The sequence below is a fragment of the Candidatus Kuenenia sp. genome, assembly GCF_039794105.1.
GTDB lineage: Bacteria > Planctomycetota > Brocadiia > Brocadiales > Brocadiaceae > Kuenenia.
In genome coordinates this window covers 1-57,671 of the sequence record NZ_JBDIWA010000016.1, presented here as the reverse complement: position 1 = coordinate 57,671, position 57,671 = coordinate 1, and the positions used below count along the sequence as shown (strand labels likewise).

Here is a 57,671-nt window from a genome sequence, read left to right as displayed (position 1 = left end):
TCACCAGCCATGCAAAAAAAGCAACTATAGAAACGCAAATAATGCCATACACTATATATATCCCACAATACCCCAAAAACTGTTTTGGCCTTGAAATTACATAACTGTATGCACGGCTTACCGCGTCAAATGCATCCGACCCTTCGGCGCTAATGGTTGGATACATAAAACACATACCCAATACACCAATTATCCCGACCAACACCATCATTAAGCCGGCAACAAAGGCAAAGGGAAACCCTAAAGCAACCACACATTCCCCCAATACCGGTATCCTTCCTATTAAACCGCCAGTTACATTACATATTCCGAAAAAAAACACCCCTATAAAAGGAATCATTGGCGACCAAAAAAAGGACCAGAATTTTTTCCTGGCGAATGCAACAGCATCTATTAACCTAACATTTTCATCCCTCGCATAATCGAGTGCAGCTATTCTGGTAATTGCACCGCCAAAAAATGACCATATTCCCAGGAGTCCCATAACAATTGTTATAAAGAATATAAATCCGCCCACGCTGAACATCGCTGCGGCAGATGAAAAATTTGCTCCATGTATGGGGCAATTATCCCGCATCGGGAATAAAATAATTTTCGTAAAAAAGAACGGTGATAAATTTATTATTTTTAGTGCAGAAAAAAAAGACGCCGCCATCACACACCAAGCCAAACTGATAAGAAGGCCTGCATATCCGAGAAACATCATCTTAGGATCAAATGCCATTTTAAAAGCAACAAAAATATCACGCCAGCTATGTACGTGTGTCTTTGTTTTAACCATCCATTTCCTCTCCCTTTTCATCTACACATGTTGACCCGTCACTCCCTATCGGTTCCTCGATACAATAGCTCTCATTCATCCAGGCGCCAAAATCAACCAATTTGCACCTGTTGCTGCAAAAAGGGAAATAGGGCAAATCCTTAATCAACTGGTAGAAGAGTATTTTTCTGCAATTCGGACAATTAATTTTCTGCATGCGTTTTTTCTGTCTTTTTCTCTTGTTTTTTATCCTTTGTTTCCGGCTTTGCTATTTCTGATTCTTTTTTTGCACTGGATTTATATTCTTCGCTCCGGTAATCCGTCTGGTAAAACCCTGAACCTTTAAAAATTATTGCCCCACCCGACCCAATAATTCTTTCCACAGAAGAACGTCCACAGGAAGGGCATTCCTTTACCGGATCTGATTTTATAGATTGAAACATTTCAAATCCATGACTGCATTCATTACACTTGTATTCGTATGTTGGCATATATCATACTTAATTTTTACAGCAGCACAAAATCGCCGCAATACAATTAAGCTGTACCTCCTTTCAATAAAAAATGTTATGATATCTGTTTCATTTTTTCAATAAACTTCTTTTGTCTGGAAGAAATATTATTTTTTTCCAGCTCGGCAAATTCTTTTAACAATTCTTCCTGGCGCGAAGAAATCTTTGTTGGTGTTTCAACTACCACCTGAACCAGCAAATTACCTTTGCCATGCCTGTGTATATTAGGGAACCCTTCACCCTTAATAGGGATAATCTCATTATTTTGTATGCCCTTTGGCACTTTCACCTGAATGATATTGCCCGATAATGTAGGGACATCAATTTTGCAACCTAATGCCGCCTGTGCAAAACTAATAGGGACTTCACATAATACATCGTTTCCATGCCTTTGAAAGATTGGATGAGGTGTGACGTGGACATCACAATACAAATCACCGGAAGGTGCTCCATTCTCGCCGGGTTCGCCCTGTCCCGTCAGTCTCAGTCTTGTGCCATCTTCGACCCCTGCCGGGATCTGTACTGATATTGTCGCCCTCCTTGGATATCGTTTTGTTCCGCCGCATTTTCTGCATGGCGATTCGATAATTTTACCATTGCCACGGCATTTAGGACATGTAGTGCGCAATGTGAAGAACCCTTGCGATTGTTGCACCTGTCCCCTCCCTCCGCAGTAAGGACACGTAACCGGAGAAGTGCCTTCCTTAGCGCCGGTACCACGGCAAGCATCGCATATTTCCCTTCGCATAAGTTCGATCTTTTTCTCTACGCCGGTAGCAACTTCTTTAAACCCCATCTCGATATCACATTTTAAACTTGCTCCTCTTTTACCGGCTTCTCCACCGCCTCTTCCCCTGCCAAAAAATTCATCGAAAATACTTCCGCCACCAAATATATCTCCAAACGCATCAAAGATATCCTCATAGGAGCTGTAACCACGAGTGCCTGTAGCCCTTAGGCCTTCTTCTCCGTATTGATCATATAATTTCTTCTTTTCGGCGTCACTCAACACTCCATATGCTTCCGCCGCTTCTTTAAACATTTGTTCAGATTCTTTATTACCGGGATTTCTATCGGGGTGATATTTCATCGCCAGTTGTCGATACGCTTTTTTTATTTCATCGCTGCCCGCGTTCCTGCTTACTCCCAATATTTGATAGTAATCTCGTCCCATAAGTATTTTATTTTTCGAATTTTATCTCTAATTATTTAAAAAGCGCCAAAAAAATTATAGTGCATAGAACAGAATAAAATCAAGGAAGTTTTAAAACACCCATTCTGCCGTCAGTACGGCCTTAAAACCTTGTCCACCTTTTGAAGGGTTTTTGCAATCACAGGGTATTAAGCCCTGTAGCGGCAATTCATTAATTGTCGCCACAGAACGTCACCACTATTTCCTTGTGTTCTTAATAGTTTTTCCTGCTTTGACATGGTCATTTTAAATCACCTGCGAAGGGGTATCTGATTTTTATGACAGTGTGGTGGTGTGTAGAAAAGCAAAAAGGCTACATGTAGCAGCCTTTTCACTTTAATAATGAGTCGTAGTTCAGAAATTATTTTAATGAATGCTGCCATTTATAATTTTTTCATCCTCATCCTCTTTATATTCTGTCAGCATAGTCTCAGTTGTCAGCAATAAACCGGCGACACTTGCCGAATTTTGCAATGCCACTCTCGATACTTTCGCAGGATCAACAATACCCGCCACGAACATATCAACATACTCGCCAGTATTGGCATTATAGCCCATATTTGCGGAAAGTCCCTTCATTTCCTCAAAAACCACCGAGCCGTCCGCCCCGGTATTATTCGCAATTTGCCGTAAGGGAGCTTCCAGCACTTTTGCAATTAAATCCATACCGATCTTCTCATCGCCATCAACATTTTTACTTGCCTCTTTCAGCGCAGGTATAGTACGTATGAAAGCAACGCCTCCTCCGGGCACAATACCTTCCTCAACAGCAGCCCTGGTTGCATGTAAAGCATCTTCCACGCGCGCCTTTTTCTCATTCATCTCGACCTCAGTTGCCGCCCCAACGTGTATTACCGCAACCCCGCCAGCCAGCTTCGCAAGCCTCTCGCTGAGTTTTTCTTTATCATAGTTTGACGTTGTCTGTTCAATCTGATTTTTGATTTGCCGGATCCTTGCCTGAATGTTTTCTTTCGTAGCCGCACCTTCGATTATTGTCGTGTTATCTTTATTTATGGTAATCCTCTTTGCCACTCCAAGATCTTCTATCCCGATATTCTCCAGCTTTAATCCCAAATCTTCGGTAATTGCCTTTCCGTTCGTCAATATTGCGATATCTTCCAGCATAGCCTTTCTGCGGTCGCCAAACCCCGGAGCCTTAACCGCCGCGCAGCTTAATACGCCGCGCAGCTTATTCACAACGAGAGTTGCCAGCGCTTCACCTTCAACATCCTCGGAAATTATCAAAAATGGCTTTCCGCTGCCGGCAATCTTTTCCAGCAAGGGCAGGAGATCTCTCATGCTGGATATCTTCTTTTCGTGAATCAATACATATGCATTTTCCAGCACCACTTCCATATTTTGAGCATCCGTTATGAAGTAAGGTGAGAGATACCCCTTGTCAAACTGCATACCTTCAACAATTTCTAAAGTAGTCTCTATCCCCTTCGCCTCTTCAACCGTAATCACGCCGTCTTTCCCTACCTTATCCATCGCGTCTGCCAGAAGATTTCCAATAGAAGCATCATTGTTTGCAGAAATTGTACCCACTTGCGCAATCTCTGCGCGTCCTTTTATGGGGATGCTTAACTGTTTCAGTTCTGCGACCACAACGTCCACCGCCCTGTCAATACCTCTTTTGAGTGCCATAGGGTTAGCACCTGCCGTGACATACTTCATCCCCTCATTGAAAATCGCCTCTGCCAGAATGGTTGCAGTAGTGGTGCCATCACCTGCAATATCACTGGTTTTTGACGCCACTTCACACACCATTTTAGCGCCCATATTTTCAAAGGGATTTTTTAATTCAACCTCTTTTGCGACAGTTACACCATCCTTTGTAACAGAGGGGGCGCCAAAACCCTTTTCCAGTATCACATTCCTTCCGGTAGGCCCCATCGTTACCCGGACGGCGTCTGCTAATTGTTTTATCCCCTTCTGAAGCGACCCTCTGGCAATTTCATCATAAATCAACTGCTTTGCTGCCATGTTATAACCTCCAAGAAATTACAATTTAATTATTTGCCATTGCTCAAGTTTAGTTAACTTTCGCCAAAATGTCGCTTTCTCTCATAATCAAATATTCTTTGCCGTCAACCGTAACCTCTGTTCCTGCGTATTTTCCGTATAAAACCAGATCGCCCACTTTTACCAATAAATCTGCTCTTTTGCCATTTTCCAGTAATTTTCCTTCGCCAACGGCTATTATTTTCCCTTTTATTGGTTTTTCTTTTGCCGTCTCAGGTAAAACGATACCACCCTTTGTTTTTTCCTCAGCCTCCATAGGCTGAACAACTACCCTGTCATCTAACGGTTTAATGTTTGCCATAGTCCTTTATTTACCTCCTTAACGATAAATTAATTGTAAAAATCTTTTTCCCTAAAACTTTTATATACTCTTTTTAACGAACCCGACGGCTACATCATCCCCATGCCGCCCATTCCGCCCATACCACCCATTCCTCCCATGCCACCCATTCCGCCCATACCGCCAGGCATACCAGACGGCATGCCTTCGCCTTCTTTCTTAGGAATATCGGTAATAATGCATTCGGTGGTCAATAATATTCCGGCAATGCTTATGGCATTCTGAAGAGCGCTCCTCGTCACCTTCGTAGGGTCAATTACGCCGGCCTCTATCATATTGCAGTAATCTCCCTTGTCTGCATCATAGCCATACATAGAATCACGGGCGTCTAGTATTTTCTTTACAATAACAGACCCCTCAAGCCCGGCATTTTTAAATATTTGTTTTGCCGGAGAGGAAAGAGCCCTTTTTACAACATCAACGCCCATTGCCTCATCACCATCCAGTTTAAGCTTTTCCAAAACTTCAATGGTATTGAGGAGAGCAACGCCGCCGCCTGGCAAAATACCTTCTTCAACAGCAGCCCGCGTAGCATGCAACGCATCTTCAACCCTTGCCTTCTTTTCTTTCATCTCGCTTTCCGTAGCGGCGCCCACCAAAATCTGAGCAATGCCACCCGCAAGCTTCGCCAAACGTTCCTGCAGCTTTTCCCTGTCATAATCCGAGGTTGTTGTTTCGATCTCGTTTCGTATCTGATTGATCCTGCCGGATATTGCGTCAGAGCTGCCGGCGCCCTGTACAATCGTAGTGTTATCACTGTCGATAGTAACTTTTTTAGCGCGCCCCAAATCGCGAATATCAATATTTTCCAACTGAATGCCTAGGTCTTTAAATATGGCCTTCCCGCCGGTAAGGGTTGCAATATCATCCAGCATGGCCTTCCTGCGGTCTCCGTAACCAGGCGCTTTTACTGCGGCACAACTTATAGTGCCGCGAAGTTTATTAACTACAAGGGTTGCCAATGCCTCCCCTTCAACATCTTCCGCTATAATTAAAAGAGGAACTCCCGTTTTCGCCAGTTTTTCCAGCAGCGGCACAAGGCCCTTAATCGTCGATACCTTATCTTCAAACACCAGAATATAGGGATCTTTTAATTCCACCTCCATAGTATCCTGATTTGTCACAAAATGCGGGGAAAGGTAACCACGGTCAAACTGCATGCCTTCCACTACTTCAACGCTTGTGTCAAGGCCTTTTCCCTCTTCGACGGTGATCACGCCATCTTTCCCAACCTTATCCATTGCATCAGCAATCATTTTACCAATTTCTTTATCGTTGTTTGCCGCAATGGAACCGATATTCGCAATATCCTTTTGGTTCTGAACCTTTTTGCTCATATCTTTTAATTTGCTTACCACCTTTTCCTGGGCTTTGCGCATCCCCCTGTTGAGCGCCATTGGGTCTGCACCGGACGTTACGCACTTTAGTCCTTCCAAAAATATTGCCTCAGCGAGAACCGTGGCAGTGGTGGTGCCATCCCCGGCTACATCGCTTGTCTTTGAAGCGGCTTCCCTCACCAACCGGGCGCCTGTATTTTCATAAGGGTCTATCAGTTCCGTCTCATCTGCCACCGTTACTCCATCTTTTGTCACGGTCGGACTCCCGTACCCCTTATCCAACACAGCATTTCTGCCCCTTGGCCCCAAAGTCACCTTAACTGCCCTTGCGAGTTTTGTCACCCCTCTGGCAATAGCGGCTCTTGCCTCTTCACTAAAGGCCAATTGCTTCGCCATCAAGTACCTCCTTTCAAAATTCCGGATAGAGATTATACTACGTTCATGATAGTATCGTAAAACTTACTAACCCATCAGTATCAAGCAAAATACATGCCTCAACCAAATTGTTGTTAATAATATGCCTTAACCAGCACAAATATTAAGTTTTACACCTTGCGGAACAATGTGGTTATAGCCATTGAATATGCCATAGTGACAGAATTAAAAAACCGCCATCTATCGCAACTGTCAGTATGGCAGAGTTTTCATTTCCTTAAAAAATCCTTATGACAAAGACGAGAGGCTTAACCAAATAAAATTAAGGAAATCTGCTCTAAAAACAAGATGCAATTGTTTTTTCTATTTATACTATTGACTTTCAAAATAAATTTTGAAATATAGTGGAAGCGTGTCAGATATTGACCGCGTTTTCATTAATACTCTTCTATAATAATTTTGTATAAAAAACCTGTAAAGCATCCTCTTAAATGAAACCAGAAGCCCCATACCTTTTAAAACCAGAAGAAATCATGAATGGCTTAAAGACAAAAATTGTCGGAAGTGAAATTATTTATCATGAAAAAATCACTTCAACAATGGATGTAGCAAGGGAACTTATACAAACAGATTTTAAAAACGGCACTACCATTTTTGCCGAAGAACAGACGAACGGCAGGGGCCGTTCAAACCATATCTGGTTTTGCCCAAAATACAAGGGATTGCTCCTTACCATTCTGGTCAAACATACTATGAAACCGGACAATTTATGTCTGTTAATAGGCACTATCGCGGTGGCAATAACGGAAATGGTTCGTGAATCCTTCCAATTACAAGCGGAAATCAAATGGCCAAACGACCTGTTAATTGGAGGAAAGAAATGGGGGGGGGTACTGGTAACTATGGAAAAGAATCACAAAAAGCAGCCCATATTTTTAATAGGAATCGGTATAAATATCAACACAACAGAAACCGAATTGCTACAAAAAATGCGTATACTTCCAACATCAATTGCGATAGAAAAAAAAGAATACGTTAACCGCATATCTTTCGCCAGAACACTGCTCCAATATATCGATAAGTGGTATTTAATTCTTCGGGATGAACACTTTAAATATATTACTGAAAAGTGGAAAGAATATTGTGTCACTGTGGGAAAGGATCTGATAATCACTGACAATGGAAAGGAATATTCCGGCAAAGTAATCGGAATATCCTACAACGGCGGGTTAATGTTAAAATTACAGAATGGTAGTACGAAGATATTCCGGGGTGAGCACGCTACAATAAAAAACTGAAAACAGCATGCAAGGTATTAAGCATATATTTTTCAGAAACAAAATACCATATCCTTTTGCCCTTTACAAAAAACCTGTCCACCTTTTCCCGCTATTATCTTAAACGCAATGCCCTCTCTATTGCATATATTTTTGCCTCCAGTCTATTTGTGCGCTTCGAGAAGTCCGTATACACAAAATATCCCAGAATAAGCAACAATACCGTATATGCAACGATAAGATACGTAGAAAACTGTACTCCAGAACCAGTAGCCGGTAATTTATTTACCCTTGACGGCATGCCCATGCCTGTCTTTGCTGCACCATAGCCTGAGGAAGGTGGTTCTGTTTTTTGAAACCTATTTGCTACGCCAGGCGTTGCAATCGCCTCGTTACCCGGCGAAATGGTAGTTGCAGCTTTTTTAGATATTTCTTCATACAAACGGCCGATTACTACCTTTGGCTTCGGGGGAGGCTCATTACTGCCGGTGATAACATTGAAAACCCTTTCCGCCTGATTACCCTTTGAAATACTATTATCTTCATCCTCCTTCAGCAATGGGAAAGATTGTTGTTTTGCGGCATCCTGCACTTTTTGTTGATTGTTTTCTACAACGTTTTTACCTTCCTCTTTGACGCCTTCGGGCAACGGAGGTTTCCTTTCCCGTTCCAAATTCATCCATGCCAGAGGATCATGCCCGAGTACATTTTTCTTTTTCATCTTTTACCTCGAAATTTTCGGTGTAATAACCGCAATCCTCATGCACAATATAATCAAGGAAGGATCGCTTTTACCGGAAAACGAACAAATCTTCTTCTGCAAAAATAAATCAGCACTATTGAAAATCAGCTCTAAAACAAACTATCGAGAGGCTTAAACATACGGATAATACTATTTCTTAGCGTCTATGATTGTTTTCCCTTTTTACCACCTCTTTTGCAAGAGACATATAATCTTCGGATCCATGCGAATCGGGTGCATAGGTAATAACCGGCTTTCCATGACTGGGAGATTCCGAAAGTTTAATATTTTTTCTTACAATCGTGTCAAAAACTTTCTCGTCAAAATATTCTCTAATCTTTTCAACCACCTCGTTACAAAGCCGAGCGCGACTTGAATACATACAAAGAATGACGCCGGTAATCTCCAGATTGTGATTTAATCGTTTTTTCACAATCTCATACGTATCAAGTAATTTTCTTACTCCCTGCAACGCAAAAAATTCAGTTTGTACGGGAATGAACAATTCATTCACAAACGTCATAACATTGATTGTCAATAACCCAAGCGAAGGGGGACAATCAATGAGCACATAATCATACGTATTTATTGAGTCCCCTAAATATTCTTTCAGAACGGTTTCTCTTCCAACAATGCCCACCAATTCAATCTCCGCCCCTGAAAGGTCTATCGTGGAGGGGATAATATCAAGGCCAATATTTGCCGTGTGCAAAATCACCTCCGAAGGGCTACAATTCCCCATGATTAAACTATACACCGAATTTTGTAAATTATGAATATCCACTCCAAGATGCACACTTAAATTAGCCTGGGGATCCATGTCGATAGCCAGCACCTTTCTCCCTAATGCCGCAAGACATGCGCCCAGGTTCGCCGTTGTAGTAGTTTTCCCTACCCCCCCCTTCTGATTGAGCAATGCAATACTTCTCATTTTGTATACCCTCCTTTTACAGGTTGGTTGTGCAATTTACTAATTACTACTACCGTTTAAATATTTTTCCGTGGAACAAAAAAGGTGTATTATTTGTATTTTCACTTAAAAAAACAAAACCCTCCTTATTTTTCGCAAAGGTTTTTGATTGTTTATGGGTAATGTACCAATAAATTTGTATTTTAGTAAGCAGCTAATATAACCTGTAATACAACAAATAGTTATATCAAACTGCCGATACCAGTGACTTAGATCATGACAATACATTTGTTTCTCATACATATAACAGCAACCCCTGATTTGAGAATAAGTTAACTATACAAAAATCGTTTTATATTTGCAACTAAACTTTTTCCATCCAGGTCTGCCGCTTTCTCGATTATTTACTGGCAACAGTATCGAACTATTTCAAAATAATAAATCCCCATGTCATATTTCGCACTATTAAATACGTTTATAAAACACCCACAAACCTTTGTTGCTCTCACTGCTAATAAATATTCATATCCTTTTTCAAACAGTTAATTTACATTGATAATGCCACTTATTTTCCTTGAAAATCACGCATGTTTCATTTACCCTATCGAGATTAGATCTCCAAAACTTTTTTTACTGCCAAATGAAATATGAAAGTTGCTTACCCTATATTATGTGGTTTATTTTGTTTTTGTTCGGTTCTTGGATGCGGCAAAGAAGATCCCAAATACGCAAACATAGGGACGCTTTATGCTCCGGCAAATTACGCCGTTAAAAATGCTCAGACTGATACAAACAAAGCAAATTCCACCCGGCAAAACATCGGGACAAAATTAAAACAAATGAGTAAAGACGAGATTTTTCAATTCGCCCTTGCATGTGGAAATCAGGGAAACTACTCAGAAGCGCTTGCTGCATATAATGAAATACTGGAAAATGATACCCGCTATCCCAGGATTTATTATTACCTTGGCTTGTTATATCGCGACATGGGGCTGCAGGACGAGGCAATATGCGCATTTCAAACAGACCTTGCCCAGAATCCCGGCTCGCCGGAAACACATTACAACCTGGGGTATGCTTATCAAAGCAAAGGACTGTACAGTGATGCGACAAATGAATATAAACAATCATTGCACTTTATTCCGGCAAATAAAACCCTCCAAAGGGCAAATATTCATTATAATCTTGGCGATGTTTATTTTTCCTCAGGTGCAATTGATGAAGCTATCAATGAATACAAAAAGGCATTGGGGTTTAAACCGGAAGATAAGACGTTCCAAAAAAAACTAGGTCTCGTATACCGTGCTAAAGAGCTGGACAAAAAAGGTAAGTGATGAATTTACTATTTCCAATGAGTCTGCGCGAAACCGGCAAATTAATCCATACAGCAGGAGCTACTAATGATGAAAGAAATAAAGAACAGACTCGAGTTATTGGAATTAGATTTAAAGAATTTAGAGAAAACATTAAAAAATGAAGGCCCTTACGGAACAACGGAAGACTGGCTTCATGTTTTACATAAGTCCAGAAAAATAGAAGAATTTGCCATCACACAACTGGCACTCTTAAAATACAGGGAAAGGCAGGATCATTCCGGCTAGTTGCGCTTATTCATATTTCCTTAGTGAGCAGAAGGTGCACCATGACCTGAAGGCATCTGGCCGCCAGCTTCATATTTTTTGTATTCAGCAAATTCCACTTCTGCTTCTTTGCTCATACCCTTCAACAAATAAACAACACCAAGATAATTATGCGCATTCCCCAGGTTTGGATTGAGTTCAAGAGCCTTTTTATGAGCAGCGATGGCTTCATCCAATCTCTTTTGTTTACAATAAATCAAGCCCATTTCATTATAGACTATAGCGAGATTCGGGTCCAGCGATAATGCCTTCAGTTGTGCATCAATTGCATCCTCATATTGCAAATTCATCCGGTACACAACCCCCAAACTAAAATATAACATTGTATTGTAGGGATCAAACTCAATTGCTTTTCTATAAATGCGGCCGGCTTTATCAAACTCACCCTGCGTATAATACGCCTTTCCCAGTTTTTCGTATGCCGCCACCATTGCCGGGTCTAACTCTATCGCTTTTTCCCATGCCGCAATTGATGCGTCAAATTGCCCTTTTTTAATATTATCCAGTCCGTAATTATAATACTGTTCCGCAGTCATATTTTCAGGAATTTTGACTGTCTTTTTTTCTTCCTGCGATGCAGCATAACCTTCAACAACATTACCCGCATCCCTTGCGTCAATAGTATCCGGGGATTGAGGCTTGCCGCATCCGTAGAAAACAAGGAACATCAGGACACAAGGAACTACTTTATTCAAATTATTTATAATCACTTTCATTGATTTTACTATCTCCACATTAAAATGAACGAACTGACCGTAAAAAGGTATCTTTTTTCATTCTATCAGCAATCCCAATGGATTCAAGGCAATTTACTTCATACGTATTTTTTTTACAATTTCACAAAACAAAACACCCCCTTCCCTTCTTGTTTTGATTATATGATTGTTTTTTTATATTTTATTTTATATATTTTGACTAGAAACTTTACTATATACACATGATGTGCATGAGAGTCATATAAAGTAACCCGTTCGTTCAGAATCCAAAATAAACCGGTCTTTTACTTTAAAATGAATACACCGAAATTCAATTTTCTCCAGAGAAATTATTGATGCAATACAAACCATACGCCATTTCATGGAACACGACCTATCGTTGTAATTTACAATGTGACCATTGTTATCTCGACGCCAATGCATTAACCAAAAAATCACCCTATGAACTTGATACAAAAGAGGGGTTTAAACTTATCGATCAAATGGCGGAGCTCAACCCCAATCTTTTACTCATTTTGACGGGAGGGGAACCGCTTTTAAGAAATGACATTTATGATTTATCGCATTACGCATCTAAAAAAGGCATGATGGTAGTATTGGGAACAAATGGAAACGCAATCGACGATGATAAAGCAAAAAGGTTAAAGCAATGCGGGGTCTCAGGGGTAGGCATCAGCCTCGATTCTATTCAGCCGGAAAAACACGATACCTTTCGGGGAATAACCGGCGCATGGGATGATACTCTCAATGGAATAGAGGCCTGCCGCCGCCAGGGAATAGGATTCCAAATACAAACTACTGTTACCCGGGATAACATTACAGAGATTTCCGATATTATCGACTTTTCCTATAAACTCGGCGCTAAGGTGTTTAACTTGTTTTTTTTGGTATGTACCGGCAAAGGGCAGGATTTAACCGATATCACACCGGAACAATACGACCAAACATTGCGGCAACTGTATACCCTTCATGAAAAATATAAGGGAAAGATGATGGTAGGCGCAAAATGCGCCCCGCACTACCGAAGAATTGTATATGAACATGACAATAATTCGCCGCTGATAAGAACATATGCCGGTGGATGTCCTGCGGGAACACATTATTGCAGAATAACCCCTGAAGGAAACGTCACCCCTTGCCCATACATACCCAACATTAGCGGAAACGTCAGAGAAAAAAGTTTTGTTGATATATGGAACAACAATGCCGGATTTCAAACTTTACGGCATGCTGATTTAAACGGGAGATGCGGAATATGTGAATTTAAAGAAATTTGCAAAGGATGCCGGGCCCGCGCCCTTACCGCAACAGATAACCAAATGGATGAAGATCCCTGGTGTAATTATATTCCGGGAAAGTCTGGCAACAAAGTAATACAACTAAAACCTTCTGAAACCTTTGGCACTGAAGAATGTTTTACCATGGACTGGAGCCAGGAAGCACACGCCATCCTGAAACAAATACCTTCTTTCGGAAGAGGAATGATTATAAAAAATGTGGAACGCTTTGCAGCACAAAATAATTATCGGGAAATAACGCTTGGCGTTATGAAGGCGGCACGGGAAGAAATGATGTCGAACAATAAAACGGCATTCCCGGACGCCGCCACCACAAAGCCCGTATCTGAACATCCCGAAGATATTGTACCGGAAAATCCTGAAAATAATGAAATCCCCTGGTCTGAAGAAGCAAAGAAACGCGTTTTAAACGCACCGGATTTTGTACGTCCCGGAATTTACAAACTTATGCAAAAAAAAGCGATGCAGCACGGTTACCCCGAAATCAGCTCTCAATTCCTTTCTGCGATACGGGACGAATCAATGATGCTTGCATCGCAACGCATTAAAAACATCGGTTTTGATGAACTGCGTATGGAAGCGTGGGACAAGGCGAAACAAAAATTTACCGGTTCCCACAAAAAAGAAGTTGTTGATAAAATCAAGGCATTTCTTAATGAACGCACTATCAAAAATGACGGCATTATTAAAAAATTTCAGGCATATTTAAACAACTCTGCCATTAATAAAAAAACATTGCTAGCAGAGCCCGTATGGACAGAAGACGCCGAAATCCGCCTGAAAAGAATTCCGGTGTTCATTCGCAGCAAGGCAAAGAAATCAATTGAAGATTTTGCTCTAAAAATAGGGGCAAAAGAAATTACCAATGAAATAATTGACCAACACCTGAAAAACATCCCTTCTTTTATAAGAAAAAAATCCCAATAGAAAACAATTTCTAAATAATTTCGGACTCAAATTACGTTTTACGCAACACTTTAGTTTTTTGGAAAAGAAGGGACGAATCGTTTTGCCAGTTTGGTTATGAACGTATTTATGCCAATTTATGGCAAATGCTTCTCCCCTGCACTGTGCGGCAAACATCGCTATTATTGGAATTTTATAAAAAACTAAAGTGTTACCGTTTTACAAACATGACATTTTAGCCTTATTTTAGCGCGTGGCGTATGGATAGCTTACTGCAACAGTTATTGAAACATTATTCGCACCTGAAAAACTACTGCTCCGCAATAGCTCATAACTTTCATTTTTTTTCTTTTACTTCCATAAAGCAAAAAATTATTTTCTCTTCCATCCTTCTTTCCACCTTTCCCATCTTTATTACGATAGTATATATTTATCCAAAGGAAGAACATGCCTTGCGTGATGCTTTAATTCAAAACCTCGACAGTATCGGCCATAAGCAGTCGGAATTTATAGAAAAATGGATTGAAGAACGAAAGGCGGACATCTGGTTGATTGCCGAAAATCCTAACGTCCCCGGCGTAATCTATAAATCGGAAGGCAGCGAAAATTTTTACCGGCTGCTACACCATTTAAAATACACGAGAGACACTTACCGTTATAAAGAAATCTTTATTTGTGACAGAAACGGAGATTTAAAGATTACCACTTCAACCGGGAAAGTTATTACCAATGTGTCCGGCTTTGAATTCTTTAAACAGGCAATAATAGGTACTACCTATGTATCACCAATAGTTCCCTCTGTAATTCCCATCATAAACGAATACGGTAGTTTGGAGCAAGGCATGCCAACGCTGTTTATTACCACCCCGGTAATATATGAACGTAAGATTATCGGCGTCGTGTGTCTGCGAATCGATGTCATGGAAATCAATAAACTCATGAGAAGTGTTCGCCTTGGAAAAACAGGAGAGACATATCTCATTAACAAAGAAGGGTATATGATCTCCGAATCAAAATTTTTAAGCTCTCTCAAAGATTTCGGCCTGGTAAAACAAAGAACAACCCTTGAATTAAAATTAATCGACCCCTTTACCGGCAATTTTACAAAAGGCGTTGCGGAATGTTTAAAAGGCGGTTCCGGATATGATGCAAATGGCTATATTGATTACCGGGGAAAAACCGTTCTGGGGTTCTGGCAATGGTTGCCAGAACTGGAATGGGGAATTATTGCGGAAATCGACAAAGATGAATGGTATGGGTCTGTCAAAAAATTACATAAAATAACCTTCTCGATTTTGTTTTTACTCACGTTGGCCGTTGTATCTTTTGCATTCGTCTTCGGGAAAAAAATCTCAGAGCCTATTGTATATCTTACCGATGTGACAAAAAGCATCTCCGAAGGCGACTTCAGCAAACGCGTTAACATCTCCGCAAAAGACGAGATAGGTGAATTATCAAAATCCTTCAACAAAATGGCAGACTTTGTCGAAGAAAAAACACACGCACTGGAAGAATACACTTCTAATCTGGAGAAAATTATAGAAGAGCGCACAAAGGACCTGACACAAATAAACAAAGAACTTGAAAAACAAAGCCATGATCTGGAAAAAGCATACAAAGAATTACTCACCCTCGATCAAATGAAGGACAAAATGATTCGGGACGTGTCTCATGAATTAAAATCTCCTGTTGCACAAGTACAAATGGCCATCGATTTATGGACGAAAGAGATTAAAAAAGACCCTCTCGACCGTTCAAAAAAAGAAAGATTCGAACACATTATCAGCAGCAGTTTGCAACGGTTAAGGAAAACGATTGAAAGCATACTCGACTTATCCGTCCTTGAATCGGGTCGCTTCGTCTTTAAAAAAGAACCCATACAAATGGATGAAATTATCCACCAAACTGTTATGGATATGAAGCTTCTGGCGGAAAAAAAGGGGTTGACATTAACATACCATTCTTCAGGAAATTTACCCGTGACCATTGGCGACAAAAATGAGATTTCGCGTGTGCTTATTAATCTGATCGATAATGCAATAAAATATACGGAGAGCGGCAGTATCAATATTTATGGGAAATGCAAAGATTCTTATCTGGAAATATCCGTTGAAGACACCGGAATGGGTATTGGGCTTCCCAAAGAAGAATATTCTAAACTGTTTGAAAGATTTTTCCAGGAACATCCCACTATGTATGGTTCCGGAGTGGGACTTGCACTATGCAAAAATATTGTTGAAGCACACAAAGGAAGGATTTGGGTTGATTGCAAAGGCATTGGAAAAGGAACTTCTTTCAAATTTACACTACCGGTGGCGCCATCCGAAAATTCTTAAACAAGGCATTATTTCATTAAAAAGGAGCGATACTTGAGTAAAAAAATACTTATCGTTGAAGACGAGCAGGAGTTTTTCTTTTTTTACGAAATGATGCTTGAAGATACTGATTACACCATCGTTCACGCCCTTGACGGGAAACAGGCATTGGAAATGATAGAAACAGAGAAACCGGATCTCATCATTCTCGACTTATTGCTTGATAAATTGCCCGGCGATGAATTCCTTAAGCAACTAAAATCCAGTCCACCGCACAAAGACATTCCTGTTATTGTTGCCAGCAGTTTTTCTCCCCACTCGAATAAAACAATATTTGAGATCGACCCTGATGTATCATATCTGGAAAAACCATTCACCCAGGAACGATTAATGGAGGTTATTAAAAGAAAAATAGAATAACACATGAAAAAAACTTTATTACCGCTCCTTTTTTGTCTTACACACCTCTTCATTTTCCCTGGTTGCCAACCAGCCCGGCAAACGTATCTCACAAGTCAATATGACTACAATGAGTGCGAAATGTCTCTTCTCAGGGATATTAAAGACAACCTTCTTAATATGCCCTTTGACCGCGCATGCCTTATCGCTTCGGGCGTACATAGTGATAAAAAGATTCAGGCGTATCAGAAAAAAATCGACCTTCTTATCTCGCGAATTACAAAAGAAACCGACGTTAATAACATTGATAATCCTGTTGAAAAAGCCAAAATAATCTTTGCCTGGCTAAAAGAGCATGCGTGCGAAGGAATATACAGGGATTGCTATGATTTCAGGGATACTCTCAATATAAAGGTAGGGAATTGCCTTTCCTATGCAATACGATTTACCATTCTATGCCGGCATTTTGACATTGACGTAAAAAATATTTTTGTTCCAGGCCATATTTATAATATGGTTTCCGATAATACTCATGAATATTTATTTGAACACACACACAGCGATGGGATTGTTAAAAAGAATGACCGGTATCATCCCAAAAAGAAGGCCTTGGAGGATATCGAACTCGTTGGAGAGATTTTTCTGTACAAAGCCCGCAATCACAATATTAACGGGGTACCCGACGCATCAATCAGATTTTGCGAACAGGCAATGATGTGTACCCCTGATGATAATCGTCCAATGATCCTGCTTGTCGACAACTACGTTGCAAAAAAGGAGTATGAACTTGCCTTTATTCATCTGGACAAATATCTGGAGCAACATCCTGCCGAAAGAAATTTTTTCAATAAAACACACCTCCTTTTAAAAAATTTATGCGATAAAAAAGACACTCAGCAAATAGTATATTAACCTGGAATCGCCTAATATTTGACTTTGCTGAGGTTTTAAAAAAAACCAAAGTGTTACCCTATGTCAAGTTTGCTTTTTGTTCTTGCAATACGTTTATTTCATAAAATATAATGGATTATTATAAAACAAAAGAGGCACATTAACATTTATTGGAGTCCATATTGTGAAGTGCAAAAGTTCCAGTTTCAAAGTGGTAGCAATGGTAGTAGAAAAGGGAAGTTGTGATTATTATAAGAAAGGTGATTCATTTCCATTAACGGGATTTACACCAAAAGGGCTTTGTGATTGCGCATACGCTGTTCTTTCAAGGGATGCCCAATCACTGCGATATGGCGCAAGGTTGCCATGGCAGACAAGCGAAAATACTTTATTGGTCCACTGCCCTGACCCAACGGGAGCAGTATGGGAACTGAAACGAACCCCGCGCGAAAAGAATGATACGGAACCTTCCCACTAAAACATATATTTCTCTTTCGCGTGAGGACTCGCAGTGTTTTTGAAAACGGTATATTCAGTTTTTTCCTTTTTTAAACGGTTAAACTATGAATAATAAAGATTCAATGGTAGACGAAGAAGCGGATATTCGCAAAATGCTCAATGCCTATGTCGCCAATAGCCCTTACAAGTTAAACCCGGATACAAAAATTGTCGATAGAGTCGTCAAAGGGCTTGTTATGCGCAAATCAAAATACGGACATGCCTACTGTCCTTGCCGCATCGTTACAGGTGATTTTGAAAAAGACAAAAAGACCATATGCCCTTGCATTTACCACAAAGAAGAAATTGAACGCGACGGTGAATGCCACTGTAATCTTTTTGTGCGTGGTAATTAAAATAAATTAATTTATCAATTGAAAGGAAAATGGATTATGGCAGAAGATTTAGTTGAAATAACAGACGCAAATTTTGATGCGGAAGTAACAAATGCAACGATTCCGGTATTGGTTGATTTTTGGGCATCCTGGTGCGGCCCTTGCAGACAGCTCGCTTCTGTTATTGAAGAACTGGCAAAAGAATATAGTGGAAAGGCAAAGATAGGAAAACTCAATACAGAGGAAAACAACAGCACCCCTGCAAAGTTCGGCATTACAGCAATCCCCACAATTATACTATTCAAGAACGGAAAGGCAGTAAATAAAATGGTGGGGGTAAAGTCTAAAAATGATTTAAAAACAGCGCTGGACGCTCAGTTATAATCTAGCTACATACCTAATAATTCGCATAATTTTGACGGGATATTATCGCTTTTCATCAGCGTTTCCCCTATAAGAACTGCGTGGATGCCATGTTCCTGCAACTTTAGTATGTCTGATCGTGATTTAATACCACTCTCACTCACGACAATTTTGTCTTCGGGAATCATGGCTTTTAGTTGAAAGGTAATTTCCAGGTCGGTACGAAAGGTTTTAAGGTCTCGATTATTAATGCCTATAATAGTTGCTTTTGTCCGCAAAACCTTCTCTAATTCATCCGCAGAATGGGCTTCAACAAGACAATCCATTCCCAGATTTTCCGCAGTATTTAAAAAGGACTGTATTTCCTCTTCTGAAAGGAGAGCGGCAATGAGGAGTATTGCGTCAGCGCCTGCGGAACGCGCTTCATATATTTGATACGAATCAACAATAAAATCCTTTCTCAAAATGGGCAAATGCACGGTATTTTTAATGTCCGTTAAATATTTCAGAGACCCCTGGAAATATTTCACGTCAGTCAACACAGATATCGCGGCCGCCCCGTTTGATTCATAGATTTTGGCAATTGCTACCGGCTGAAAATCTTTTCTGATGATCCCCTGGGAAGGCGAGGCCTTTTTTACCTCAGCAATGATGTTTATTTTCCCGCTTGTTTTTAATGCACTACCAAAAGGTTGTGCATGTACTCTCCGCTGAATGGTTTCTTTTAATTGTTCCACAGAAACACATTTCTTGTTCTCCGCTACTTCCGATAATTTATATTGATAAATCTCATCCAGAATGGTCATGTTTCTTTTGTCTCGATAAAAATCCAATAAATCGATTGGTTTTGTCAGGAAATGTATTCGTTTCAATAAGTATTTTCATTGGCGAAAGTGCCTGAAAAAGGCGGTAAGAAACCCACATACTTAACGATAATCGTAATAAAATATATGCCGTGTGATAAACAACAAACCTGTAAAGAAAGTGACAGGAAAGCGCTACAAATAATATCAGCGCCGCATTTAAGCAATGTTTATAACGGTATCGGACCCCATAACCAAGCCCGACCATAAGCAGTCCGGTGAAAGCATAGAAAGTTCCGTACCCTCTACTGGCAAGGCTATCGCTCATGGTTAAAGCGGCAATACTCAAAACTACGGCTAAGATGCCAAGGAAAATAACAAGATTTGCCGTCTTACCTACTTGCTGCGCCAGGGAAAAGCCGTATTTTTCTCCCATTCATAGTTTCCCAAATAAAATAAGAATCCCTACTATAATAAATGTAATAGCCGCCCCCGTTTTGATGTAATTCAGAGGCAGCATCCTGGCCATTACCGTTCCTACGGTAACACCAAGTATTGTCACTAATGCAAACGCAAGCATTGTACCAATAAATACCAGCAACGGCTTGTCCGTTTTACTTGACATAAGTATAGAAGCAATTTGTGTTTTATCGCCAAGCTCCGCCAAAAAGATAGTAATAAATGTGGTAATAATAATCTTCCAGTGCATGTAATTATCCCTTGGAAAAAATAGTGCAATAAATAAAAAAGGGATTGCGGCAAAAACCGCAATCCCTTTTGTTTATTGGTAGCGGGGACAGGATTCGAACCTGCGACCTCCGGGTTATGAGCCCGACGAGCTACCAGACTGCTCTACCCCGCGTTGCCAAAATAAATGACATATTTAAAACAAACCGCACATCTTTCGTGTGCAATTATGTTACTCAGTATATCAGTCAATGCAAAACTGTCAAGGGCAAAAAAACTTTCCCATTTTTCCTTTTATTCTGATAGAATGTCTCGACCTGCGTTAACCTTGCACCTTAAATGTCACTAAATGTATGAATACCATCCAACTACAATGAAGGAAACAACACACATGAAAATATTGATTATTGGAAGCGGCGGAAGAGAACATGCTATTGCCTGGAAGATAGCGCAATCGCCGAAAGTAAAGAAAATATTTTGCGCCCCGGGAAATCCCGGGATTGCGGAAGTTGCCGAATGCGTTGATATTGACGTCAATAACATCGAAGGCCTGTTCAATTTTGCTATCAGGCAAAAAATCGATCTGACCGTTGTAGGCCCCGAAGACCCGCTGCTTTCCGGCATTGTCGATACATTCAAGGATGGCAATCTGAATATTTTCGGACCTGGCAAAAGGGCATCTCTTATCGAAGGAAGCAAGGTCTTTGCAAAAACCATTATGAGAAAACACAGTATTCCCACCGCCGACTTTCGCGTATTCGAAGACATAAAAATGGCTGAAAAATATCTTGAGAAATGTTTCGCTCCCATTGTTATCAAGGCAGATGGGCTAGCCAAAGGAAAGGGTGTTTTTGTATGCAAAACGCTTGAAGAAGCGAAGGAACACTTACAAGAGATAATGGTGGAAAGGATATTTGGCAACGCAGGAGACAAGGTGGTGATTGAGGAATGTTTACATGGAGAAGAAGTGTCAATCCTTGCTATTACTGACGGACAAACAATTATCCCGCTTTCTTCCGCAAGAGATCATAAAGCAATTTACGAGGGAAATAAAGGCCCAAACACAGGGGGTATGGGCGCCTATTCCCCCTCGCATCTCATTACAAATGAGATGCAGCGTTATATCGAGGAAAACATATTAGTGCCAATCATCCATGCCATGAAGAGAGAAAACCGCCCTTACAGTGGCATCATTTATGCAGGACTAATGCTAACCAATGCGGGGCCAAAAGTGCTTGAGTTTAACGCAAGGTTTGGAGACCCGGAAACACAGGCGCTTCTGGTACGAATGAAGAGCGATCTGGCGTCGCTTCTCCTGGCGGCAAGCAACAACACATTGGACAAAGCGGAACCGGAGTGGTATGACAGCCATTCCGTCTGCGTGGTATTGACGTCAAAAGGCTATCCCGGCAAATACAGGAAAGGGCTGCCTATTTCAGGCTTACAAGCGGTGAAAGCATTAAAAAACGTACAGGTATTTCACGCCGGCACCGCTAACGTTCGCGGCAATATTGTAACGAACGGGGGGCGTGTATTGGGGGTAACCGCCACGGGAAAGGATTTGAAGGAGGCAAGGACGATTGTTTACGAGGCAATTGACCATTTGTCTTTCGAAGGGGTTTATTACAGAAAAGATATTGGCCTCGACACAATTTAACCATAACAGAATACCACCGCTCACTGCAGGGAGATTTTTAACGAAATATCCAACGCCTTTGCCGAGTGAGTAAGCGCCCCGATAGAAATCCGGTCAACGCCTGTCTGTGCTATTGATTTCACATTGTCTAATGTAATATTCCCTGATGCCTCCGTAAGGGGACGATACGCTCCCTTACCATACTTCCCGTTTTTGACCAGCGAAACAGCCGACCTTATCTTTTCGGCATCCATGTTGTCAAGCAATATGACGTCAACATTCGCTTTGATCGCATCTTCCACCTCGGATAACGTTCGAGTCTCCACTTCAATTAAAACGTGATTCCCTATTTTCGTCCTTAGCATTGAGACCGTTTTTTCGATGACACTGATACCGGCAATTTTCTCCGCCGACAACTCTTTTTTCATAAAATCAAGGTGGTTATCTTTTACCAGCACCTGATCATAAAGACCCATTCTGTGATTCACTCCCCCCCCTGCAGCAACGGCATATTTTTCCAAATAACGCCAGCCGGGAGCTGTTTTTCTTGTATCCATAACCGCCACTTTCAGGGGTTTCACCTCTTCAACAAATTGCGCGGTAAGCGTCGCAATACCGGAAAGCCGCTGAAGGAAGTTTAAAGCAATCCTTTCTCCGGAAAGTATCGTACGAACATTGCCATTGACGGAGGCTATAACATTGCCTTTTTTGACAAACATCCCCTCCGAAACACCCTTTTTTAAAAGAATATTTTTGTCAATTTTTGAAAACAAGCGTTCAACGACAGGCAACCCTGCAATGACCCCATCTTCCTTTGCGAGGAATTCCCCTTCCCCCATTAAATCCGAGGGGAAAATGCTTTCCGTTGTGATATCACCCGATCCAATATCTTCCTGAATCGCAAGTTGAATAAGTATATCTATCTTTTCCGGTACAAAATTCATTATTTTTGTGTTATATTCAACAACAAAAAGGCGCATATTCTTTTAAAATGTTTTTTCTTCTCTAATACCATGGGAATTCTACCTTTTCCGACCTGATTTTGCAACAGGGTCTGCAAAATGCAGGTTACATTTAACAACCCACTTAACCCGTCTATGGAAAAAACGACTTTTACTTTACACAAAAATGACGATAGCATCCCTTTGCCCGAAATAATTAGCATTATTCCGGTAAAAGATGACATAGTATTTCCCCGGCTTGTCCGTGTAATAGAATTATATGGAAAAGGACTGGTAACGGCTATAAATGAAGCCTATGCAAAAAATGAATGTATCGGTATCGTCGTATTAAAATACCATGTCGCTTCTCCAAGACCTGAAGACTTTTATGATATTGGCTCGGCGTCAAAGGTTGTCAGGATATTCGAATCCACTTCCGATACTATAAAATGCCTTGTTGAAGGCCTTATGAGAATAAAAGTAACGGAATATACGCAAACTGAACCGTATTGCACGGCAAAAATCGAAGAACTACGGGAGTTCTCGGAAAAATCTGAAACGATAGACGTATTAATACAAAGCGTCAAGACACTTTTCAAACTGAGCGCAATGCTGGGAAAAGCGCTTCCAAAGGACATTATCCCGATGATTGATACTATAAACAATCCGTCCATCATGGCCGACCTTGTCACTGTTTATCTGGACTTGCATATTGACGAAAAACAGAAACTTCTGGAAATGGTCGATCCTCAGAAGCGGTTGCGGATAGTATTTCATTATCTCAACAAAGACATTCAGGTAAGGGAACTAAAAGGTAAAATAGACGATGAAGTCGCCAAAGAAATGTCGAAGGCGCAGCGTGAATTTTTTTTAAAGGAACAGTTGAAGGCAATTCAAAAAGAGCTGGGTGAGGACGACCCCCATATGGCGGAATTCATAAAGTTGGAAGAAAATATCAAAAAGGCGGAAATGCCAAAGGAGGTAGAACTGGTTGCCGTCAAAGAATTGGAGCGGCTAAGGGAGATAAATCCCGCATCACCGGAGTATACCGTCTCACGTACATACCTCGACTACCTTATCAATATTCCCTGGAATAAGAAAACGGTAGATAATCTCGATATTAACCAGGCGTCAAAAATTCTCGATGAAGACCACTATGATCTGAAAAAGGTGAAGGAGCGCATACTCGAATTTCTCGCGGTGCACAAGCTGAAAGAAAAATTAAAAGGACCGATCCTTTGCTTTTGCGGCCCTCCGGGAACAGGCAAAACTTCGCTGGGCAAATCCATCGCACGTGCGCTTGGCAGAAAGTTTATCCGCATCTCTCTGGGTGGGATAAGAGATGAGGCGGAAATCAGGGGACACAGGCGCACCTATGTTGGCGCCCTTCCCGGCCGTATCATGCAGGAAATCTGCCGTGCGGGAGCATGCAATCCTATATTCATGCTCGATGAAGTAGATAAAATTGGAGAAGATTTCAGAGGTGATCCGGCGTCCGCCTTGCTGGAAGTACTGGACCCGGAACAAAATTTCAGCTTCGTCGATCATTATCTTGATGTGTCTTTTGACCTTTCCGATGTATTATTTATTACTACGGCAAACATCCTTGATACCGTCCATGTCGCATTAAGAGACCGTATGGAGGTGATATATCTTTCAGGATACAGCGAGGATGAAAAACTGAAAATCGCACACCAGTTTCTCATTCCGAAGCAAATAAAAGAAAACGGCCTGGAAAACTATCCTGTAGACTTTCAGGATGCTGCGATAACCAAAATTATCCTGGAATATACACGGGAAGCAGGTTTAAGAAATTTAGAAAGGGAAATTGCTTCTATCTGCAGAAAAATCGCAAAAGAAATTGTGGGAGAAGCGCAGGTCACAAAAATTATAGTCCCGGAAACGGTTGAAAAATTTCTTGGCCCACGAAAATTCTTTTACCAGGTAACCGAAGAGGAAGATAAAATTGGAGTGGTCACAGGCCTTGCGTGGACTGAAACAGGAGGCGACATTATTTTCATAGAGGCGTCCAGGATGCGTGGCGAAAAAGAACTCACCCTCACTGGTTTACTGGGTGATATCATGCAGGAGTCCGCCATAGCCTCGCTCAGCTATATTCGTAGTAATGCAAAACGACTGGGCATCGACGAAACCTTCTATGACACATCGGAAATACATATCCATGTGCCTTCAGGGGCAATACCAAAGGACGGCCCTTCAGCAGGCATTACCATGTGCATCGCACTCATCTCACTGCTTACCTGCAGGCCTGCAAAAAGGGAGGTAGCGCTTACAGGTGAGATTACTTTAACGGGTAACGTGCTGCCGATAGGAGGAGTAAAGGAAAAGATCCTCGCCGCTATAAGGGCGGGAGTAAAAACCATTGTATTGCCATTGAAAAACAAAGACGATTTCGAAGAAATCGATAAGGAAATCCGGGAAAAGATTCAATGCGTCTATATTGAAAAAATAGACGAGGCAATAGACGTCGTTCTTTCCCCAAAACCGTAACGAGGCGGAGCCTCATACCAATAAAAAACATTCGGAACCACTGATTTCACAGATTGCACAGATTGTACAGATAAAAACCTCAATAATCCTGAATCTAAGGGGAAAAAATCATGATTACGATAAACAACATCCTTTGTCCGGTTGATTATTCCATCTATTCGGAAAAAGCGCTGGCCTATGCAATAGAACTTGCAACGAGATTTCAGGCAAAACTTTACCTGCTGCATGTATTGGATACACGATTTCTTGACGTAAATAACCCTGAATTGCCCTACATCCCTGTTACTACAAATATTATAAGCGAAGAAACGATTGATATGCTGAAATCAAGGCTGCTTAAATCGGTGAACGAAGAAACACAAGGCAAGATATCCGTAGAAGCAGTCGTTGTCCAGGGGGTTCCGTTTGCAGAAATTATCAGGACGGCAAAGGAGTGCAATACGGACCTCATTGTGCTCGGCACTCATGGCAGGACAGGTTTGGCGCATGTCTTTATGGGCAGTGTTGCAGAAAAGGTGGTGCGAAAAGCACCCTGCCCGGTGCTTACCATACGACATCCGGAACATGATTTTGTTTCGCCGTAAAAATTCTTTTTATATGGCACAACACGACCGCGCCGCAACCAAAAATTTTCATACAATAATGCTATAAAATCAACCTTACTATCATGCTTAAATACAAATTAATAGATCATACGGCAGACATCGGTATTGATATCTTCGGAGATACAATGCCGCAATTATTCTCAAATGCCGCATTCGCCATGTTTGATATAATCGCCGACCTCTCCACTGTCGAAAAAAAAGATACACGTATCATTGCTGTGGATGGAATCGACAAAGAACAATTGCTCGTAAACTGGCTGAGTGAATTATTATATTTGCATGAAATAAAAAATATGCTGTTTAAAGAATTTTACATTAACGATATGAATGATATTCAGCTAAAGGCAACAATACATGGCGAACTATTGGATGAAAAGAGGCACGTTATTAAAACAGCGATAAAGGCAGTAACCTATCATAATCTGACAATAATACAGGAAAATGACCACTGGAGAGCACGTGTTATCTTTGATTTATAGCCAGGCAAATCTGCTCTTAAAACCAGAGTAAGCTTTAATTATAACCAAAAGAGAAACCGGAGATATTTATGAATGAACGCAACTACAAAATACAAAAAATAGATGATTACCGCTGGCGTATTCCAAGGGAAGGAAAGATGCGCGTGGCTGGCATCGTATATGCTGATGAATCGATGATGAAGGAAATACAAAAAGATGAAAGTCTGCAACAGGTAATAAATGTCGCATATCTACCTGGAATAGTAGGACATTCACTTGGAATGCCCGATATTCATTGGGGATACGGCTTCCCCATCGGAGGTGTGGCCGCATTTGATATGGAGGAAGGAGTGGTGTCCCCTGGCGGAGTAGGCTACGACATTAACTGCGGGGTGCGATTGCTCAGCACGGGGCTGTGTCGCATGGAGATTTCCGGCAAACTGGAATCCATTGTTGATAGCCTGTTTGTCAACATTCCCTCCGGCGTGGGATCGCATCGCAAGGATTTGAAACTATCGCAACAGGAAGTGAAAAATGTACTCAAAAACGGCGCACAATGGGCGGTTTCTCATGGCTATGGATCAAAGGAAGATTTAGAACATATCGAAGAAAAGGGATGCATCTTTGGAGCAGATCCGGAACTGGTTTCCAGCAGGGCAATTGAGCGGGGTCTGGCGCAGTTAGGCACCCTCGGTTCCGGCAACCACTTTGTAGAGGTTGGTTACGTATCAGAGATTTTCGACGAGGAAATCGCCCGCACATTGGGACTCGAAAAAGACGGTATTACAATCGTAGTGCACACGGGGTCCAGGGGATTGGGGTATCAGGTGTGTGATGACTTTATTAAAGTAATGATTAGAGCATCCGGAAAATATAATATTGAACTGCCTGACCGGCAGCTATGCTGTGCCCCGCTAAATTCTCCCGAAGGGCGGGATTATCTTGCAGCGATGGCCTGTGCGGCTAATTATGCCTTTGCCAACCGGCAAATGATTACCCACTGGGTTAGGGAATCCTTTGAGAGAGCATTGCACGTAGGCCCTAAGGAATCCAGGATATCGCCGGTGTATGATGTCTGTCACAATATCGCCAAATTTGAAGACCATCTCGTGAATGGACAGAAAAAGCGGCTGTGTGTTCACCGGAAAGGCGCTACGCGCGCATTTCCGCCAAATCACCCCGATACCCCGGCCGCATACAAAGCAGTAGGCCAGCCAGTATTAATACCGGGCGACATGGGGCGTTGTTCCTATGTGCTTGTCGGCACAGAGAAGGCATATTCCGATACCTTCGGCAGTACGTGTCACGGGGCGGGGCGGGTCATGAGCAGAAATCAGGCTACGAAGATGGCCAAGGGCCGGAGCATCGCACAGGAACTGAAAGAGAAAGGGATACTCGTCCGTGCCGACAGCCGCGCCACACTGGAAGAGGAACTACCTGAGGCATACAAGGATGTGACGGAGGTAGTGGATATCGTGCAACACGCAGGCATCAGCAAGAAAGTTGCGCAGTTGAAACCGTTGTGTGTTATCAAAGGATGATTATTCCGGAGTAACAAAATATTTTCTACAAAACGATAGAAGACCATTATAAAAATGGCACAATACGGAGAATGTATTATGCAGGGAAAACTTATCGTTATTACCGGTATTGACGGAAGCGGCAAAACGGTTCAAACAAAACTTCTTTACGAAAGATTGCTTAAAGAGGGATATCCCGTGGCGACTATAGATTTCCCCCAATACGGCAAGACCTTCTTTGCCGAAATGGTTACAAAATATTTAAGGGGCGGCTTTGGCGCAGCGGATGCTGTAAGCCCGTACCTTGCCTCTATCCTTTACGCAGGGGATCGCTTTGAAAGAAAAGATCAGATACAGACATGGATTAATGAGGGGAAAATAATTATATCAAACCGGTATGTGTGTGATAATATGGCTCATCAGGGCGGAAAAATAAAGAGTCCGGAGGAAAGGGCACAATTCTTCCAATGGCTGGACCAACTGGAACATACAGTTTTTGGAATCCCACGTCCGCATCTCAGTATACTGCTTTATGTACCTGCAGAAATTGCCTATCTCCTTGTAGAAAAGAAAGGGCAACGCGAATATCTTGCCGGTGCAAAGAAAGACATCCACGAAGAAGATATGCATCATATGAAATCCGCGCAGGAAACTTTTATAGAAATCGCAAAGGGGAAACCCGATTGGAAAACCATTGACTGCACAAAAAACAACACATTATTGCCGGAGCATGTCATTGCAGATACGATTTGGCAGGCAGTGGCGAGGATTCTTCCTTAAATGACGGCAAGAGGGAAATCATTGCATTTCACCACATAGGCAATAGTTGGTAACATTTTAGTTTTTTGAAAAATCCTTATAATTTCAAAATGAGCGATAAACAAACAATGTCGTTTCGGAAAGAAAAAGATTATCTGGGCGAGATGAAAATACCTGCGAACGCCTATTATGGCGTACAAACAGCAAGGGCTATCGAAAACTTTCCAATTAGCGGCTGTACGTCACAGCCAATTTTTACCACTGCAATTGTTTACGTCAAAAAGGCCGCTGCCATGGTAAATAGCGAAACAGGGCGACTTGACAGAAAAATTGGCGCGGCGATTACTGAAGCATGCGACCGCATATTGAAAGGCGAGTTTCAGGAACAGTTTTGTGTTGATGTTTATCAGGCAGGGGCAGGGACGTCACACCATATGAATGTGAATGAAGTAATTGCCAATATTGCGATTGAAATGCTGGGCGGGGAAAAAGGCGACTACTCTGTTGTTCATCCAAACGACGACGTAAACTGCGGGCAATCAACAAATGATGTATATCCCACCGCCATGCGCATAGCCGCGTTGCTTTCATCAAAAAAACTGATTGCAAATGTATCTGATTTAACGGATGCATTTGACCTTAAAGCAAATGCATTTGATACTATTGTGAAATCAGGACGCACGCACCTGCAGGACGCTGTTCCTATTCGGGTGGGGCAGGAATTTTCCGGGTATAAAGAAACTTTACTGAAAGCAAACACGGGTATTGAAAAGGCAGGCGAATCGTTGAAGGAATCAGGCATAGGGGGAAGCGCTGCGGGTACCGGCATCAATACACCGCCAGGGTATATACCGAAGATGATTGAATATCTGAGAGAGATTACCGGCCTGGATATTGTCGCGTCAAAAAACCGTTTTGAAGCCATGCAAAGCAACAGGCCGTTTGTGGAATTTTCCGGGGCGCTTCGTGCTTTGTCAGTGGAACTGATACGCATTGCTAATGATTTGCGGCTGATGAATTCAGGGCCAAATACGGGACTGGCGGAAATTAACCTGCCGGCGGTACAACCCGGATCTTCTATTATGCCAGGCAAGGTCAATCCCGTTATTCCTGAAATGTTAACGATGGTGTGTTTTTCAGTTATTGGCAACGACACATCAATCATGCTTGCAGCACAGGCGGGTCAATTTGAATTAAACGTCATGATGCCGTTGATTCAGCATAAAATACTGGATTCTATTTTAATCCTTACAAATGCCGTGAAAGTGTTTGATGAAAAATGTGTGCGGGGAATTACCGTAAATAAGGAGAAGTGTGAGGATTATGCAGTGAAAAGTTTGGGGATTGTTACGATATTAAATCCAATTATTGGTTATGCAAATGCTGCGGAAGTAGTGAAGGAGTCTATGAAAACCGGGCGGTCTGCAAAGGAAATTATCCTCGAGAAAAAGATACTTACGAAAGAGCAGGTGGATACATTATTATCTCCCAGGTCTATGACCTAACCTTGCGGCGGAAGTATTAAAAAATGAGGTGTAATGTTATGACGAAAAAAACACCCTCTGGCATTCGGTTACTATTATTTTTTACTACAGACGAAACGGATACATGATTATTATTTTAATGGGTGTGTCTGGTTGTGGTAAGACAACAATCGGGCGCCTTCTTGCCGATGATCTTGGATGGCCATTTTACGACGGCGATGATTATCATCCTCCTTCAAATATTGAAAATCTTAAAAAGGGAACTGCCTTAACAGACGCAGAAAGAATGCCATGGTTAGAGGTCTTGCAAAAAATAATTGAAAAAACAATAGCAAAGAAAGAGCATGCCGTTATTGCCTGTTCTGCCCTCAAGCAATCATATCGCAGGTTTTTGGCAGATAAGCAAGAAACGGTCCGGTTTGTATATTTAAAAGGGGAACGGGAACTAATAAGTCAGAGGTTAAATAGGCGGAAGGGGCATTTTTTGAACGAAAACCTTCTTTTAAGCCAGTTTGAAACATTGGAAGAACCGGAAGACGCCTTCGTTGTCGACATTATTCAATCTCCGGAAGCAATTGTTACCAGAATAAAAAAAGAGTTTTTGTAATTCTTTTAGTGTTTTTTGATCTCATCTATATTCTTATGCTCCTTTTGGATTTTTCTGCAGATTTCTTCAAATTTTTCTCTATCTTCATCTGATATTTTTATTATCTGCCAAACAACCCTCATATGCTCCGGAGTACACTTCGGAAAGTATACTTCATTCCAGCGAAAGACATTTACCCGGAGGAGCTTACACCATAAAATTTTTATTTGCATGTTATCAAACTGGAGAGGGAATATAACAGTGATGTGGGTGCTGTTTAGCAAGTCGTTGTAAGATTTTGTGCAGGTTATATCGCAGAGTATCCCTTCGAGGCTCATATTGATTACGTCTGCATCAATGGTGTCATTATTAATGTGGATTATGGCCTTGGCGTCCGGCATGCTTATCCTGTCGAGCGTACGCCATTGACATGGGTCGCAAACCGTATTAATTTTTTCCCTTAATTCTATTGGTGTAAAGGGAGATATAAGATAATGCTAAATATCATTTTCTTTTAAATGCCTGATATTTTCTTTCGAACCTGTGGAAGTCATAATAATAAAGGGCGTATCTTTGTTCATTTCCTCCTTTTTTGTATCTATTCATGTGGGAAAAAGTACGTCCACAAACTATTGGATGCACTGTGCAACCAATACCTGTCTCCATTCTTGTTGATGCCCGTTTCATCCACATGCATCACCGCTGATTTTGCAAGTTCTTCCCTGGCTCTCACATCGAAGGGTTCCAAAGACTCGTAGGCTTCCCTGTTAAGGTTGTAAATAGAACCTTCACTCACCGGTATCCCAATCTGCCCTTCAAAATACTCCTGTATCCTCTTGTAGGGTATCAATTGATACTGCGCGACATATAGACTGCATGCGCTTTCAAATCCGGACCATACTGCACCGCCTTTGCTACCCCTTCCGGAAATGACGCTACAATCCGATTCCCTTTCGCATCCTCAACTACCTCTGCACGATACTCCGTTACTACACGCGAAATCTTTATATCAAACACCTGGCGTGCTTCGTAACCTACCACCTTGTATTTGCTGCGCGGATACTTCCTCCGGTCTACTTTTATTACTTCCACCTCATCAGGATTGTCTACCTTTTTGAGCGTTACTCCATCACGGCCCTTTTGCCCGCCTGCCTTCCTTTCACCCTTCGCCTTGCTTTCTCTCTTGCGATTCAGATCTCTTGAGGGCGGCTTGCGGCTGTTGCGGCTGTTCCGGTTCAGACGTCTTGCCAGCAGTGTTATCAACAATACCAACAACTCTATCATTGACCTCACCGCCGGCGACAGCCCTTTCTCTTCAGAAAGTAGCTTCTCTACTTTCCGGAGTGTTGCGTCTACGTCTATATTCTCTATCGTCAATGGATGATACCTGTATAATTAGCCTGAAATTATCTACTACATCTATTATACCTCAGGTTTTTTCACCCTTTTCTTTCGCTCTATAACACACCACAAAGGCTCGAAATTCTATCACTGAACAGACCTCGCGCCTCTCTTTGCAAAGACTTACTATGGACTGCGGTGACCGCATCTGCAACCCTATATATCGCTAACCATACTTGCTGCCTGCTTTTCTCATATTATCTGTCAAGTAAATTCTAAATTATTTTCGCTGAATAGATACGAATTTTTTCGAATTAATCAAGATGGGTAACCCCATATTCACATTTCCGAGAAGTGGTTAAAAAACCGCCTTTTCTTTCAGAGAATTCCAAATTCCATCCTTTTTGGCGGAACAAATCTTTTACTTCACTCTCAATTAAATCTAAATAATCTTTCCCTGCTACTTCAGCTTCTTGAGCAAGTTCTCTTTGTGCCCTATATTTCTCTTCAAGTAAATCATTTGTGTACATTTTTATTTCTCCGTAAATAATTCCAAAGGAGTAATAATTTCTGGAGTAAATAAATCAAGTGTGGCATTTATTATTCTAATGTGTTGTTTTTTGTTCGCATTAGCCAGGTGATTGCAATTCCATGTTAAAAGAAAATCTATTTTGTAAAAAGAAGCATATGCCAAATGAACCGCATCTCCCTGGACATCCTTGGGCATAAGAGAATGTTCAATATAATATTTAACGATTTCTACTATTTCTGGTAATGGTTCCAGCCGTGCAATTGTTTTAATGAATTCCAATATTTATTCTTTGTTTGGATAATTGCCACGACTCAATTCTGCTCTGCGCGAATTATAATGAATCAACAAATCTATAATCCAAGGCTATATCTTGCGGCATTTTCAATCTTTCTCATTATTTCATCTGAAACCTGGTTCGAAAATAAGACTACAAAAAATAGCTACTACAGATAAATGGATTTTATGCTGCTGAATAATAAATTAAAGTTTGTTTTAAGCGGCTTTCAATAGGGATAACCAGTGCATCGTCCTCGATTTTGAAGTCGCGCCTGTTGTTTTTTGCCGGGTCCAGGGATTTGATAAAGGACGGCCCACCAAAGAGAAACCTTAGGTGATCTGTTTGAATGTATTATCTTCTTTTTGGTAACACTTTAGTTTTTTGAAAAAGTAGGGGCGAAGCATTTGCTGTAAATTGTCATAAATGCATTCATACTCAAACGGGCAAATGCTTCGCCCCTACAGTATTTTGAAAAATTCCAACAATGTAGTGCGACGAACCTCGTCGCACTACAAATGACTATTTCCAGTTTCAAAATACTAAAGTGTTACGAATATTGAATATTGAATATTGAATATTGAATATTAATTTTCAGTAACAGTTCACCCACCCCTTAATCCCCTCCCAAGAGGGGACTTCTTGTATTCCCCTCTTGAGAGGGGTGTACACTTTTCAAATACTGGGACAATCCAGAAGAGGTGAACTGTTACAATTTTCAAAAAGGTGCCTAACGGAGCTTTGCGCGGTGTTTTTTCAAAAATCTAAAGTGTTACGAAAATTTCGACTCTGACGTTGCTGTCAGGAGGAAACTCCTGGCAACACGGGAAAAATATTGGTTCCTACCACACTTTTGGCTCAAATCCTTTATCGTTTAATATCACTGCAACCTCTCCGCTTTCACCAATGACGAATAATCCGTTTTTGTATGCATATTTATCAGCATCTTCCTCCATTACTATCCCCCCCTACTACGCCAACTACCTTCCTTCCGATGTATTCCGGGAAAAAGGTCTTGAATTTCCCGAGTCTCTCTATATGTTCTTTTACATCCTCTATCTTTAACGTGCTTTTCGCCTCTATCAACACCGCATATTCACCATTTATCGCAAGGATATCCACTTCCATTTCGTCACCATTTCTATGTGTCTTTACCCTCTGGAATACCTTGTCTACTTCTATTCCCCGTTCTTTAAACAGCCTTTCGGTTGCAGGCGCTATGAGTCCCTCTACAAACCTGCTCCGTTTTCCAGTGAGTGCATACACTGCCTTGTTGGTGTTTTCTGATGTTTTACGGGTCTCTTCAACCGACTTGCTCAATTTGTCAATTTCCTTGTCTGTATCCTTAAACCGCCCATCTGTCTCTTTAAACAACTTCCATATTTCCTGAATACTTTTTTCCATTTCCTGAGTAGTCATTTTTCCGCGCTCCTCATAGGACTTGCTGATAACGATTCGCAATATTACACATTCAATTATTTCATAACCAGGTGTTCCAGCACCATTTTTCTGGGATGATTTTCTGCGCCGGTACGCCAGTCTTTTGGAGGGACAATGTTTTCCATTGTTGACAATAATTGTTGTGCATCAAGCCGGTCATATATCTGATTCCAAACGCATGGTGTTTCTTCCGAAACCTCGCAATTCCCATTTTGTGAGCCGCCGCACGGCCCGTTTAGCAGACTTTTTGCACACCGGCTTACCGGGCAAAGCCCGCCGGTGGTACTAATAATACAATTACCACAGCCGGCGCATCGTTCCCAGAAAACACCCTGCTCCGTAGGCGCTCCCATAAATGTTGTATTTAATCCGGGAAATACCTTTGCGTTTGGAAACCGTTCCGCCATATATTGCACGCCTATACCACAGGCAATGGATAAAACAGCGTCGCAGTCTTCAACCACATTTTTTGTTTCTTCTATAAATTCCCATTCACACTGCCGAAGTACCGAACCCTCTACCACCTCAACGGGTTTCCCTTTTAACTTTGAGGCAAGCCGGATTTTTGCGGCAAGTTCCGTTACCTGTTTTTCGCCGCCGGTGTGGCAGATGGTAACGCATGAACCACACCCGACAACGTATACCTTTTTACATCCCGAAAGCATTTGTTCTATTTCGTTAAACGGTTTTGCATCAGCGACAATCATTTTTATACACCTTTATGTAAAGAAGTTTTTTTTTCAGTTTACGCACTTTTTACTAAGTTGATTTGTTCAATATCTTTTACCATTTGGACGGCAATATCCACAAACGCATTGTCTGTCTGCGATGAAACAAAATGTGTCTGGAATATCCTTGCGTCCATCCCTATTTCGCTTAAAAATCCTGACACATATGCCGAGCGTTTTTTTATCCATTCGTATTCTGCGCAAAAATGGCATTCGTCTTCCTTGCATGCCGTTATTAAGACGCCGTCGGCGCCCCATTCAAGCGCATTGAGATATAAGGAGGGTTCCACCTTTCCAAGCCCCAATACGCCAATGCGTTTCACGTGTTTTTCTATGACAGCATTGCTCTTGCCCTCAACACTGCCAACGACTGGCGAACCGTATTGGCAGTAGAAATTGACGATTAATGGTCTTGTCTTTTGAACCGGGGCGTCCTGAAAAAGGGCCTTCAATCTCTCTCTGCCGCTATCTTCCAGCGGCGTTTTAAAGCGTATGGCCTTTGCGGGACACTCCACAATACACAAACCGCAGGACTGGCAATCTCCGCCGATGTAAGCCGTTATTTCACCATTTCTGAATTCCGGCACATCAAAAGGGCACACCCTTACGCAGGTAATGCAGCCAACACATAAATGCTCATCCACATACGCACCGGCCCCGCAATTCATACATCGCTGGGCTTCCCTGACGGCAACTTCGGGAGAAAATCCCAATTCCACCTCATCAAATGAATGTAATCTCTTTGAGAGCGACAGCATGGGCATATCCTGCTTCTGTTCTTTTTTCACGAGAGGGACTCTTGCGTCCGCCAGCTTGGGAACCTCCGGTTTATCTGCCCATTTTTCATCACTTCGTTTTTCGTTTCTCAGCGCATTATGAATGGAGATTGCCGCTTTTTTCCCTTGAGCAAGGCCTTCGGTGAGGGTGCCTCTTCCGAGTACAATGTCTCCTCCTGCATAAATACCCGGCATCGAAGTCTCAAAGGTATTTGGGTCAACAACGATTGTCGCCCCTCGTGAAACCTCAATCTCTTCCTGGTTTTTCAGGAAAGAGAGGTTAGACGTCTGGCCTATTGCCAGGATAATGGTATCGGCTTCTATGACAGATTCCGAACCCTCGTAAAAAGCAGGATGAAAACGTTTTTGTTCATCAAAAACATATTTTACCCTGAGGGTTTCAAGTCCTGTCGCCCTTCCGTGTTCTCCCAGAATGCGTTTTGGCCCCACGGAATTGTACAATATAACACCTTCGTGAACGGCTTCCTCAATCTCAAAATCGGTGGTAGGCATTTCTTTGCGTGATTCAAGGCATGCGACCGACACCTTTTCCGTTTTAAGCCGCAAGGCGGTTCTGGCGCAATCCATTGCAACGGCTCCGCCGCCGATCACCAGCACGTTTTTCCCTATTTTAGCGGTTCCTGTTGCATTGACCTCGCGCAGGAAAGATATGCCTTTCAACACGCCGTCATACTCCGCCCCCTCTATTGGTAAATTGCGGCTGTCAAGCAATCCAACGCCTATAAAAATAGCGGCATATCCTTCTTTTTTCAGGCTGTCAAAGGTAACATCCTTCCCTAAAGTGGTGTTGTATTTTATTTCGACCCCCAGTTGCCGTATGAATTCAACATCTTTGTCAATGGCATTCCTTGGCAGACGATATTTGGGAACGCCCATGCGCAGCATGCCTCCCGGATGCGGGTTTGATTCAAATATCGTGCAGGAGTATCCCATAAGCGCCAGGTCATTTGCTGCGGCAAGCCCTGCAGGCCCCGCTCCAATTATTGCGATCCTTTCGGGATATGTTTGCTCCGGCCTGGCGTAAATATTTTCGGAATAATTATCGCTGAGGAAGCGCTTGAGCCATGCAATTGCTATCGGCTTGTCCGTGCTGTTCCTTCTGCACTTTGTTTCACAGGGATGGGTACATATGCGACCGCACGATGCGGGAAGCGTATTTCTCTCTCTGACAAGCCGGTACGCTTCCTTAAAAAGGCCCCGGGCGATAAGCTGTACATAATCACGCGCATCCTGCCGGATAGGGCATGCCATAACGCACGGAGCTTCTTCACCGGTGCAGGTATTCTGTTTTGTCTGTATGTTATTCATTGTCATTGCAAACATTTATTCTCCCATTATTTTAATAACCAGTCTTTTGTTACGTTGTCCGTCAAACTCTGCGTAAAATATTTGCTGCCAGGGCCCCATATCCAATGTTCCTTTTGTTACAGGCACTATCACCTGATGGCCTACAAGGATGTTCTTTAGATGCGCGTCCCCATTGGATTCACCGGTTTTGTGGTGGAAATAATCAGGCCCTTCAGGTGCCAGTTTTTGCAGCCATTCTTCAATATCCCGATGCAGCCCTGATTCTGCATCGTTTATAAAAACTCCCGCAGTAATATGCATGGCGGAAACCAGCGCCATGCCTTCCTTTATACCGCTGCCGATGAGTATCCTTTCTACCTCTTTCGTAATATTAATCAATTCCCGGTGTTTCTTCGTATTAAAAGTAAGGTATTCCGTTGAAAATTTCATTTTTACCCCGTTTGTTTTCAAAATTGTTGTAAAGATGCATTTGTTTAGCATTTCAAATCATTTTGTCATTAGAATTTGTTTCGGATTTCGTGTTTTGGATTTCGGATTTCACAATTAACAGAGGGGGGGCAAAATGTTGCTATTTCTTCAAAATCAGGTGTTTTTTCCAGTGAATATCGTCGGTTTGCGGATAATCGGTACGGTGATGAACGCCGCGTGATTCCATGCGTTTGTATGCCGATGACACAATAAGACTTGCAACAAGCAACATGTTCTGTAATTCCCAGCCTTCCGGGCTTGAAAATTCCTTATCCATTACATATTTACACCACATGTCTATCATTTCTTCCGCCTGAAGCAGGCGCTTTTCATTGCGTTCAATTCCCACATTCCTCCACATAAGACTTTTAAGGGAATTCCCAATGTCTTCAAGGTCAAGCCAGCTTATTTTGGAGGCTCCCGGCTTTTCATTCATTGATAATGGAGTGAGATTTGTCTTAACGCTTTGCGCCGATTTGCAGGCTTCTATCCCGGCAATGTTTCCCATTACCAGCCCTTCCAGCAGGGAGTTGCTTCCCAAACGGTTAGCGCCATGCATGCCCGTACACGCCGCCTCTCCGCATGCATAGAGGTGCTTTACTGTGGTCATTGAAAAACGATTTACCTTTATTCCACCGATCATGTAATGAGCGCTTGGGCGTACCGGAATCAGGTCTTTTGAGATATCAATGCCGAAAGATTCACAAATTTCTTTAATTTTCGGGAATCGTGTAAAAAGTCTTTTCCTGGGGATATGGCGAATGTCCAGATATACATGTGTATTGCCTGTTTCCCGCATTTCTTTCAAAATGCTTTGGCTTACTACATCCCTGGGCGCAAGCTCGGCTTTTTCATGGTATTTTGGCATAAACCGGTCGCCGTTCTTATTTAGCAGTATGCCGCCTTCCCCCCTTACCGTCTCGGTAATAAGAAAACGCACCGCACCGGCTATATATAATGTAGTGGGGTGAAACTGGACAAACTCCATGTCCTGAAGGGCAGCGCCGGCGCGATATGCCATTGCCAGCCCATCCCCGGTGGCGACGCCGGGGTTGGTCGTTTCCCGGTAAACCTGGCCACATCCCCCCGATGCTAAAATGGTCTGTTTTGCCCATATTAACGTGGTTCCCTTTTTAGGGTGCCACGCCGCTATGCCATGGCAGACATTGTCGTCTGTAATAAGGTCAATTGCGTATGTATATTCGAATACCTTGATGTTTTTGTTTTTCTTTATACGGCGTATGAGAGTGTTCTCCACCTCTCTTCCCGTTGAATCGCCAAGGGCGCGTATTATTCGGGGAAAACCATGTCCACCTTCCTGCGTAAAGATTAAATGGTCGTTTTCCTTGTCGAATTCCGCTCCCCATTCGATCATTTCCTGTACCCGCTTCGGGCCTTCGGAAATAATCTTGCTAACAATCGCGGAGTTGCACAGACCCTGCCCTGCAATCAAGGTATCTTTTTTGTGTTTTGAGATATTATCTCCAGGAGACAATACCACGGCAACGCCGCCTTGCGCATAGGTGGTATTATTCTCGTCGATTTTATCTTTTGTAATAATGAGTACGGAGCTATGATTTGACGCCTGGATGGCGGCGCTTAGGCCGGCGACACCGCTCCCTATAACAAGTATATCGGTAAAGATGTGAGAAAGCGTGCGGGTGTCGAAAGAAATGAGGTATCGTTTTGGAACTATACGTTTTTTCATAGGGATAAGGATATAAAATATTTTTAAACCGGTATGAACAAAGGGAGCTTACCCCTCATCATAATTACTGCAAAGATCAACGTGGAAACATGTTAGGAGTTAAATGCCCCCAGCAGGATTCAAACCTGCAACCTTTGGCTCCGGAGGCCAACGCTCTATTCAATTGAGCTATAGGGGCGTGGAAAATCTGATTTGCAATGTAATTTTACAAAAAATGGTTAATTTAAATCAAGGTTAATGTTTTTAATACGTATTCGTCATTGGTCATTGGTCATTAGTCATTAGTCATTCGTCATTCGTCTTTCGTCTCTCGTCTCTCGTCTCTCGTCATTGGTCAACTGCCGACCGTAGATTGTAGATTGCCAACTTCAGACGGGACAATTAAATATTTTGCCAAAAAATGCAAAGAAATTACCGATAAGGCACTAATTAATGCGGTTACCCATCGCATTCTTTTTTAATTGACAAAGATAGTTTCGTTGGTTTATAATCCGTTTTAAATGATTTAAATATAATAAGTTAGCATTGTTAAGGTTTTTGGATTTATCTGATAACGGCGGAAATTTTATCTATGAAAATACCCTCTCAGGATTTAAAGCGGCAGTATAAAAGTATTCAAAATGAAATAGACGCTGTTGTTTTAGAGGTGTTGGCACAACAGTCTTTTATTCTCGGACCCTACGTTGAGTCGTTCGAGAATAGTATGGCAAATTATTGCAGCGCTAAATACGCTATCGGGGTTTCTTCCGGTACGGATGCATTATTGTTGGCATTAATGGCATGTGGCATTAAGAGTGGCGACGAGGTTATTACAACGCCATTTACTTTTTTTGCGACGGCAGGCTCGATTGCACGATTAGGGGCGTTTCCCGTGTTTGTCGATATCGATCCGGCAACGTACAACATAGACGTAAGCAAGATCGCCTCTGCGGTAAGTAGCAAAACGAAGGCGCTTCTTCCCGTTCACCTGTTCGGGCAATGCGCCGAAATGGATGCGATTCTTGAAATGGCGCAAACGAAAGGATTATATGTTATTGAGGATGCTGCGCAGGCAATAGGCGCTTTTTATAAGGGTAAGCAAGCGGGAACGATGGGCGATACAGGCTGTTTTTCGTTTTATCCGTCGAAAAACCTGGGCGCTTACGGAGATGGAGGTCTTGTAACGGCGAATGACGATGAGATGGGGGCTTTGATTAAAGCATTGCGCGTACATGGGTCGAATACGAGATACTACCATGAATATGTTGGAATCAACGGCCGGCTGGACGCCCTTCAGGCGGCCATCCTGCATACAAAGCTGAAGCATTTAAATGAATGGTCGGAAAAGCGCAGGACAGTTGCCGCCTATTATGATGAACACTTAAGTGGAATGCCTGTAAGACTTCCCGAAATTATGAACGGCAATACACACATTTATCATCAGTATGTGATAGCTACGCCAAAACGCGACCTTTTGAAAAAACATCTTTCAGTACAGGGCATAGAAACGGTTATTTATTATCCGGTACCCCTTCATTTGCAAAAATGCTTTGCGTACTTAGGATATAAACCCGGCGACTTGCCGGTATCTGAAAAAGCCGCAAACGAAGTTTTAGCCCTACCTGTTTTCCCTGAAATTACCCGGGAAGAACAAGATTTTGTTATTGAGCAAATAAAGGATTTTTTCACCCGTAAATAGCATTTTTTTATGAAAATAACACGCCTCCTTTTTACTCTCGCCTTGTTTTTATCATTAAGCGCTCCGGCCTTTGCAGACAGCCTGCTTTCCGGCGGCAACCTTGCGCACAAACCCTTTTCTCTTTCTGCCAAACGTATAAGTACCTGGAAAAAAGAAGGAACCAGGGTCTTTATTGCTGAAAAGAATGCCGGTGTTTCGCAGGGGCCTTTTTATATCGTTGCGGACAATGTGGTTTGCTGGTTTCACGAAGAGGAATCGATGCAGTATGAAGACGCAATTATTGAGGTGTATTGCGAAGGCGACGTAACGGTGTTTCATGGAGAAAATTATGAAAAATTTGAGCAGGTATACTTAAAATTTGTCACCTTGACAGGGATTGAGGTGAATCCGGATATATTGCCAATAGTGTTCTTTGAAGAGGAACAACCAATGCCTTTTTTCCTCAGGGGAGAAGATATTCGGTCAAGGGGAGAAGAAGAGTTTCTGTCCATGGAAACCCCTGATACGATAAAAACTAAAGATCAAAGGGAAAAGGAGGAGTTGATTGATATTATTGCGGATCAAATCGATTCATGGGAGGAGGGTGACAGGCGCATTGTTGTTGCCCTTGGGAATGTAAAAATCAAAAAAGAGGACATGACTGTTGACGCGGATAGTATTATCTTGTGGTTTGATAAAAGCGCCTTGCCGGATGTGACACAACAATCCATGGCATTGCCTCTTAGCGAACTCTATGCAGAAGGCAACGTTACCATGCGCCGTGAAAATGATTTTCTCATTGCCGATCGTATCTTTGAACAAATGGCAGAAGACAGGGGGATTATTGTAGACGGCAAGATCAAGACAACTATTCAATCAGGCCGGGAGGAGGATGTTTCCGGCCAGGATATCGCTTTCCGTTCCAAAAAAGACAAATTTGAAGGACTAAAAGACTTGCCCGCTCATGTCACTGCGGAAGAAATACATCATGTAGGAAAAGGACGCTATGAGATCGAAAACGGCCAGATAACTACGTGCGGTTATGGGCATCCGCATTATCATTTCAAAGGGAAAAAAATCCGGTTAATTCAGACCGAAGGACATAATATTGTCTCTTCAAAATATAACTCTTTTTATCTCGACCGATATCCTGTGGCATATTTTCCTTACCTATCACTTGATATTCAAAAGAAGGAGAAGCTTTTAAAAGACTGGGAGTTTGGAAGCTCTTCCCGATTTGGCACATTTATTCGTACAGATTGGGACCTCTATGTTGCTACCGGGGGAAAACAAAAAGAGTGGAGCGACCTTATATTTAAATTGGACTACTTACAGGAACGCGGTATTGGTACAGGGTTTGACTTTGGTTACCGGGGGCAGGATTTGTTTGGGTCAGTTGAAACATATTATCTGAATGACCAGGGAGAGCATGATATTAATCGCATACCTGTGGACGAAGAAGACCGCGGGAGCATATTATGGCGGCACCGGCAAGAGCTGCCGTACGATGTGCGCATGGATATGGAATATTCTTATCTGAGCGACCCAAGATTTCTAAGGGAATATTTACCACATGAATTCAAGACGGAAAAAGACCGCGAAACGGTATTTTATCTCCGAAGAACGGAGGATAACAGGGCGGCGACGTTTCTCGTAAATCAACAATTCAACGGATTTGACACAACGGTAGATTCTTTAAGGGAAAAAAATTATGCGGAACGGCTTCCTGAGGTAAAATACCAGATCATTAGCGAGCCTCTTTTGGACAACCGGATGTTGTTTTCATCAGAAAGCTCAATAACGTATTTTAACAACACTGTTGAACAATCGGCTGATTTCCGGAAATTTCATCCTACCCTTGAAGGTTTTGATTCGGGAACGGTAAATGAAGCTACCGAAACCCGGCCGGTGGCAAGAATTGATAGTGTTGCCCGTGTAAGTTTTCCGTTTAAGCCATGGATTTTTAATATTAATCCATTTGTCGAGGGGAGGGCTACCGGGTATTCTGAAAGCATAGACACTTCAAACGGGGTGGCGGAAGAACACGGGGATGTGACAGGCCGCTTTATTCCTACATTTGGACTTGACTGGAGTTCTACGCACTGGAGGACATATAGCGTATACAATGATTTTTTCAAGATTAATCGTTTACGTCATATATTTATCCCGGAGCTGCGTTATATTTACAGCCCTTTTGTTACTCGCGACCCGTCCGAATTGTATCAATATGATGAAATCGACGCACTGGATTCCTCTCAGATATTGGTTATGGGCGTGAAAAACAAATTACAAACAAAACGGGGGAAACCGGGACGTGAAAAAACGGTGGATTTTATTGATTTTAACCTGGATTATTATATGTTTCCCACAAATTCCGGTATTTACACGGAGGGGATCAACGGGATTATTGTAAGAAAAGATAATTTTATTAATCTGGATTTCCGCTGCCAATTAAACGATATCGTTGCTCTTATTTCCGAAAGGAACGAATTTAATACCGAAGAGTTTCAGTTTGACGTCCTTTCTTATGGCGCGGAAGTAGTCAATCCCCCTGACTGGCAGTTTTTTGCAGGACATAGGTTTATCAGAGATATCAGTTCCACGATAATGCTGGCGGCAAATTACCAGATTAATGAAAAATGGAGTATTATGGGGAAGGAAAAATACGATCTGAAAACCTCGCTAGCCAATGATGATGACGGTGAGGGGAGGCGCGAGGAACGGAAAAATTTAAAAACAAGTCTTATGTTGTCCCGTTATTTTCATGACTGGGTAGGAAGCATTACCCTTGAATTAGACCCCATTAGAAATGATAATTCTTACCGCTTTGATATTACCCCCAAGGGCCTTCAGGAAACTACGAGACGTTTTTGGTTTTAATACACAGGCATAATTTATGAGAAAAGCAGTTTATCCGGGAATGTTTGACCCCGTTACAAATGGACATCTTGATGTTATCAGGCGGGGAAGTGTTATTTTTAGCGGGCTAATTGTCTCTGTTGGATGTAATCCGTTAAAACAAGCGTTGTTTTCTGTAGAAGAAAGAATGGAGATGATTAGGCACAATGTTAAGGATTTTAAAAATGTTGAAGTAGATTGCTTTGAAGGTATGCTGGTGGATCATCTGGCAAAAAGAGGAACAAATATTATATTGCGCGGCATACGCACGGCGTCTGATTTTGAATATGAATTGAACCGGGCATTAACAAACAGGGTATTCGATAAAAATGCAGAAACAGTATTTGTAATGGCAAGTGAACAATATTTATTTCTAAACTCCGCCCTAATTAAAGAAACGGCCAGTCTGGGCGGCAACGTAAGCAAATTTGTCCCTCCGGACGTTGAAAGAGGTTTAATGCAAAAATTTAAACGCTTACAAAGAAAGAATACGACATGAAGGTTAACGTCCTTATTTTAGGCGATATTGTGGGTAGTCCGGGACGCACGATAATAAAAAACAAACTGAAATCTTTTATGGAGAAGGAAGAGATACATTTCTGTATTGCAAACGGAGAAAATGCGGCGGCGGGAGCGGGCATTACAGATCAAATCACAAAAGAATTATTTTCTTACGGCGTGGATGTCATCACTATGGGCGACCATGTTTGGGATAAAAAGGAAAAGGTTCACGTCCTGGAAATACATAAAAATATTATACGGCCGCTTAATTATTCTCCGTATGCCATTGGAAAGGGCTTTGTGGTTGTAACGTCAAAGCTGGGACATCCCATTGGAGTGATTAACCTGCTGGGCAGGGTGTTCATGAAACCCATAGATTGTCCTTTCAGGGGAGTGGAGAAAATTTTGGGGGTGCTTTCTAATGAAACGCCGATGATTTTTGTTGATATGCATGCGGAAGCGACCTCCGAAAAAATAGCAATGGGCTTGTTCCTGGACGGCAAAGTCAGTGCAGTTGTCGGCACCCATACACACGTAATGACTGCTGATGAAAAGATATTGCCAAAGGGAACTGCTTATATAACCGATATAGGCATGACGGGTCCTCATGAATCCATATTGGGCAGAAAATCCGATTGCGTGCTAAAGGCGATTATGACGCAAATGCCCACGCGGTTTGAAGTGGCAGAGAATGATGTGCGTATAAATGGTGTAAAGATTGTTGTGGATAGCCAAACCGGAAGGGCTGAAAACATAACTAGAATCGAAGTGAAAGAAGCAAGTTGAGCAGCGATGAATAACCTGTTTCCTCTTATATCAGGTGCGGTAAGTGATCAAAAAAGAATACTGACCATTTCCGGGATTACCGGTAAGATACGGAACTCGTTGGAACAGGGGTTTTCCCACGTATGGATTACAGGAGAGGTGTCCAATTTAAAAAAACCATCCTCCGGCCACTTGTATTTGACGCTGAAAGATGAACATGCGCAGATTCAGGCGGTCGTGTTTAAATCCGTCGCCAACTGGATAAAATTTGACTTAAAGGACGGGATGGAAGTCCTGGTCTTTGGTTCTGTCACTGTTTACGAGCCCCGCGGACAATACCAAATAATCATTGAAAACATCGAGCCAAAAGGATTTGGCGCACTTCAACAGGCATTCCTGAAACTGAAAGAACGACTGGGGAAGGAGGGTTTATTTGACCCATGCCATAAGAAACCCCTTCCTTTGCTTCCCCAAAAGATTGCCATGGTAACATCCCTTACCGGCGCGGCAATAAAGGATATCCTGAATGTCATCAACAGAAGGTTTGCGAAGATGGAAATCCTCATTTATCCAGTAAGGGTTCAGGGCGAGGGCTCTGCCAGGGAAATTGCCAATGCCATTGATAACCTGAATACTATTGCCGGTATTGATGTAATGATTGTGGGGAGAGGCGGAGGGAGCCTGGAAGATTTATGGGCGTTTAATGAAGAGGTTGTTGCCAGAAGCATTTTTGCCTCGAAGATTCCCGTCATTTCCGCAGTAGGGCATGAAATTGATGTCACTATTTCTGACCTGGTTGCAGACATAAGGGCTTTGACCCCGACAGAGGCTGCTGAACTGGTAGTTCCCCGCTACGATCAGTTAACAGATGCTTTGGAAAAAATTAAAGCTAGACTTATACAATCACTCTATAATAAAATAAAAACAGATCGCAGCCGTTTGTTACGTGCGGAACATAGCTTTCCCTTTAAGAGGCCGCTTGACAGGATACATAGATTGCAACAGGCACTGGACGAGAATATGCAAAGGTTGGTTATGTTGTGCGGCCATACCTTGAAAATGGAAAAGGAGCAGTTGAAAGGACTTGCAAACAGACTGGAGAGCGTAAGCCCGCTAAAAGTGCTGCAAAGAGGATATTCAATTACCACTGCCTTGGAGAATGATATCCCTCTAAAATCCTGCAAGGAACTGTCGTCCGGTACAAAGGTAAGAACCAGATTATATGATGGTAGTTTTATTTCCTCGGTAATTGAAATTGAAGGGTAAGCGGGATTGCCTGAAATATATTGGCAGGCGAGGTAAGAACGTTAAAACAAGCGTATGGATAAGCAAAAATTTCTGATTGATGATGGGCATTGTAGTATATGGCAAAGGTAAAATTTGAAGAGGCGTTAAAGGGACTTGAAAAAATTGTTGATAAACTGGAAAGGGGAGATATGCCCCTCGATGAAACGTTATCTGAATATGAAAATGGCATAAAATTGTATAAAAAGTGTGTTTCTCTGCTAGACGAGGCAGAAAAAAAAATCCAGATATTGGTAAAGGACGAAAATGGCTCTTTCAGCACCAGAGATTTTATTGATAACAGTACGAATGACACGAATAACGCACCGTAAAAAAAATAATATGTGTATAGAGATTTTTAACAATAAACAATACCGAAGAGACAAATGAATAATATCTTAGACTCTGTTGAATTTCCGGAAGACCTGAAAAAGTTAAATCCGGAAGATTTGCCCAAACTGGCAAGTGAAATCCGTTCCTTTATTGTGGACGTCGTATCAAAAAATCCCGGACATCTTTCCTCAAACCTTGGAGTGGTGGAATTGACGATGGCGCTCCATTATTGTTTCGATTTCAGGAAAGACAGAATTGTCTGGGACGTTGGCCATCAGGCGTATGTCCACAAGATACTTACCGGCAGGAAAACACATTTCTCCATACTGCGCCAATATAAAGGACTCAGCGGCTTTCCTGATAAAAATGAAAGCGTATATGATCCTTTCACATGCGGCCATAGCGGCGATGCGATATCTTCCGCCCTGGGATTGTCATGTGCAGATGAGATTACCGGATACAAAAGATCCATTGTGGTGGTGGTAGGAGATGGCGGCATAGGGGCGGGTATGTCCCTGGAAGCGTTAAACCATGCCGGCGATATTAAGAAAAATCTACTTGTCGTATTAAATGATAATGAGATGTCTATTTCCAACACCGTGGGGGCAGTTTCAAAATATTTGAACAAAATACGAACAATGCCGATTTATGCGGATATAAGAAAAGAGTTACGCGGCTTGCTGAAGGTATTGCCGGTGCTTGGGAAGCCTATGGGGAAAACACTGGAACATCTTGTTGAATTAGTAAAAATCGGTGCTACTCCGGGGCGTATTTTTGAAGATCTTGGGTTCAATTATTTTGGGCCGATTGACGGGCACGATTTTAAGATATTAACAGAAACAATAAATGACATTAAGCATTTAAACGGCCCTGTGCTGCTGCATGTGATAACAGAAAAGGGACGTGGTTTTGAACCTGCATACCAAAACCCCACGCAATTTCACAGCTCCGGGAAATTTAAACTTTCTGAAGGCAAAATAGAGAAAGAGGTACAGGACGCCGGGAAAATTTCTTACACAAAAATTTTCAGCGATGCGCTGGTGGAATTCTCAAAAACGAATCCTTCTATCGTAGGCATTACTGCGGCTATGCCGGACGGCACGGGTATGATTTCCTTCGGGGAAAAATTCCCTGACAGATATTTTGACGTAGGTATCTGTGAACAACATGCCGTTGGACTTGCAAATGGACTTTCCACCGGAAAATTGAAGCCTGTGGTGGCAATATATTCCACATTTTTGCAGAGGGCATATGACCAGGTCTTCCATGACATTTGTCTACAAAAAAATCCCGTCGTTTTTGTTATGGACAGATCCGGGGTGGTTGGCAATGACGGCCCTACCCACAACGGCGTGTTTGATATAGCGTTTCTCCGCAATTTGCCCGGCATTGTATTGATGTCCCCAAAAGACGGAAGCGAACTAAGGGCAATGCTAAAGATCGCCATCGATTCTGACGAGATAATTGCAATTCGCTATCCAAAAGAAAATATACCCGATGAAAAAATCGATTTTGAATGTAAGCCGTTTGGGATTGGAGAGGCCGAGATTCTAAGAGAAGGCAAAGACGGCGTGCTTCTTGCGTATGGTTGTATGGTACAAAGATGCCTGCAGGCGGCGGAACAATTGTCGGGAAAAGGCGTCGAAGCCACTGTAGTAAATGCCAGATATGCAAAACCCCTTGATAAAAAACTTATTTTGCCATTAGTGAGAAAACACAAACTGATTCTTACCGTTGAAGACCATGCGCTTGCGGGAGGTTTTGGCTCCGCCGTGCTTGAGATGGTTTCTGATGAAAAAGAGGATGCAGGCAAAATCGTGAGGATGGGTATTCCTGACAGATTTATGGAACATGGGCCAAGAGAGGTTATATTGAAAAATCTTGGTTTGGATGCGGATGGCATTGCAGATACATTTATTGCATCTCTCGAGCTAACGGAAATAAATGGCTCATTCGCAAATACAGGTAAGCGGCATTTAGCCGTTTAGTAGCTTATCAGTAATTTTTTTGCATTTTTTGGCAAAATATTTACTGGTAAAATATGAAATCCGAAATACGAAATACGAAACAAATTCAAATTTTTAATGTTCAAATATTCAAATGTTCAAAACCCGGTTTTTTTCATTGGGATTTTGTTTTTTTGAATTTGTTTCGTATTTCGGATTTCGTGCTTCGTATTTTTTATCTCGTGCTTGTTTGGTTCTGGCTATGCCAGCTTAGGGAGAATAATGAAAAAAATCCTCGTGCTAGGGAATTTCACGAAGAAGAAAATACATGATATGGTGTCAAACTTAAAGCCCTGGCTTAATAAATATGTCGAAACAGCGATTGTCGATTTGTCTCAGGACGAAATACCCGAAGGCAAATATGAAATGGCCGTGGTGTTTGGCGGCGACGGCGCTATTTTGTCCACTTGCAGAAAACTATCCGGGAATCAGATACCCATCATTGGCGTGCACATGGGGCGGTTCGGCTTCCTGGCGGAGATCACGGAAAGGGAAGTTTGCAAGTCTCTGGAAAAAGTCTTTTCCGGAAAGTATTCGATACGCAAAAGAATGCTTCTTCATTGCCGCATTCAACGGATGGGCAAGATTATCTGTGAGTCAATAGGCGTAAATGACGTCGTCATCTCGCGATCTTCTTTGTCGAGGTTAATTTCCATACGATTGCTTATCGATGGCGAAGATGTCGCTACATACAGGGCTGATGGACTGATTATATCAACGCCTTTAGGGTCTACGGCACACTCCTTATCTGCCGGAGGGCCTTTGTTAACACCGGATTTGAACGCATTTATTATAGTGCCAGTTTGTCCCCATACGCTAACAAACAGACCATTGGTGGTTTCCGGCAATACGAAGATTGAAATCGAACCGCTGTCGCAATCCCCAAGCATCGGCATGACCGTTGACGGACAAATATATACCGAATTGGAAGGCGGCGATAAGGTGATGGTCGAACGGTCAGATATTGAAATACAAATGGTTGATACCGGCGAAAGGACTTTTTACGGTGTTTTGCGTGAAAAATTAAACTGGGGAGGACAGCCGAATTATGGCCGTAATTAAGATAAAGGAAAATTATTGCAAGGGATGTCTTTTATGCGTTCCCGTATGTCATCATAATTCTTTGGTTATTTCGGAAAACCTGAATGATCAGGGGCTGCATCCCGTAAGATTTAAAGAAGATGGAAAGTGTGACGGTTGTAAAAAATGTGCCATAATATGTCCTGATGTTGCAATAGAAATTTATAACTGATCATGTTTTATTCATACAATTTTTTAGATACAGCGTATTATGAAACAATTACTAACGGGCAATGAGGCTGCCGCAGAGGCGGCGGTTTATGCAGGCTGCCGATACTATTATGGGTATCCCATTACGCCTCAAAATGAGCTGATTAATTACATGTCCGTGAGAATGCCTCAGGTAAATGGCACATTCATTCAGGCAGAGAGTGAAATTGCCGCCATAAATATGGTACATGGCAGTGCGGCTGCCGGAGGCCGCGCCATGACGTCTTCGTCCAGCCCGGGAATAAGCCTGAAGCAGGAAGGCATATCCTACCTTGCGGGAAGCGAGCTCCCTTGTGTTATTGTCAATATTCAGCGCGGAGGACCCGGTTTAGGCGATATCTCCGCCTCGCAGGCAGATTATTTTCAGTCGGTCAAAGGCGGCGGGCATGGCGATTATCGGTTAATAGTGCTTGCGCCAAGTTCTGTTCAGGAAATGGCAGACCTTGTTTATGATGCATTTGATTTGGCGGATAGGTATTGCAACCCTGTTTTGATCCTGGGAGACGCACAGATAGGACAACTGATGGAGCCGGTAGAATTTAAAAAGGAATTCAGGGAGAATCTGCCGCTAAAGGATTGGGCGCTGACCGGCGCTGATAACCGCAGCAGGAGAATAATAAAATCATTTTATCCCGTCAAAGGGGAATTAGAGGTATTTAACGCCAAGCTGCAGAAAAAGTATAAAGAAATCGAGAAAAATGAAGTCAGGTATGAAGCAGTGAATATTGACGAGGCGGACGTTGTATTAGTGGCTTACGGCACCTCGGCGCGTATTTGTAAGGAAGTCATGAGAAAAAGCGCCGGGCTTGAATTCCGGATCGGACTAATACGCCCGATAACATTGTGGCCCTTTCCGAGTGAATATATCAGAAAAATATCTGAACGGGTAAAATGCATATTAACCGTTGAAATGAGCGCCGGCCAGATGGTGGAAGACGTACGGCTTGCGGTTGAAGGAAGATGTCCTGTCCACTTTTATGGCAGAACAGGCGGCGGCGTTCCGACCTCTCTGGAAATAATAAATAAAATAATGGAAATACTGCCGAAAAACATGACGGCAAAGACACCTTTACCATTTGCCGGGGTGAAATAATATGCAGGCTATTTACGAAAAACCGGAAACTTTTATAGACACACCTACACACTTCTGTCCCGGCTGTGGACACGGAATTGTGCTAAGACTTATAGCCGAAATTATCGATGCGTGGGGCATTCGTAGCAAAACCATCGGACTTGCCCCCGTTGGGTGCGCCGTTCTTGCGTATAATTATCTTGATATTGACATGTGCGAAGCCGCACACGGCAGACCGCCTGCAGTCGCCACCGGCATCAAGAGGGTACACCCGGATCATTTTGTATTTGCCTATCAGGGAGATGGTGATTTAGCGGCAATTGGTATGGCGGAAATTATTCACGCTGCAAACAGGGGAGAGCATATTACGTTTATTTTCGTCAACAATGCCATCTACGGCATGACAAACGGCCAGATGGCGCCGACAACCTTGATAGGGCAGAAAAGCGCCACGACGCCTAAAGGCAGAAATCCTTCGAACGATGGATATCCTATTCGTATCTGTGAATTATTGTCTGTCCTTGAGGGCAGCAGCTATATTGAAAGAGTAAGCCTTTCGTCTCCCGAAAACATCCGGAAAACGAAAAAAGCAATTGAAAAAGGATTTAAAACACAGAAAGAAAAGAGAGGTTTTTCTTTGATAGAGATATTATCCCCCTGCCCGGTATACTGGAGAATGAGCGCAAACGAATCTATGAAGCATATTGAAGAAACAATGACCGGTACCTTTCCCCTCGGTATTGTAAAGGATTGGGAGTAGAGAAGAAGTATGACGGAAAAGATTATCTTGGCGGGTTTTGGCGGACAAGGCATGATGCTGCTGGGGAAATTGCTTGCACAGACTGCAATAGCAGACTCCCTTTACGTAACATATTTTCCTTCCTATGGCACCGAGGTAAGAGGCGGCACCGCGGTGTATCACCTCGTTATTTCCAGTGAAGAAATATTTTCTCCGACCATTGAAGAAGCAGACACACTGATCGTCATGAACCAGCCTTCTTATCAAAAATATAAAGATTTGATAACGCCCGGCGGTTTGTTGCTTTTAAACTCTTCCATGGTTAAATTTGATTCATTTCCCGACGTGAAAATATACCCCATACCGGCAACGGAAATTGCCAGTAAACTGGGAAATGTGTTAGTTGCCAACATTGTTATGCTGGGGGCTTATTTGGCGGTAAAAAAATTATTTACCACCGAAAGCATTCTCGGCCAGCTAAACGTCTCATTGCGTGGAAGAAAAAAGGATTTGCTGGCTATCAACCAGCAAGCTTTGGAAAAAGGCATGCAAGCAATACATTCCCTCAACGTATAGCTCCTTATCGGCAGTCTACAGTCTACAATCAGCAATCAGCAATCAGCAGTCGGCAGTCGGCAAAATGCAGACTGTGGACTGAGGATTGAGGACTGTTTTCGCTTATAGCTATGCCAGCTTAGGATTTTACATTTCTCGTGATATTCCCTCCCCACACTTTAATATTTTGTGAGCCAGAAGCTCATGGATGCTTCATTTTTATCCTTGACAGACAAGTCTGTCTGGTATATGTTGAATTATGGTTAGCAAAGTTGAGAATTCTCCCAGAGACAGAATAATAGAAACTGCATTGCGGTTATTTTATGAGCAGGGGTATATTGCCACTGGCATTAACCAGATAATTGCTGAGTCACAGGTTGCAAAGGCAACGTTTTACCACCATTTCTCCTCAAAAGAAAATCTTTGCGTCTCGTATTTGCAGGTGCGTCATGTTGTCTGGATGGGTTGGTTAAGAAGCAGTGTTGAAAAGCATGCATCTATTGAAGACCGTATCAAAGGGGTGTTTGGATTTTTAAGTGAGTGGATGACAAAATGCAATTTCAGGGGGTGTGCGTTTTTAAATATTGCATCCGAGGTACCTTCCCTTAACAGTAAGATCAGGGCAGAGGTAGTAAAACATAAGGACGACTTAAGGTTATATTTAAAACAAATGTTATCTCAATTAAAGGCTTCTGATAAGCGTTATAATAATATTAATATTAAGAAGGATGTGGATATGGTGTATGTCTTGGTAGAAGGAGCAATTGTTGCCAGTCAAAATTATGGACAGGTGTGGCCTGCCAAAGCAGCCAGGGACGCAGCATGCATATTATTAAACATAGATATCTAAAAAAATTTTTGATATCCCAAGACAGACTTGTCTGCCTTTAGTAATTCAATGTTTAGGTTAGTTTTTTGAAAAAAACTAAAGTGTTACAATGCTTTTTATTATACCGTTGGGGTTTCTATTTTGAAACTCGCCCAATTTATACAATTATATTGAATTAATGAAAGGAGATTACAGATGGCATATAAATTCCTTGTAGATACTTATGAAACTGAACGTATTAAAACACTCAGCACCTGGGGTACGTTTAAAGATGATGATTTAAAAAGGCGCCCTCACCCGCGAGACAGAAGGGGAAGAAATGCACACGAGCATATGGTTCATCAATGCATGGGAGAGAACGTGTGGTTTTGCAATATGCTTGGAATTGATGTAGGGGCTCTTCCATTACCACAAAATGAAACACGTATGGAATTTATTAAATGCTATGCGAAAGATTCCGGGAAACGCCTGGATGCATTGAGAGAAAAAGATAATGCCTGGTGGGAAGAAGAAGTAAGCTTTTTTAATGTCAGGCGTTCACGCGCCTGGATTGTCACAAGGAGAATTGCCCATACAGCACACCATCGTGGACAGATGACAATGCTGCTCAGAATGATAGGCAGGGAAATTTACAGTACGTATGGCCCAACTGCAGATACAGGAGGTTTAATGCAAAACAAGGCAGAAACAATATATCCGTATCCAAATATCGAAGCCTTGATTGACGGAGAAACGTCTGGAGGCAATAATAAAGCTCCATTACCAGGGCCTGGCGACAAACCATGTACCGAACGTCCCGATGCAAAATAATTAAAGAACATGACGTGACAGAACGCACCGATCTTCAAGGCATGTGATTATGGGATTGTAGGGGATTTATATGAAATAGTGCCAAGTTTGATAGAAATCCTGAAATAGTTTACCGCAAAGACGCAGAGGAGGCAAAGAAAAACAAAATGAAAAATCCACAAAATTTTGTATACTAAAGTCGATAACAAAAGTAAGTGGTCATTCCTTCAAAAGAAGGAATTTAGCTTTTAAAAGATTATTATCGAATAAAACGGAGGTGGAGATGAGGAAAGATATTACTTTTAATGACGTCCTCGAAATTGTTGATTCATTACCCGAAGGCCAAAGGGAAACACTGATCGAGATCGTCAAACACCGATTAATAGAAGAACGAAGGGACAAGCTTGCTCAGCATATAAAGGAAGCAAAGGAGGCATATGCAAAGGGTGAAGTCAGGAAAGGGTCTATAGACGATCTTATGCGTGAGATTTCAAAATGAGAGCCATTGTATGGAGTAATACGTTTACACGAGCATTTAAAAGAGTTTTGCGAAAGCAGCCTGGTTTGAAAAAAGATATTGAAGAAACTCTTAGACTTTTAGTTCGGAACCCATTCGCTCCTCAACTAGAAACACATAAACTCAAAGGAAAATTATCAGGTACATGGGCATGTAGTGTAAGCTATGATTTACGCATTGTTTTTGATTTTGTTAAAGATGAAACACAAAAAGAGGAAGCCATATTCCTTGTCGAAATTGGAACACATGACGAGGTTTATTGAAAATGGAAACAGATAGGTTGTTGAGAGGATAGAACAATAAGGGTAGGTTATGGTGAACCCATCAATATCATTTTTTAAATTTTGGAATAAATTTTTGATGGCTCTGCTTTGCTTGACCCATACCATTGCCTTGATATTCACTTTAATTATGGACAAAAATTACCGTCGAACTCCTTATGCTTTGGCTATTCCTTAAGCTCTGGCATATAGATATCCTGTGTAGCCTTAGGCTCAGGCATTTCTATCTCTCCCCATGGTGTCTTAATTCTTTGAATATGCCTATGAAATAGGACAAAGATAAGAACCAAAAGGCAAACTATCCAAATCTGCCATATTTTTGAAAAATCTTCTAACGATACCTTTAGGATTTTATATTTATAAGGAAATAACAAGACGATCGGGATAAACAGCATTGCGATTAGAATAACCATAAAAACAATTCCCAGCAATGTTTTCCATATATCAGAGAACCACCACTCCCACCATCCCGCCTTTGTTTCTATAAGCCGATTAATTTCCTTTTGTGCCTGCTTGTTACCAAATTTTGATGCCTCTTTAAAAGCACTTAAGCCTTCATCTGATTTTTCTTGTTTTGTTAATATAAGCCCTTTCTGGTAAAATAATTCTTTTAATGCATCAATCTTTAGCGCTTCATCCTTTCCTTTAAAATATTTAATGCCCTTTTCGCATATATCCAAGCTTTTATCTAATTTGCCTTCTTCGTAAAGCGAGGTTATCCAACCTGTCCAGTATTTATATTCTTGCAGTTTTATTCCATGTGCCTTGTCAAAAACCTTACTTGCCTCCTCCGCATTTCCTATTTTTAATTGTACAACTCCTTTATTATACCATGCCTCAGCATATTGCGAGTCTATCCTAATTGCTTCATCATAACAGGTAATTGCTTCCTCATACATGCCTAATTTATATAAGGCATACCCTTTGTTATTCCATACCAGTGTACTTTTTGGGTTTATCTCAATTCCTTTATTATAGCAAGCAACTGCCTCTTGATACTTGCCTAATTCTGCCAAAGCCACCCCTTTGTTCGTCCAAGACTTTTCGTCTTTCGGGTTAATATCGATCGACTTATCAAAACAAGTGATTGCCTCTTGGACCTTACCTAATTTAGCGAAGGCAAGTCCCTTATTACCCCAAACTCCTGCTAAATCCTCTTTTACCGGAATCGTTAATTGTTGATTTTTTTCAATTGTGAGTTGCAGTTGGCTTATCTCGATTACCTTATCAAAGCAAATAATTGCGTCCTCATATTTGCATAACTCATATAAGGTACGTCCTTTGTTATACCATGGAGCTGCAAAATTCTGATCTATCTCAATTGCCTTATCAAAATATTTGATAGCTTTATGAAATTTGGTTATATCTTCCCGATATTTAGTTTTTTCATACTCGACTGATTTAATTAAGGCGACTCCCTTCCCATGCCATGCCAATGCAAAATTCTGGTCTATCTCGATTGCCTTATCAAAGCAAGTAATTGCTTTTAAATACTCATCTAATCGAAGCAAGCTTTCCCCTTTGCTATGCCATGCCTTTTTGTGTGAAGGATTTAATTCAATTGCCTTATCAAAGTAACCAATAGCCTCAATAGCCTCTCCAAAATTATTTGAATGAAATAAGGAAATTCCTTCCCTATAATATGCCTCTGCTAGTGTCGGATTTACCTTAGCTGAAAGTTGAGGTTTTATCTCTATTACCTTTTCTAAGCATGTAATTGATTCCTTGTATTTTTTCAAATTGGCAAGTGCAAAACCCTTTCCATCCAATGCCAATGCAAAATTCTGGTCAATCTCAATTGCTTTATCAAAGCAAGTAATTGCTTCTTGATACTCGCCCAAATCAGTTAAGGCTACCCCCTTATTATGCCAAGCTCTAACATATTGTGGGTTAAACAATAATGCCTTATCAAAACATTCGATTGCCTCTTTGTACTTCTTTGATTTAACCAAGGCAATACCCTTATCAAACCAATCCTTTGCGGTATTTATGGAAGATTTGTTATTTTCGGGCTTGGTGTTTGCGAGGGCTTTGGCGGTAGCATATTGGTTTATACTTAAAAGGAATGTGATTATAATTATGACGGGCATAAAATGTATTTTTATGATATGGTCTGAATTCATTACTCTACCTCCCTTTCTTTATCATAAAAAATGCAAAATAGGGTTATAGTTTGTCTTTAGTATGAACATGTAATAGTATATACTGAGTCCCTAAAACACGGACACAAAAGGAGGAAGAAAAAAAGATAAAATAATTTCTTATCACCTATATTTATAATACACCCCATATCCCCCTCTTGGAGAGTTGAAGTCCACTGCACCTTTCGGGCAGGCGAATTTGCAGCTACCGCACTCAAGGCATCTCTCATAATTATGCACGATTTCTCCATTTTCAATGGTAAATCGCTTTGCCGGACAGAATCTGGAGTTGAAGATTTTTTTCAAATGAACACAGATAATACCTATAAAAATCCGCGTTTATCTGCGTTAATCTGTGGCTAATTAAATTTTTGATGGGAATAGGAGGGACACTTCCCATATTTCATTTATACCCGCTTCTTTTTCCTTGGGCTACCGGCCTTCTTTGGCAAAAGACTGAGCAGTGTAAGGGGTCACACCTTGACAGGCTGTCCGAGAATGCAAGTTTTCACAAATTTGCTTATAATTATTAGGGTAACAGGGTTGCAATGGCGAAAATGGACGATATAATTATAAGTAAAAATGAGAACAACAAAT

At 41.9% G+C, this 57,671-nt stretch carries 58 protein-coding genes, 2 tRNA genes and 1 pseudogene (1 of these 61 running past the window's edge); 34 read left to right on the top strand and 27 right to left on the bottom strand.

Going from position 1 to position 57,671, the window contains the following annotated elements; translation table 11 throughout:
* The 7 genes from ABJL82_RS09590 to groL (ABJL82_RS09560) all read right to left on the bottom strand — a co-directional run.
* Window positions 1-781: the 5' portion of a hypothetical protein gene (locus ABJL82_RS09590; RefSeq protein ID WP_347274507.1), read on the bottom strand. Its footprint begins 425 nt before the window's first position; only the first 781 of its 1,206 coding nucleotides appear in the window; it begins with the start codon at window positions 779-781; its stop codon lies off the left edge, out of view.
* Complete coding sequence (gene yacG, locus ABJL82_RS09585) at window positions 774-977, bottom strand: DNA gyrase inhibitor YacG (protein ID WP_347274506.1); 204 nt, start codon at window positions 975-977, stop codon at window positions 774-776. The genes ABJL82_RS09590 and yacG overlap by 8 nt, the downstream gene beginning before the upstream one ends.
* Complete coding sequence (locus ABJL82_RS09580; protein ID WP_347274505.1) at window positions 964-1,251, bottom strand: zinc ribbon domain-containing protein; 288 nt, start codon at window positions 1,249-1,251, stop codon at window positions 964-966. Before ABJL82_RS09580 ends, yacG begins: the two co-directional genes overlap by 14 nt.
* A gap of 76 nt (window positions 1,252-1,327) precedes the next feature.
* Window positions 1,328-2,446, bottom strand: a complete 1,119-nt coding sequence (gene dnaJ, locus ABJL82_RS09575) for a molecular chaperone DnaJ (protein WP_347274504.1) — start codon at window positions 2,444-2,446, stop codon at window positions 1,328-1,330.
* A gap of 384 nt (window positions 2,447-2,830) precedes the next feature.
* Window positions 2,831-4,450 carry a chaperonin GroEL gene (groL, locus tag ABJL82_RS09570; protein ID WP_347274503.1) on the bottom strand — a complete coding sequence of 540 codons (1,620 nt, stop codon included), beginning with the start codon at window positions 4,448-4,450 and terminating at the stop codon, window positions 2,831-2,833.
* A gap of 49 nt (window positions 4,451-4,499) precedes the next feature.
* Window positions 4,500-4,790 (bottom strand): co-chaperone GroES, encoded by a 291-nt coding sequence (gene groES, locus ABJL82_RS09565; RefSeq protein WP_347274502.1) that lies wholly within the window; start codon window positions 4,788-4,790, stop codon window positions 4,500-4,502.
* 89 nt (window positions 4,791-4,879) lie between these two features.
* Window positions 4,880-6,562 (bottom strand): chaperonin GroEL, encoded by a 1,683-nt coding sequence (gene groL, locus ABJL82_RS09560; protein ID WP_347274501.1) that lies wholly within the window; start codon window positions 6,560-6,562, stop codon window positions 4,880-4,882.
* A gap of 470 nt (window positions 6,563-7,032) precedes the next feature.
* Between groL (ABJL82_RS09560) and ABJL82_RS09555 the strand changes: the two genes are divergently transcribed.
* Window positions 7,033-7,839 carry a biotin--[acetyl-CoA-carboxylase] ligase gene (locus tag ABJL82_RS09555; protein ID WP_347274500.1) on the top strand — a complete coding sequence of 269 codons (807 nt, stop codon included), beginning with the start codon at window positions 7,033-7,035 and terminating at the stop codon, window positions 7,837-7,839.
* Between the two features lie 94 nt (window positions 7,840-7,933).
* Here the strand turns inward: ABJL82_RS09555 and ABJL82_RS09550 are convergent, their stop codons facing one another.
* Entirely contained in the window at window positions 7,934-8,539 is a 606-nt protein-coding gene (locus ABJL82_RS09550; protein WP_347274499.1) for a hypothetical protein, read from the bottom strand.
* 178 nt (window positions 8,540-8,717) lie between these two features.
* On the bottom strand, window positions 8,718-9,491 hold the full coding sequence (locus ABJL82_RS09545; RefSeq protein ID WP_347274498.1) for an AAA family ATPase: 774 nt from the start codon (window positions 9,489-9,491) through the stop codon (window positions 8,718-8,720).
* 626 nt (window positions 9,492-10,117) lie between these two features.
* Between ABJL82_RS09545 and ABJL82_RS09540 the strand changes: the two genes are divergently transcribed.
* Both ABJL82_RS09540 and ABJL82_RS09535 read left to right on the top strand, forming a co-directional pair.
* Entirely contained in the window at window positions 10,118-10,804 is a 687-nt protein-coding gene (locus ABJL82_RS09540; RefSeq protein WP_347274497.1) for a tetratricopeptide repeat protein, read from the top strand.
* Window positions 10,805-10,870: 66 nt separating this feature from the next.
* Window positions 10,871-11,071, top strand: a complete 201-nt coding sequence (locus tag ABJL82_RS09535; protein WP_347274496.1) for a hypothetical protein — start codon at window positions 10,871-10,873, stop codon at window positions 11,069-11,071.
* A 20-nt stretch (window positions 11,072-11,091) separates the two neighbouring features.
* Here ABJL82_RS09535 and ABJL82_RS09530 read toward each other — a convergent pair whose 3' ends face one another.
* Window positions 11,092-11,826, bottom strand: a complete 735-nt coding sequence (locus ABJL82_RS09530; protein ID WP_347274495.1) for a tetratricopeptide repeat protein — start codon at window positions 11,824-11,826, stop codon at window positions 11,092-11,094.
* Window positions 11,827-12,161: 335 nt separating this feature from the next.
* Here ABJL82_RS09530 and ABJL82_RS09525 point away from each other — a divergent pair, with 335 nt between their 5' ends.
* From ABJL82_RS09525 to trxA, 7 genes are all read left to right on the top strand, one after another.
* Complete coding sequence (locus ABJL82_RS09525; RefSeq protein ID WP_347274494.1) at window positions 12,162-14,051, top strand: radical SAM protein; 1,890 nt, start codon at window positions 12,162-12,164, stop codon at window positions 14,049-14,051.
* Between the two features lie 239 nt (window positions 14,052-14,290).
* The gene (locus ABJL82_RS09520) at window positions 14,291-16,366 is read left to right on the top strand and encodes an ATP-binding protein (protein WP_347274493.1); all 2,076 of its coding nucleotides are present in this window, start codon (window positions 14,291-14,293) and stop codon (window positions 16,364-16,366) included.
* Between the two features lie 33 nt (window positions 16,367-16,399).
* Window positions 16,400-16,765 (top strand): response regulator, encoded by a 366-nt coding sequence (locus ABJL82_RS09515; protein ID WP_347274492.1) that lies wholly within the window; start codon window positions 16,400-16,402, stop codon window positions 16,763-16,765.
* Window positions 16,766-16,885: 120 nt separating this feature from the next.
* Complete coding sequence (locus tag ABJL82_RS09510; RefSeq protein WP_347274491.1) at window positions 16,886-17,656, top strand: transglutaminase-like domain-containing protein; 771 nt, start codon at window positions 16,886-16,888, stop codon at window positions 17,654-17,656.
* A 163-nt stretch (window positions 17,657-17,819) separates the two neighbouring features.
* Window positions 17,820-18,113, top strand: a complete 294-nt coding sequence (locus ABJL82_RS09505) for a TIGR04076 family protein (protein ID WP_347274490.1) — start codon at window positions 17,820-17,822, stop codon at window positions 18,111-18,113.
* 85 nt (window positions 18,114-18,198) lie between these two features.
* Window positions 18,199-18,489 carry a ferredoxin-thioredoxin reductase catalytic domain-containing protein gene (locus tag ABJL82_RS09500; RefSeq protein ID WP_347274489.1) on the top strand — a complete coding sequence of 97 codons (291 nt, stop codon included), beginning with the start codon at window positions 18,199-18,201 and terminating at the stop codon, window positions 18,487-18,489.
* 36 nt (window positions 18,490-18,525) lie between these two features.
* Window positions 18,526-18,852 (top strand): thioredoxin, encoded by a 327-nt coding sequence (gene trxA / locus ABJL82_RS09495; RefSeq protein ID WP_347274488.1) that lies wholly within the window; start codon window positions 18,526-18,528, stop codon window positions 18,850-18,852.
* A 5-nt stretch (window positions 18,853-18,857) separates the two neighbouring features.
* On the opposite strand, the gene trpC is transcribed toward trxA, so the two are convergent.
* From trpC to ABJL82_RS09475, 4 genes are all read right to left on the bottom strand, one after another.
* Window positions 18,858-19,637, bottom strand: coding sequence for an indole-3-glycerol phosphate synthase TrpC (gene trpC, locus ABJL82_RS09490; protein ID WP_347274487.1), 780 nt, complete (start codon window positions 19,635-19,637; stop codon window positions 18,858-18,860).
* A complete protein-coding gene (locus ABJL82_RS09485) occupies window positions 19,621-20,070 on the bottom strand; it encodes a hypothetical protein (RefSeq protein ID WP_347274486.1) in 450 nt (149 codons plus the stop codon). The genes trpC and ABJL82_RS09485 overlap by 17 nt, the downstream gene beginning before the upstream one ends.
* Window positions 20,071-20,343, bottom strand: coding sequence for a TMEM165/GDT1 family protein (locus ABJL82_RS09480; protein WP_347274485.1), 273 nt, complete (start codon window positions 20,341-20,343; stop codon window positions 20,071-20,073).
* 76 nt (window positions 20,344-20,419) lie between these two features.
* Window positions 20,420-20,496 (bottom strand) — tRNA-Met (locus ABJL82_RS09475).
* Window positions 20,497-20,712: 216 nt separating this feature from the next.
* Here ABJL82_RS09475 and purD point away from each other — a divergent pair.
* Window positions 20,713-21,978 carry a phosphoribosylamine--glycine ligase gene (purD, locus tag ABJL82_RS09470; RefSeq protein ID WP_347274484.1) on the top strand — a complete coding sequence of 422 codons (1,266 nt, stop codon included), beginning with the start codon at window positions 20,713-20,715 and terminating at the stop codon, window positions 21,976-21,978.
* Window positions 21,979-21,998: 20 nt separating this feature from the next.
* Here the strand turns inward: purD and nadC are convergent, their stop codons facing one another.
* Window positions 21,999-22,901 (bottom strand): carboxylating nicotinate-nucleotide diphosphorylase, encoded by a 903-nt coding sequence (gene nadC, locus ABJL82_RS09465; protein ID WP_347274483.1) that lies wholly within the window; start codon window positions 22,899-22,901, stop codon window positions 21,999-22,001.
* A gap of 117 nt (window positions 22,902-23,018) precedes the next feature.
* Here nadC and lon point away from each other — a divergent pair, with 117 nt between their 5' ends.
* The 7 genes from lon (at window position 23,019) to ABJL82_RS09430 (ending at window position 30,842) form a co-directional block, all read left to right on the top strand.
* Window positions 23,019-25,409, top strand: coding sequence for an endopeptidase La (lon, locus tag ABJL82_RS09460; protein ID WP_347274482.1), 2,391 nt, complete (start codon window positions 23,019-23,021; stop codon window positions 25,407-25,409).
* Window positions 25,410-25,519: 110 nt separating this feature from the next.
* The gene (locus ABJL82_RS09455) at window positions 25,520-25,993 is read left to right on the top strand and encodes a universal stress protein (RefSeq protein WP_347274481.1); all 474 of its coding nucleotides are present in this window, start codon (window positions 25,520-25,522) and stop codon (window positions 25,991-25,993) included.
* A gap of 83 nt (window positions 25,994-26,076) precedes the next feature.
* Entirely contained in the window at window positions 26,077-26,493 is a 417-nt protein-coding gene (locus tag ABJL82_RS09450) for an archease (RefSeq protein WP_347274480.1), read from the top strand.
* Window positions 26,494-26,561: 68 nt separating this feature from the next.
* Window positions 26,562-28,013 carry an RtcB family protein gene (locus ABJL82_RS09445; RefSeq protein ID WP_347274479.1) on the top strand — a complete coding sequence of 484 codons (1,452 nt, stop codon included), beginning with the start codon at window positions 26,562-26,564 and terminating at the stop codon, window positions 28,011-28,013.
* Window positions 28,014-28,067: 54 nt separating this feature from the next.
* Window positions 28,068-28,772, top strand: a complete 705-nt coding sequence (gene tmk, locus ABJL82_RS09440; RefSeq protein WP_347274478.1) for a dTMP kinase — start codon at window positions 28,068-28,070, stop codon at window positions 28,770-28,772.
* A gap of 89 nt (window positions 28,773-28,861) precedes the next feature.
* Complete coding sequence (locus ABJL82_RS09435; RefSeq protein ID WP_347274477.1) at window positions 28,862-30,256, top strand: aspartate ammonia-lyase; 1,395 nt, start codon at window positions 28,862-28,864, stop codon at window positions 30,254-30,256.
* 103 nt (window positions 30,257-30,359) lie between these two features.
* The gene (locus ABJL82_RS09430; RefSeq protein WP_347274476.1) at window positions 30,360-30,842 is read left to right on the top strand and encodes a gluconokinase; all 483 of its coding nucleotides are present in this window, start codon (window positions 30,360-30,362) and stop codon (window positions 30,840-30,842) included.
* A gap of 5 nt (window positions 30,843-30,847) precedes the next feature.
* Here ABJL82_RS09430 and ABJL82_RS09425 read toward each other — a convergent pair whose 3' ends face one another.
* From ABJL82_RS09425 to ABJL82_RS09380, 10 genes and pseudogenes are all read right to left on the bottom strand, one after another.
* Entirely contained in the window at window positions 30,848-31,222 is a 375-nt protein-coding gene (locus ABJL82_RS09425; RefSeq protein ID WP_347274475.1) for a hypothetical protein, read from the bottom strand.
* A gap of 200 nt (window positions 31,223-31,422) precedes the next feature.
* Window positions 31,423-32,198, bottom strand: a pseudogene (locus ABJL82_RS09420) (transposase); the annotation flags it as partial.
* Between the two features lie 278 nt (window positions 32,199-32,476).
* Window positions 32,477-32,692 (bottom strand): hypothetical protein, encoded by a 216-nt coding sequence (locus tag ABJL82_RS09415; RefSeq protein ID WP_347274474.1) that lies wholly within the window; start codon window positions 32,690-32,692, stop codon window positions 32,477-32,479.
* Window positions 32,693-32,694: 2 nt separating this feature from the next.
* Window positions 32,695-32,973, bottom strand: a complete 279-nt coding sequence (locus ABJL82_RS09410) for a hypothetical protein (protein WP_347274473.1) — start codon at window positions 32,971-32,973, stop codon at window positions 32,695-32,697.
* Window positions 32,974-33,907: 934 nt separating this feature from the next.
* Complete coding sequence (locus ABJL82_RS09405; RefSeq protein ID WP_347274472.1) at window positions 33,908-34,387, bottom strand: DUF3782 domain-containing protein; 480 nt, start codon at window positions 34,385-34,387, stop codon at window positions 33,908-33,910.
* A gap of 56 nt (window positions 34,388-34,443) precedes the next feature.
* Window positions 34,444-35,115, bottom strand: coding sequence for a methylenetetrahydrofolate reductase C-terminal domain-containing protein (locus ABJL82_RS09400; RefSeq protein WP_347274471.1), 672 nt, complete (start codon window positions 35,113-35,115; stop codon window positions 34,444-34,446).
* A gap of 38 nt (window positions 35,116-35,153) precedes the next feature.
* Entirely contained in the window at window positions 35,154-37,256 is a 2,103-nt protein-coding gene (locus tag ABJL82_RS09395; protein ID WP_347274470.1) for an FAD-dependent oxidoreductase, read from the bottom strand.
* Window positions 37,257-37,670 (bottom strand): secondary thiamine-phosphate synthase enzyme YjbQ, encoded by a 414-nt coding sequence (locus ABJL82_RS09390; RefSeq protein ID WP_347274469.1) that lies wholly within the window; start codon window positions 37,668-37,670, stop codon window positions 37,257-37,259. It lies immediately after the preceding gene.
* A 139-nt stretch (window positions 37,671-37,809) separates the two neighbouring features.
* A complete protein-coding gene (gene nadB, locus ABJL82_RS09385) occupies window positions 37,810-39,417 on the bottom strand; it encodes an L-aspartate oxidase (protein ID WP_347274468.1) in 1,608 nt (535 codons plus the stop codon).
* Between the two features lie 104 nt (window positions 39,418-39,521).
* Window positions 39,522-39,595 (bottom strand) — tRNA-Arg (locus tag ABJL82_RS09380).
* A 393-nt stretch (window positions 39,596-39,988) separates the two neighbouring features.
* Between ABJL82_RS09380 and ABJL82_RS09375 the strand changes: the two genes are divergently transcribed.
* The 16 genes from ABJL82_RS09375 to ABJL82_RS09300 all read left to right on the top strand — a co-directional run bounded on the left by ABJL82_RS09375 (window position 39,989) and on the right by ABJL82_RS09300 (window position 54,915).
* A complete protein-coding gene (locus ABJL82_RS09375) occupies window positions 39,989-41,095 on the top strand; it encodes a DegT/DnrJ/EryC1/StrS family aminotransferase (RefSeq protein ID WP_347274467.1) in 1,107 nt (368 codons plus the stop codon).
* 9 nt (window positions 41,096-41,104) lie between these two features.
* Window positions 41,105-43,954, top strand: a complete 2,850-nt coding sequence (gene lptD / locus ABJL82_RS09370) for an LPS assembly protein LptD (RefSeq protein WP_347274466.1) — start codon at window positions 41,105-41,107, stop codon at window positions 43,952-43,954.
* A gap of 16 nt (window positions 43,955-43,970) precedes the next feature.
* Window positions 43,971-44,471, top strand: coding sequence for a pantetheine-phosphate adenylyltransferase (gene coaD, locus ABJL82_RS09365; protein ID WP_347274465.1), 501 nt, complete (start codon window positions 43,971-43,973; stop codon window positions 44,469-44,471).
* Entirely contained in the window at window positions 44,468-45,259 is a 792-nt protein-coding gene (locus tag ABJL82_RS09360; RefSeq protein ID WP_347274464.1) for a TIGR00282 family metallophosphoesterase, read from the top strand. The genes coaD and ABJL82_RS09360 overlap by 4 nt, the downstream gene beginning before the upstream one ends.
* Window positions 45,260-45,265: 6 nt before the next feature.
* Window positions 45,266-46,504, top strand: coding sequence for an exodeoxyribonuclease VII large subunit (xseA, locus tag ABJL82_RS09355; RefSeq protein ID WP_347274463.1), 1,239 nt, complete (start codon window positions 45,266-45,268; stop codon window positions 46,502-46,504).
* Window positions 46,505-46,602: 98 nt separating this feature from the next.
* Window positions 46,603-46,854 (top strand): exodeoxyribonuclease VII small subunit, encoded by a 252-nt coding sequence (gene xseB, locus ABJL82_RS09350; RefSeq protein WP_347274462.1) that lies wholly within the window; start codon window positions 46,603-46,605, stop codon window positions 46,852-46,854.
* 54 nt (window positions 46,855-46,908) lie between these two features.
* A complete protein-coding gene (gene dxs / locus ABJL82_RS09345) occupies window positions 46,909-48,843 on the top strand; it encodes a 1-deoxy-D-xylulose-5-phosphate synthase (protein WP_347274461.1) in 1,935 nt (644 codons plus the stop codon).
* Window positions 48,844-49,083: 240 nt separating this feature from the next.
* The gene (locus ABJL82_RS09340; RefSeq protein WP_347274460.1) at window positions 49,084-49,923 is read left to right on the top strand and encodes an NAD(+)/NADH kinase; all 840 of its coding nucleotides are present in this window, start codon (window positions 49,084-49,086) and stop codon (window positions 49,921-49,923) included.
* Complete coding sequence (locus ABJL82_RS09335) at window positions 49,910-50,113, top strand: 4Fe-4S dicluster domain-containing protein (protein WP_347274459.1); 204 nt, start codon at window positions 49,910-49,912, stop codon at window positions 50,111-50,113. The genes ABJL82_RS09340 and ABJL82_RS09335 overlap by 14 nt, the downstream gene beginning before the upstream one ends.
* Window positions 50,114-50,149: 36 nt before the next feature.
* Window positions 50,150-51,244, top strand: coding sequence for a 3-methyl-2-oxobutanoate dehydrogenase subunit VorB (locus tag ABJL82_RS09330; protein ID WP_347274523.1), 1,095 nt, complete (start codon window positions 50,150-50,152; stop codon window positions 51,242-51,244).
* Window position 51,245: 1 nt separating this feature from the next.
* Entirely contained in the window at window positions 51,246-51,983 is a 738-nt protein-coding gene (locus ABJL82_RS09325; RefSeq protein ID WP_347274458.1) for a thiamine pyrophosphate-dependent enzyme, read from the top strand.
* 9 nt (window positions 51,984-51,992) lie between these two features.
* Window positions 51,993-52,538, top strand: coding sequence for a 2-oxoacid:acceptor oxidoreductase family protein (locus ABJL82_RS09320; protein ID WP_347274457.1), 546 nt, complete (start codon window positions 51,993-51,995; stop codon window positions 52,536-52,538).
* Between the two features lie 238 nt (window positions 52,539-52,776).
* Window positions 52,777-53,367, top strand: coding sequence for a TetR/AcrR family transcriptional regulator (locus tag ABJL82_RS09315; RefSeq protein ID WP_347274456.1), 591 nt, complete (start codon window positions 52,777-52,779; stop codon window positions 53,365-53,367).
* 174 nt (window positions 53,368-53,541) lie between these two features.
* Complete coding sequence (locus tag ABJL82_RS09310) at window positions 53,542-54,156, top strand: DinB family protein (RefSeq protein WP_347274455.1); 615 nt, start codon at window positions 53,542-53,544, stop codon at window positions 54,154-54,156.
* Window positions 54,157-54,418: 262 nt separating this feature from the next.
* The gene (locus tag ABJL82_RS09305; protein ID WP_347274454.1) at window positions 54,419-54,634 is read left to right on the top strand and encodes a hypothetical protein; all 216 of its coding nucleotides are present in this window, start codon (window positions 54,419-54,421) and stop codon (window positions 54,632-54,634) included.
* The gene (locus ABJL82_RS09300) at window positions 54,631-54,915 is read left to right on the top strand and encodes a type II toxin-antitoxin system mRNA interferase toxin, RelE/StbE family (RefSeq protein WP_347274453.1); all 285 of its coding nucleotides are present in this window, start codon (window positions 54,631-54,633) and stop codon (window positions 54,913-54,915) included. Before ABJL82_RS09305 ends, ABJL82_RS09300 begins: the two co-directional genes overlap by 4 nt.
* A gap of 185 nt (window positions 54,916-55,100) precedes the next feature.
* Here ABJL82_RS09300 and ABJL82_RS09295 read toward each other — a convergent pair whose 3' ends face one another.
* Together ABJL82_RS09295 and ABJL82_RS09290 are read right to left on the bottom strand one after the other, a co-directional pair.
* On the bottom strand, window positions 55,101-57,023 hold the full coding sequence (locus tag ABJL82_RS09295) for a tetratricopeptide repeat protein (protein WP_347274522.1): 1,923 nt from the start codon (window positions 57,021-57,023) through the stop codon (window positions 55,101-55,103).
* 174 nt (window positions 57,024-57,197) lie between these two features.
* Window positions 57,198-57,380, bottom strand: a complete 183-nt coding sequence (locus tag ABJL82_RS09290; RefSeq protein ID WP_347274452.1) for a 4Fe-4S binding protein — start codon at window positions 57,378-57,380, stop codon at window positions 57,198-57,200.
* Between the last annotated feature and the right edge of the window lie 291 nt (window positions 57,381-57,671).

What these genes read in the sequence shown, in the direction of transcription:
- ABJL82_RS09405 (WP_347274472.1), bottom strand. Translation starts at nt 34,387, where the DNA reads ATGACTACTCAGGAAATGGAAAAAAGTATTCAGGAAATATGGAAGTTG.
- groL (WP_347274501.1), bottom strand. Translation starts at nt 6,562, where the DNA reads ATGGCGAAGCAATTGGCCTTTAGTGAAGAGGCAAGAGCCGCTATTGCC.
- ABJL82_RS09395 (WP_347274470.1), bottom strand. Translation starts at nt 37,256, where the DNA reads ATGTTTGCAATGACAATGAATAACATACAGACAAAACAGAATACCTGC.
- ABJL82_RS09580 (WP_347274505.1), bottom strand. Translation starts at nt 1,251, where the DNA reads ATGCCAACATACGAATACAAGTGTAATGAATGCAGTCATGGATTTGAA.
- ABJL82_RS09300 (WP_347274453.1), top strand. Translation starts at nt 54,631, where the DNA reads ATGAGAGCCATTGTATGGAGTAATACGTTTACACGAGCATTTAAAAGA.
- trxA (WP_347274488.1), top strand. Translation starts at nt 18,526, where the DNA reads ATGGCAGAAGATTTAGTTGAAATAACAGACGCAAATTTTGATGCGGAA.
- coaD (WP_347274465.1), top strand. Translation starts at nt 43,971, where the DNA reads ATGAGAAAAGCAGTTTATCCGGGAATGTTTGACCCCGTTACAAATGGA.
- ABJL82_RS09485 (WP_347274486.1), bottom strand. Translation starts at nt 20,070, where the DNA reads ATGGGAGAAAAATACGGCTTTTCCCTGGCGCAGCAAGTAGGTAAGACG.
- trpC (WP_347274487.1), bottom strand. Translation starts at nt 19,637, where the DNA reads ATGACCATTCTGGATGAGATTTATCAATATAAATTATCGGAAGTAGCG.
- lptD (WP_347274466.1), top strand. Translation starts at nt 41,105, where the DNA reads ATGAAAATAACACGCCTCCTTTTTACTCTCGCCTTGTTTTTATCATTA.
- ABJL82_RS09425 (WP_347274475.1), bottom strand. Translation starts at nt 31,222, where the DNA reads ATGCCGGACGCCAAGGCCATAATCCACATTAATAATGACACCATTGAT.
- nadB (WP_347274468.1), bottom strand. Translation starts at nt 39,417, where the DNA reads ATGAAAAAACGTATAGTTCCAAAACGATACCTCATTTCTTTCGACACC.
- ABJL82_RS09335 (WP_347274459.1), top strand. Translation starts at nt 49,910, where the DNA reads ATGGCCGTAATTAAGATAAAGGAAAATTATTGCAAGGGATGTCTTTTA.
- ABJL82_RS09530 (WP_347274495.1), bottom strand. Translation starts at nt 11,826, where the DNA reads ATGAAAGTGATTATAAATAATTTGAATAAAGTAGTTCCTTGTGTCCTG.
- ABJL82_RS09550 (WP_347274499.1), bottom strand. Translation starts at nt 8,539, where the DNA reads ATGAAAAAGAAAAATGTACTCGGGCATGATCCTCTGGCATGGATGAAT.
- groES (WP_347274502.1), bottom strand. Translation starts at nt 4,790, where the DNA reads ATGGCAAACATTAAACCGTTAGATGACAGGGTAGTTGTTCAGCCTATG.
- purD (WP_347274484.1), top strand. Translation starts at nt 20,713, where the DNA reads ATGAAAATATTGATTATTGGAAGCGGCGGAAGAGAACATGCTATTGCC.
- ABJL82_RS09325 (WP_347274458.1), top strand. Translation starts at nt 51,246, where the DNA reads ATGCAGGCTATTTACGAAAAACCGGAAACTTTTATAGACACACCTACA.
- ABJL82_RS09455 (WP_347274481.1), top strand. Translation starts at nt 25,520, where the DNA reads ATGATTACGATAAACAACATCCTTTGTCCGGTTGATTATTCCATCTAT.
- ABJL82_RS09520 (WP_347274493.1), top strand. Translation starts at nt 14,291, where the DNA reads ATGGATAGCTTACTGCAACAGTTATTGAAACATTATTCGCACCTGAAA.
- ABJL82_RS09320 (WP_347274457.1), top strand. Translation starts at nt 51,993, where the DNA reads ATGACGGAAAAGATTATCTTGGCGGGTTTTGGCGGACAAGGCATGATG.
- ABJL82_RS09430 (WP_347274476.1), top strand. Translation starts at nt 30,360, where the DNA reads ATGATTATTATTTTAATGGGTGTGTCTGGTTGTGGTAAGACAACAATC.
- ABJL82_RS09450 (WP_347274480.1), top strand. Translation starts at nt 26,077, where the DNA reads ATGCTTAAATACAAATTAATAGATCATACGGCAGACATCGGTATTGAT.
- ABJL82_RS09545 (WP_347274498.1), bottom strand. Translation starts at nt 9,491, where the DNA reads ATGAGAAGTATTGCATTGCTCAATCAGAAGGGGGGGGTAGGGAAAACT.
- ABJL82_RS09415 (WP_347274474.1), bottom strand. Translation starts at nt 32,692, where the DNA reads ATGTACACAAATGATTTACTTGAAGAGAAATATAGGGCACAAAGAGAA.
- ABJL82_RS09510 (WP_347274491.1), top strand. Translation starts at nt 16,886, where the DNA reads ATGTCTCTTCTCAGGGATATTAAAGACAACCTTCTTAATATGCCCTTT.
- ABJL82_RS09340 (WP_347274460.1), top strand. Translation starts at nt 49,084, where the DNA reads ATGAAAAAAATCCTCGTGCTAGGGAATTTCACGAAGAAGAAAATACAT.
- tmk (WP_347274478.1), top strand. Translation starts at nt 28,068, where the DNA reads ATGGCACAATACGGAGAATGTATTATGCAGGGAAAACTTATCGTTATT.
- xseA (WP_347274463.1), top strand. Translation starts at nt 45,266, where the DNA reads ATGAATAACCTGTTTCCTCTTATATCAGGTGCGGTAAGTGATCAAAAA.
- ABJL82_RS09375 (WP_347274467.1), top strand. Translation starts at nt 39,989, where the DNA reads ATGAAAATACCCTCTCAGGATTTAAAGCGGCAGTATAAAAGTATTCAA.
- ABJL82_RS09480 (WP_347274485.1), bottom strand. Translation starts at nt 20,343, where the DNA reads ATGCACTGGAAGATTATTATTACCACATTTATTACTATCTTTTTGGCG.
- yacG (WP_347274506.1), bottom strand. Translation starts at nt 977, where the DNA reads ATGCAGAAAATTAATTGTCCGAATTGCAGAAAAATACTCTTCTACCAG.
- xseB (WP_347274462.1), top strand. Translation starts at nt 46,603, where the DNA reads ATGGCAAAGGTAAAATTTGAAGAGGCGTTAAAGGGACTTGAAAAAATT.
- ABJL82_RS09435 (WP_347274477.1), top strand. Translation starts at nt 28,862, where the DNA reads ATGAGCGATAAACAAACAATGTCGTTTCGGAAAGAAAAAGATTATCTG.
- ABJL82_RS09390 (WP_347274469.1), bottom strand. Translation starts at nt 37,670, where the DNA reads ATGAAATTTTCAACGGAATACCTTACTTTTAATACGAAGAAACACCGG.
- dxs (WP_347274461.1), top strand. Translation starts at nt 46,909, where the DNA reads ATGAATAATATCTTAGACTCTGTTGAATTTCCGGAAGACCTGAAAAAG.
- ABJL82_RS09400 (WP_347274471.1), bottom strand. Translation starts at nt 35,115, where the DNA reads ATGATTGTCGCTGATGCAAAACCGTTTAACGAAATAGAACAAATGCTT.
- ABJL82_RS09555 (WP_347274500.1), top strand. Translation starts at nt 7,033, where the DNA reads ATGAAACCAGAAGCCCCATACCTTTTAAAACCAGAAGAAATCATGAAT.
- dnaJ (WP_347274504.1), bottom strand. Translation starts at nt 2,446, where the DNA reads ATGGGACGAGATTACTATCAAATATTGGGAGTAAGCAGGAACGCGGGC.
- ABJL82_RS09525 (WP_347274494.1), top strand. Translation starts at nt 12,162, where the DNA reads ATGCAATACAAACCATACGCCATTTCATGGAACACGACCTATCGTTGT.
- ABJL82_RS09305 (WP_347274454.1), top strand. Translation starts at nt 54,419, where the DNA reads ATGAGGAAAGATATTACTTTTAATGACGTCCTCGAAATTGTTGATTCA.
- groL (WP_347274503.1), bottom strand. Translation starts at nt 4,450, where the DNA reads ATGGCAGCAAAGCAGTTGATTTATGATGAAATTGCCAGAGGGTCGCTT.
- ABJL82_RS09360 (WP_347274464.1), top strand. Translation starts at nt 44,468, where the DNA reads ATGAAGGTTAACGTCCTTATTTTAGGCGATATTGTGGGTAGTCCGGGA.
- ABJL82_RS09445 (WP_347274479.1), top strand. Translation starts at nt 26,562, where the DNA reads ATGAATGAACGCAACTACAAAATACAAAAAATAGATGATTACCGCTGG.
- ABJL82_RS09540 (WP_347274497.1), top strand. Translation starts at nt 10,118, where the DNA reads ATGAAAGTTGCTTACCCTATATTATGTGGTTTATTTTGTTTTTGTTCG.
- ABJL82_RS09310 (WP_347274455.1), top strand. Translation starts at nt 53,542, where the DNA reads ATGGCATATAAATTCCTTGTAGATACTTATGAAACTGAACGTATTAAA.
- ABJL82_RS09535 (WP_347274496.1), top strand. Translation starts at nt 10,871, where the DNA reads ATGATGAAAGAAATAAAGAACAGACTCGAGTTATTGGAATTAGATTTA.
- ABJL82_RS09500 (WP_347274489.1), top strand. Translation starts at nt 18,199, where the DNA reads ATGAATAATAAAGATTCAATGGTAGACGAAGAAGCGGATATTCGCAAA.
- lon (WP_347274482.1), top strand. Translation starts at nt 23,019, where the DNA reads ATGCAGGTTACATTTAACAACCCACTTAACCCGTCTATGGAAAAAACG.
- ABJL82_RS09315 (WP_347274456.1), top strand. Translation starts at nt 52,777, where the DNA reads ATGGTTAGCAAAGTTGAGAATTCTCCCAGAGACAGAATAATAGAAACT.
- nadC (WP_347274483.1), bottom strand. Translation starts at nt 22,901, where the DNA reads ATGAATTTTGTACCGGAAAAGATAGATATACTTATTCAACTTGCGATT.
- ABJL82_RS09295 (WP_347274522.1), bottom strand. Translation starts at nt 57,023, where the DNA reads ATGCCCGTCATAATTATAATCACATTCCTTTTAAGTATAAACCAATAT.